This is a genomic window from Sphingomonas sp. PWP1-2, assembly GCF_049898305.1.
Taxonomy (GTDB): Bacteria; Pseudomonadota; Alphaproteobacteria; order Sphingomonadales; family Sphingomonadaceae; genus Sphingomonas; species Sphingomonas glacialis.
In genome coordinates this window covers 278,508-336,178 of sequence record NZ_JAFCXM010000002.1, presented here as the reverse complement: position 1 = coordinate 336,178, position 57,671 = coordinate 278,508, and the positions used below count along the sequence as shown (strand labels likewise).

Here is a 57,671-nt window from a genome sequence, read left to right as displayed (position 1 = left end):
GCAAAGCGTGTACGATATCACCGCGCGTCGCGCCGCCGAGGCAGCGCTTGCCGATAGCGAGCAGCACGTCTGCTCGATCCTCGAAACCGTGCCCGATGCGATGATCGTGATCGACGAACGCGGCCGCATCCTGTCGTTCAGCGCGGCGGCCGAGCGGCTGTTCGGCTATGCCGAGGCCGAATTGGTCGGCCGCAACGTCAGCATGCTGATGCCGAGCCCCGACCGCGACCGCCATGACAGCTATCTCAGCCATTATCTGACGACGGGCGAACGCCGCATCATCGGCATCGGTCGAGTCGTGGTGGGGATGCGTCGCGATGGCACTCCCTTCCCGATGGAGCTTTCGGTCGGCGAGGCGAGCAGTACCGGGCGGCGCATCTTCACCGGCTTCATCCGCGACCTGACCGAACAGCAACGCAGCGAATTGCGGCTGAAGGAGCTGCAATCCGAGCTGATCCACGTCTCTCGCCTCAGCGCGATGGGGACGATGGCGTCGACGCTGGCGCACGAACTCAACCAGCCGCTGACCGCAATCGCCAATTACATGGAGGCGAGCCGCGATCTGCTCGACGCGCCCGATGCCGATACGCTCGGCTATCTGCGCGAAGCGGTCGATCAATCGGCCAAGGAAACGCTCCGCGCCGGCGACATCGTGCGCGCCTTGCGCGACTTCGTATCGCACGGCGAAGTCGATCGCCGCGTCGTTCCGCTGCGCCCGCTGATCGAGGAAGCCAGCGCGCTGGCACTCATCGGCGCGCGCGAGCGCGGTGTGCGATCTTTCTTCGCGTTCGAGAGCGATGCCGCGCACGCCCTCGTCGATCGCGTGCAGATCCAGCAAGTCGTGGTCAATCTGGTGCGCAATGCGGTCGAGGCGGTAGAGATGTCGCTGACGCGCGACGTGACGATCAGCGTGCGCGCCGCGGCGGGCGACATGATCGAGATCATCGTCGCCGACACGGGCCCCGGGATCGATCCCGCGGTCGCGCCACGCCTGTTCCAGGCGTTCGCCACCAGCAAGAAAAGCGGCATGGGGCTTGGTCTGTCGATCTGCAGGACGATCGTCGAAACGCACGAAGGCCGGATCTGGGCGGTACCACGGCCAAACGGCGGAACCGCGTTTCATTTTACAGTCCGCGGCGCGCCCGACGCCACCGACACCCGGACCATTACGTAGCGACGCGGCGTCGCGCTCGCGGCAGGACCGGCGTTCCTATTCCCCGGGTACCTATGTCAGACCTTGCCGCCGCCAAACCGCCCCGCCGCACCCGTATTGTGCTGATCGACGCCGATGAGAGCGTTCGCCGCCAGTTGCAGTTGGCGTTGCAATGGCATGGCTACGAGGTGCGCTCGTTCGGCACTGCTGCGCCGGTGCTGCAGGGTGGCTATGCCGATGCGACCGACATCCTGATCACCGATTATGCCCCGCCCGGCAGCAACGGGATCGCGATCTTGCGCATCCTGCAAAGCCGCGGGTGGGACGGGCGTGCGGTGCTGATCACCAGCAATCCGTCGCACGAGCAGGAACACTGCGCCCGCGCTTCGGGTTTTGCCGCAGTGCTCGAAAAGCCGGTCCACCAGGCCGACCTGATCGCCGCAATCACGTTCAGCTGACCGCGCGATCCCCCGTCTCGGGAACCCGCAACATCGCGAGCGCAGCCAGCGCCATCACGATCGCGGCGAACGCCATCGTCCAGATCGGCTCGGTCGGGAAGAACGCCTTGAGCACCGACCCCATCACCGTCGCGACGAGCAATTGCGGCACGACGATGAAGACGTTGAACAGCCCCATATAGATGCCGAGCTTGGCTTGCGGCAGGCTCGAGGCGAGGATCGCATACGGCATTGCCAGGATCGACGCCCAGGCGATGCCGACGCCGATCTCGCTCAGGATCAGCCAGTTGGGATCGCGGATCACGAAGAAGCTGGCATAAGCCGTGGCCCCGCACAGCAGGCAGGCGATATGCGTCCGGACCTTGCCGATCCGTACGGCGAGGCGCGGCAGAAGGAGCAAGGCGGCCAGCGCCGCGACGCCGTTATAGACCGCGAACAGCACGCCGACCCAGTCGCCACCGGCATTGTAGGCGGCACTCTTCGGATCGCTCGCGCCGAACATGTATTGCGCGACGACGGGGGTGGTGAAGATCCACATGATGAACAGCGCCGACCAGCTGAAGAACTGCACCAGCGCCAGCCGCTTCATCACGAGCGGCATGCCCGCGAAATCGCCGACGATCATGCTGAGCGCGTTACCGGTATTCCCGCCGCGGGCGAGGCGGATCGCGAAGATGCTCGCGATGCCGTAGGCGATCAACAGCGCACCGAGCAGATACACTTCCTTCTGCAACGCGAGCAGCGGCACCGCGGCGACGATCACCACGCCGCCGACGATCCACGCGAGGCTGCGCCCCAGCCCGCGCGCGGCGAGCGCGCGCATCGGTTCGCCCACGCCTTCAACGGGGTCGCGCTCGCCGAATGCGGCCATTTGCGCCGGGCTGTATTCCTTGACGTTGCCGACGGTCCACAGAACCGCGAGCAGCAGCGCCGCGCCACCGAACCAGAAGCTGTAGCGCACCGTGTCGGGCACCCCGCCGAGCGCTGTTCCCGAGACGCCGAGATGCGCCAGCACGAACGGGAAGATCGACCCGACCACTGCGCCCGCACCGATGAAGGCGGTTTGCAGCGCATAGCCCGCTGTGTGCTGATCCTTGCGCAGCATATCGCCGACGAACGCGCGGAACGGCTCCATCGAGACGTTGATCGAGGCGTCGAGCACCCACAGCGTCACCGCCGCGAACCACAGGATCCTGGCCTCGGGCATGACAAACAAAGCGAGCGCCGCGAGCACCGCGCCCGCGAGGAAATACGGCCGCCGCCGGCCGAGCCGGTTCCACGTCCGGTCGCTGTAATGGCCGATGATCGGCTGGATCAGCAGCCCGGTCAGCGGCGCGGCGACCCACAGATACGAGAGGTCGTCAAGCGAGCCGCCGAGCGTCTGGAAGATCCGGCTCATATTGGCGTTTTGCAGCGCGAAGCCGATCTGGATGCCGAAAAAGCCGAAACTGATATTCCACAGGCCGCCAAAGCCCTGCACCGGTTTTTCGTTCAACTCTGGCCTCCCCTGCCCGGCGCCTGACGATCGGCGGGGCGTGTTTGTCGGCGAGCCTGGCGACAAGCCGGGGGCCGCACAAGCCTGCATACGAATGCGCAGCGCCGCACAAACCCTTGCCGAGCGCCCCACGCGCGTTACATGACGCCAGCCATGGACACCGTGCGCCTCCATCATCAGGGCAACGAGCGCCGCCCGTTGCTCGTGATCGACGACTTCTGGCCCGACCCCGAGATGCTGCGCGAGGATGCAGCGGCGTTGCGCCTGGGCGAGATCGGCCCGCATTACCCCGGCGTCCGCGCCGAAGTCCCGGCGCGCCTCGCCGAGACGATGCGTCGCAAGATCGCCCCGTTGCTCGCCACCCATTTCGGGTTGGATCCGGCGCCCGGCGTATCGGAAGCCTATTATTCGCTCGTCACGACCCCGCCCGCAGCGCTCGCGCCGATCCAGCGGCTGCCGCATTTCGATGGCGTCGAGCCGCGCCGGATCGCGCTGCTGCTGTTCCTCGGCCATGGCGCGCAGGGTGGCACCGCCTTCTACCGCCAGCGCGAGACGGGCTTCGAAAGCGTCGATGCCGACCGGCTCGATCGCTTCAAGGCGACGCTGGAGGAGGGCGTGCGCACCCACGGCATGCCAGACCCCGCCTATATCGCCGGCGATACGCCGCTCTACGAACAGATCGCGCTACAGCCCGGCGCGTTCAACCGCGCACTCGTCTATCCCGGCAACACGCTCCACTGCGCGCATCTCCCGCCCGAGGTCGTGCTCAGTGCCGATCCGCTTGCGGGCCGCCTGACGCTCAACCTCTTCCTGTTCGACGACTGAGACCGCGCCGGCGCTAGCCGCCGCTGCTCGCGCGGACGACGAGCCGCGTCGGGAGCGGTGCCGCCTCGCACATCCCGCCGCGCAACTGGCCGAGCAGCGTCTCGACCAACACCTCGCCCGCGCGCCGCGTATCCTGCACGACGCTCGACAGCGGCGGACTGGTCAGCGAGGCCGAGGGGATATCGTCGAACCCGACGATCGCGACGTCGTCGGGCACGCGCCGCCCCGCCGCCGCCAAGCCGCGCATCGCGCCGATCGCGATGCTGTCGCTGGCGGCAAAGATCGCGTCGTACGCCACCCCGCGGCTGGCGAGCGTTTCGACCGCCGCCTGCCCCGGTTCCTCCGCCGTCGTCGCATCGACTCGCAACATCGGATCGGCGGTCAGCCCGGCGCTCGCCAGCGCATCGAGATAACCGCGATAGCGTTCGAGCAGCTCGGGATACCGGCTGTCGGCCGAGCCGAGGAACGCAATCCGCCGCCGTCCCTGCGCGATCAGATGCGCCGTCGCCAACGCCCCGCCGCCGCGATTGTCCGATCCGACGGTGATCCCGGCGGGCCCCGTCCCGACCGCACCCCAGCGCACGACATGCGTCCCCTGCTCGACGAGATGGTCGAGTCGCACGCGGTACGCTTCGTAATCGCCGTAGCCGAGCAGGATGATCCCATCGGCCTTGTGGCTGTCCTGATAATCGACGTGCCAGTCGCCCGACAGCTGCTGGAACGATATCAGCAGGTCGTACCCGGCCTTCGCACAAGCGCGCGTGATCGATCCGAGCATCGAGAGGAAGAACGGGTTGATCGCGGCATCGTCATCCGCTGCCTCTTCGAAAAACAGCAATGCCAGCGTGTTGGACGATTGGCTGCGCAAGCTCGAGGCGTTCTTGTCGACCGCATAATGCAGACTCCGCGCGATCGCCTCGATCCGCGCGCGCGTCTGCGGATTGACCGATTTCACGCCCCGCAAGGCGCGCGAGACGGTCGGCTGCGAAACGCCCGCCAGCTGCGCGATATCGAGGGAGGTCGGTCGTCTGGCCATCGGGAAAAGCAGGTCCTGCGCTACACGGCACACGCGATACTGCGCCAAACGATCGGCTGACGACAGCCCATTCGTGAATACGTATGCCCGATCCTTTCGAAATGTGTCTGCCCGAAATATAGCCGTGCCGGGCCAATCGACGCTGTTTCACGACGTCGAGGAAACTGAAGCGAGGATGTGCGGGCCGGGCCCGCCTGATGGGGAACACCACATGACTGATTTCGAGCCGAGCCGCGCTGACCGCGCGTGCGCGCCGCTGCGCCGCATTTCCATGTCGGCACGCCTTGGGCTGTACACCAGCACCGCCGCGATCACCGCTGCCCTGCTGCTGCCAAGCGCCGCCTACGCGCAGGATGCCGCGACGACCGCGAACGCGAACCCGACCGCCAAGGCGCAAGTCGAAGCAACGCCGACCCAAGCCGATCCGACGCCGCAGCCGACGACGCCGGCGCCCGTGACCGCCGCCGACGTTGCGCCGACCGCGGACACCACTCCCGACGGCGACATCGTCGTCACCGGCATCCGCGCGGGCCTCGACTCCTCGGCCAAGATCAAGCGCCAGTCGGTGCTGATCGTCGACTCGGTCTCGGCCGAAGACGTCGGCAAGCTGCCCGACGTGTCGATCGCCGACTCGCTCGCCCGCCTTCCCGGCGTCACCGCGCAGCGTCTCGAGGGCCGCGACCAGCGCCTGTCGATCCGCGGTCTCGGCCCCGACTTTTCGACCACGCTGCTCAACGGTCGCGAGCAAGTCACCGTCGGTGACAATCGCGGCGTCGAGTACGACCAATATCCGTCGGAATTCTTCAAGACCGTCAACGTCTACAAATCGGCCGACGCGTCGCTCGTCGCCGCCGGCATCTCGGGCACGGTCGATCTGCGCATGCTGCGCCCGCTCGATCAGGCCAAGCGCGTTCTCGCGGTCAGCGCTCGCGGCCAGATGAACGGCATCAAGAACCTCAACCCCGACAGCTCGCGCTACGGCTATCGCGCGTCGGCGACGTATGTCGACAAGTTCGCCAACGACACGCTCGGCATCGCGCTCGGCGCATCGGCGACGCTCACCCCGTCGCAGGACGAGCGCTACAATGCGTGGGGCTATGCCGGTGCCGGTACCGCGGCGAGCCCGTTCGTGCTCGGCGGCGCAAAGCCCTATGTCCAGTCGAACGAACTCAAGCGCTACGGCGGCGTCGCGACGATCGAATGGCGCCCGTCGGAGGTGTTCCACTCGACTTTCGACGCGCTCTATTCGCACTTCGAGGAAACGCAGCACCTGCGCGGGATCGAATTCCCGCTCGGCTTCTCGAGCCCGACGCAAAGCGGCGTGACCGTCGCCAACGGCTTCGCCACCGCGACGACCTTCTCGGGCGTCCATGCGATCCAGCGCAACGATTATAACCAGCGCAAGGCCGAGAACTTCTCGCTCGGCTGGAACAACGACCTCAAGCTCAGCGACAAGATCCACCTCAACGTCGACGCGAGCTGGAGCCATGCGACGCGCACCGACTTCCTGCTCGAGACCTATACCGGCGTCGGCTATGGCGGCGCGGGCCCGGACGACACCGTCCGGGTTTCGCAGCAGGGCAACGGCACCTACAAGATCGTGCCGACGCTCGACTATACCAACACCAGCGTGTTCAAGCTGACCGATCCGCAGGGCTGGGGCTATAACGGCACGCAGGCCGTCGTGCAGTCGGGCTTCCTCAACCGCCCGAGTTTCAAGGACGACCTCAAGTCGCTCCGCGCGAACCTCAACGGCGAATTCGACAACAGCATCATCAAGAGCTGGGAGGCCGGCGCCAACTATAGCCGCCGCGAGAAGACCAGTGCCTACCAGTCGTTCTTCCTGTGCCCCAAGGGCGCCGGCAGCAACTGCACCGTCGCGAGCGGCACCCCGACTTCGGCGCCGATCCCGACCCAGGCGGTGATCGGCAAGATCCCGCTTGACTATCTCGGCGTCCCCGCGGTGCTCGCGCTCGATCCGCTGTATCTGTATAACAACAGCTACAACACGTTCTTCGACAACCGCCCGTCGTCGCTCGTCCGCGACAACGTCGTGACCGAGAACGTCTATACCGGCTACGCCAAGATCAACATCGACGGCGATGTCGGCGGCAAGGCGCTCAAGGGCTCGATCGGCACGCAGGTCATCCACAGCGAGCAGCGCTCGACCGGCCAGATCGCGAGCGTCGTCAACGGCGTCGTGACGATCGCCCCTGCGTCGCAAAAGTACAGCTACACCAACGTCCTGCCCTCGGCGACGATGGCGGTCGAGCTGGTCCCGCTGGGCTATGTCAAGCTTGGTGCCTCGCAGACGATGGTGCGCCCGCGCCTCGACCAGGAGCGCGTGACGCAGGACGTGGCGATCAACATCGCCAATATCGTGCCGAACAACTTCAACCCCGGGCTCAACCCGGTGTTTACCTCGTCGGGCGGCAACGTCGCGCTCCGGCCGTACAAGTCGACCAACATCGACATGTCGTTCGAGCAGTATTTCCGTGGCGGCGGCTACGTTGCGCTGTCGGGCTATTACAAGCACCTCACCGACTTCGTCGATCCGAACAACAGCTACGCGTATGACTTCTCCTCGCTGCTCGGCGCCCTGTCGCCGGCACAGCGCGCGATCGTCACCGCGAACCGGCTGGCGATCGGCAACGTCAGCGCGCCTGCCAATACCGGTCGCGGCAGCGTGATCGGCGTGGAAGGGACGATCTCGCTCCCCTTCAAGATGGTGAGCGAAGCGCTCGACGGCTTCGGCATGTTCGTCTCGGGCAACTACACCGAGTCGGAGATCAAGTTCGTCAGCAACCCAACGCAGGCGATCACCCTGCCCGGCCTGTCGAAGTGGACCGGCAGCGGCACGGTGTATTTCGAGAAGCACGGCTTCCAGGCGCGGGTGAACTATCGCTATCGCTCGTCGTTCCTCGCCGAGGTCGCGGGCCTCTCGGCCAACCCGACCTATCGCACCGCGCGATCGGAAGGCATTCTCGATGCGCAGATCGGCTATGAGTTCCAGAGCGGTCCGCTCAAGAACTTCGCGATCCTGGCGCAGGCGAAGAACCTGACCGACCGTCCGTTCGTGACGTACCAGAATGACGACCCGCGCCAGGTGATCGATTACCAGCGCTATGGCCGTGATTACTATCTGGGCATCACGTACAAGTTCTGACCGCGTGCGACGGCGGACGGCAAACCCTTTCGCCGTCCGCCGTTCCGCGAGTCTAATGTCGAAGAAGCGGGGACGCGGACCATGGCCACTCTATCCGATCCGACCGGACCGATCCGGATCGTCATCGTGGGCGGCGGCACCGCAGGCTGGATGGCGGCCGCCACGTTCGCGCGTTTCCTCGAAACCGGGTTCGAGATCGACCTGATCGAATCCGAAGAGATCGGCACCGTCGGCGTCGGCGAAGCGACGATCCCGCAGATCCGCTTGTTCAACGATGCGCTCGGGCTCGACGAGGATGCGTTCCTGCGCGCGACGCAAGGCACCTACAAGCTCGGTATCGAGTTCGTCGACTGGCTGCGGCCAGGCCATCGCTACATGCACGCGTTCGGCGCGGTCGGGCGCGATGTCGGCTTGCTGCCGTTCCACCAATATTGGCTGCGCGCGCAAAAGCTCGGGTCGGCGCGCGATCTTGCCGCCTATTCGCTCAACAATCAGGCGGCACTCGCCGACCGGATGCAGCGCGGCCCCGCGCGCACCGCACGCGTATTGCCCGACATGCCGAGCGCGTTTCATTTCGACGCAGGCCTCTATGCGCGCCATCTGCGCCGCTACAGCGAGACGCGCGGCGTCACCCGGATCGAAGGCAAGGTCGTCCGCGTCGACCAGGACGAGCGCGGCGATATTTCGACGTTGCTGCTCGAGGACGGGACGACGCTCGGCGCCGATCTCTTCATCGATTGCACGGGGTTTCGCGGGCTGCTGATCGAGCAGACGCTCAAGACCGGCTATGACGACTGGACGCACTGGCTGCCCGCCGACCGCGCGATCGCGGTGCCGTCGGAACGCAGCACGGCGTTCACCCCGTACACCCGCTCGACCGCAAAGGCAGCGGGCTGGCAATGGCGCATTCCGCTGCAGCACCGCACCGGCAACGGCCTCGTCTATTCGTCGCAGCATTTGAGCGACGACGAGGCGACCGCAACCCTGCTCGCGGGGCTCGATGGCGAAGCGCTTGCCGATCCACGCCCGATCCAGTTTCGCACCGGCAAGCGTCGGCAAATGTGGAACCGCAATGTCGTCGCGATCGGCCTGTCGGGCGGCTTCATGGAGCCGCTCGAATCGACGAGCATCCACATGATCCAGTCGGCGATCGCGCGGCTGATGAAGCTGCTGCCCGGACGCGCCATCGCGCAAGCCGACCGCGACGAATTCAACCGCCAGAGCGACTTCGAATACGAACGCATCCGCGACTTCATCATCCTGCATTATCACGCCAACGACCGGAGCGAGCCGTTCTGGCAGATGTGCCGCGAGGCGACGTTGCCCGAAACGCTTGCCGCCAAGATCGATCTGTGGCGCGGCAACGGCCACATCACGCGCGAGCATGAGGAGCTCTTCACCGAGGTCGGCTGGCTCCAGGTGTTCGCGGGCCAGGGCGTGATTCCGGCTGGGCACCACCCGCTCGCCGACGCGATCCCCGCCGCCGATCTCGCCGAATTCCTCGATACGATCGACCAGCTCAACGCCCGCGAGGTTGCCCAGATGCCAAGCCATGCCGATTTCATCGCGCGCCACTGCGCCGCGCCGACGCCGGTGGCGGCGTGAGCCTTACCGCCGCGCTGCTGCTCGCGCTCGCCGGTCCGGCGACCGCAGTCCCGGTCGAACAGGTCCGCGCGCGTCTGCCCGAGGACGAGATCATCTATTTCGTCCTGCCCGACCGCTTCGACAATGGCGACCCGGCCAACGACACAGGCGGGCTGACCGGCGACCGGCTGGCGACGGGGTACGACCCGACCGCCAAGGGTTTCTATCACGGCGGCGACATCAAGGGGCTGCTGCAGCGGCTCGACTATATCCAGGCGCTCGGCGTCACCGCGATCTGGGTCGCGCCGGTGTTCAAGAACAAGCCGGTGCAGGGCGCGGCGGGGCATGAGAGCGCCGGCTATCACGGCTACTGGATTACCGATTTCACGAAGGTCGATCCGCATTTTGGCACCAACGCCGAGTTCGCGGCGTTCGTCGACGCGGCGCACGCGAAGGGCATGAAGGTCTATATGGACATCATCGCCAACCACACTGCCGACGTGATCCAGTACCGCGAATGCGTCGGCAAGAGTTGTGCGTACCGCGGCAAGGCGGATTATCCATACCAGCGCCGGCTTGGCGTCACGGGCAAACCGATCAACGCCGGTTTTGCAGGCGATGCGGTGCAAACGCCCGAGAATTTCGCCAAGCTGACCGACCCGGCCTATGCCTACACGCCGTTCGTTCCGGCAGCGGAAGCGAAGGTCAAGGTTCCGACGTGGCTCAACGATCCGCGCTATTACCACAATCGCGGTGACTCGACATTCGCCGGCGAATCCGCGCGCTACGGCGATTTCAGCGGGCTCGACGATCTGATGACCGAGGATCCGCGCGTGATCGACGGGTTCATCGCGATCTATGGCGGCTGGATCGATCGCTTCGGCGTCGACGGGTTCCGCATCGACACCGCACGCCACGTCAATCCCGAGTTCTGGCAGGCGTTCATCCCGGCGATGCAAGCGCGCGCCGCCGCGCGCGGCATCCGCAACTTCCCGATCTTCGGCGAAGTCTATTCGGAAAGCGTCGACCCCGGCTACACCGCGCAGTTCACGCGCCGCGACGGCTATCCCGAAGTGCTCGACTTCTCGTTCCAGGCGGCCGCGCGTGCGATGCTGAGCGGCAAGGCGGGGACCGATGTCTTCGCCAAGCTGATCGACGGCGATGTGCTGTACGAAGGCGGCGACGCCACCGCGCTGCGGCTGCCGACCTTTCTCGGCAACCACGACATGGGCCGGATGGGGCACATGCTCGATCTGGCCTGGCCCAAGGCGACCGACGCAGAACGCCTCGCGCGGCTCGAACTCGCGCACGTCCTGCTCCTTTCGGCGCGCGGTGTGCCGACGATCTATTCGGGCGACGAGCAGGGCTTCACCGGCCATGGCGGCGACCAGGATGCGCGCGAGGATATGTTTGCGAGCCAGGTCGCGAGCTACAACGACAATCGTCTGATCGGCACCACCAGCACGACGGCGACTGCGCATTTCGGCACCGACAACCCGATCTTCCAGACGATCGCGCGTCTGTCGCAGATCCGGCGGACCCACGCGCAGTTGCGCCACGGTCGCACCATCGTCCGCTTCGCGTCGGACAAGCCCGGCCTGCTCGCCTTCACGCGCGGCGACGATGACGGGCGCGAGATCCTCGTCGTCCTCAACACCTCGAACCAGCCGCTCAGCGCCAATGTCGAAGTCGGCGCGCGCTCGGCCGGCTTCGCCACGCTCGTCGGCGCCTGCCCCGCCACGGTAACCGCACCCGGCTCGGCCGCGATCACGCTCCCACCGCTCGGCTACGCCATCTGCGCCGCCACTCCTGCACGCCTCCCCAGCGAATGAGCCCTATGTCCGCCCCTGCCCAACACCCCGTTCCCGGAACTCCCGAACCCTGGTGGAAGGGCGCCGCGATCTACCAGATCTACCCGCGCAGCTTCGCCGATTCGAACGGTGACGGGATCGGCGACCTCAACGGCATCACCGCGCATCTCGAATACGTCGCCGGGCTCGGGATGGACGCCGTCTGGCTGTCGCCCTTCTTCACCTCGCCGATGAAGGATTTCGGCTATGACGTGGCGAACTATCGCGACGTCGACCCGATCTTTGGGACGCTCGCCGATTTCGACACGCTGATCGCGCGCGCGCATGCGCTCGGGCTGCGCATCATCATCGACCAGGTCTATTCGCACACGTCGAACGAGCATCCGTGGTTCGAGGCGAGCCGCGCGAGCCGGTCGGGCGACAAGGCCGACTGGTACGTCTGGGCCGACGCAAAGCCCGACGGCAGCCCGCCGTCGAACTGGCAATCGGTGTTCGGCGGCCCAGCGTGGACATGGGACGCGCGGCGGCAGCAATATTATCTGCACAATTTCCTGAAGGAACAGCCGCAGCTCAACGGGCACAATCCGGCGGTGCAGCAGGAACTGCTCGACACCGCGCGCTTCTGGCTCGATCGCGGCGTCGACGGCTTCCGGCTCGATGCGATCAACTTCGCAATGCACGATCCCGCGCTGACCGATAACCCACCTGCGCCCGCGACCAACCGGGCGCGGACCCGGCCGTTCGATTTCCAGCTCAAGCTCCACAATCAGGGCCATGCCGACATTCCGCCGTTCCTCGAGCGGATCCGCGCGTTGCTCGACGAATATGGCGCTGGCTTCACCGTCGCCGAGATCGGCGGCGAGGATAGCGACCGCGAGATGAAGCTGTTCACCGCGGGCGGCAAGCGGCTCGACAGCGCATACAGCTTCGACTTCCTCTACGCCGATGCGCTGACGCCCGAGCTCGTCGCGGACTCGCTCGCGCGCTGGCCTAACGATCCGACGATCGGCTGGCCGAGCTGGGCGTTCGAGAATCACGACGCGCCGCGCGCGGTGTCGCGCTGGACGAGCCCCGATCATGCGCGCGCCTTCGCGCGGATGAAGCTGCTGCTGCTCGCTTGTCTCCGCGGCAACATCTTCCTCTATCAGGGCGAAGAGCTCGGGCTGACGCAGGTCGACATCGCGTTCGAGGACCTGCTCGATCCCGAGGCGATCGCGAATTGGCCGATGACGCTGTCGCGCGACGGCGCGCGTACGCCGATGCCGTGGACGGGCGACGCACCCGATCTCGGTTTCGGAAGCGCAACGCCGTGGCTGCCCTTCGGCGGCGACCATGCGGCGCTCGCGGTCGATGTGCAGGATGCAAATCCGGAGTCGCAGCTCAACTGGACGCGCCGCGTGATCGCTGCGCGCAACGCACATCCGGCATTGCGTTCGGGCGACCTTCGGATGCGCCACAATGACGCCGCCGTGCTCGCGTTCGAGCGCGAAGAGAATGGCGAGCGGCTGCTGTGCCTGTTCAACATGAGCGACGCCGCGCAGGCTTGGCCGGAGGGCATCGAACCGACGAGTAGGATCCTGCTCGCTACAGGCGAATTGGAGACGGGCACCCTCCCCGCCTTCGCCGGCTTGGTGCTGCGCGTGTGAGCGATTCCGCCAAGGACCTCGCCCGCGACGGCGCGATCGTGATCCTTGGCGGCGGAACCGCAGGCTGGATCGCGGCATGCCTGATCGCGCAGCGCTGGCCGAACGCGCGGGTGACGCTCGTCGAAAGCCCCGAGATCGGCATCGTCGGCGTCGGCGAAGGCTCGACTCCGCAGCTCAAAGGCTTTTTCGACCGGCTCGGCATCGCCGAGGCCGAGTGGATGCCGGCCTGCGATGCGACCTACAAGCTCGGCATCGGCTTTGCGGGCTGGTCCGACCGGCGGGGGTTCGAGCGCTACTTCCACCCCTTCCCTACCGCGCTCGACAGCCACACCGCGGGCTCGTTCTTCTACAATACGCGCGCCCGGCGGACGGGCCGCGACGTCGCGGCGCATCCCGACCAATTCCTGCTTCCGGCGCGGCTTGCCGCAGCCGGATGCGCGCCCCAGCCCGAGGAGAGCTTTCCGTTCGAGGTGAGCTACGGCTATCATTTCGACGCCTACAAGGTCGGCGCGTTCCTCGGCCGGCATGCGGTGACCAAACTCGGCGTCACTCACCTCCAGCGTCGCGTCGAAAGCGTCGAACGGCGCGCCGATGGCGGCATCGCGGCGTTGCTGTGCGACGATGGCGAACGAATCGCGGGCGATCTCTTCCTCGACAGCAGCGGCTTTCGCAGCTTGTTGTTCGAGGGCACGCTTGCCGTCCCGTTCGTCCGTTACGGCGACACATTGTTCAACGATTCCGCGGTGGTCATGCCCACCCCACGCGACGACGCCGCGCCGCTAGCAAGCCAGACGCGCGCCACCGCGCTGTCGGCGGGCTGGGTGTGGGACATCCCGCTGACCAGCCGCACCGGCAACGGCTATGTCTATTCCAGCCGCCATGTCAGCCGCGACCAGGCCGAGGCCGAGCTGCGCGCGCACTTGAAGGTCGGCGACGAAGGCACCGCGCGCCACCTGTCGATGCGCGTCGGGCGCGTCGCCGAAAGCTGGTCGCACAATGCGCTCGCGATCGGGCTGGCGCAGGGGTTCCTCGAACCGCTCGAGGCGACCGCACTCCACATCGTCATCGCCACGCTCGAGGCGTTCCTCGACGCCGTCGATGCCGACGGGTTCACCGAGAAGGCCCGCGCCCCCTTCAACGCCCGCATCGCCGCGCGCTACGACGGCGTGCGCGACTATATCGTCGCGCATTACCGGCTCAACCAGCGTCACGCCGATCCGCACGGCTATTGGGCGGCGGCGCGCGCGGTCGAGCCGTCCGACACGCTCAAGCACGTCATGTCGGCCTGGTTCACCGGCGCCGACCTCACCGCGACGATCGACCAGCTCGACATATCACGCTATTACAACGCGATAAGCTGGCATTGTCTGCTCGCTGGATACGGCACCTTCCCCGACGGCGCGCGGCTCGTGCCGCCCGGCCCCGATATCGAGCGGATCGACATGGTCAGGATCGAAGACTTCCTACGCCGCTGCGCGCACAATTTCCGCCCGCATACCGATCACCTCCCCCGGTAATCTCTTGAAAGACCTGCCATGAAACGCCTCCCCCTCGCGTTGCTGCTCGCCACCGTCGCGCTGCCGCTCACCACGGTCGCCGCGCACGCGCAGAGCGCTGCCCCCGCCCCGACGCTCACCGCGGCCAAGGACGGCGTCGAAGTCACCGCCGGCGCGCTCAAGATGAAGCTGATCGCGCTCAGCGACGATCTCGTCCGTGTCCGCATCGCGCGCGGCGGCGTCTATGCCGAGGACGCCAGCTGGGCGGTCCTCCCCGCGCAGCGCGCAACGCGCGCGACGGTGACGTCCACCGCCGATGGCTTCACCACCGCCAAGCTCCGTGTTCGCATCGGTGCCGGTGGTGCGGTCACCTTCGAGACGCTCGACGGGAAGATCATCTCGGCCGATGCCGCGCCTGCGAGCGTCGACGGCAAGGCCTTCACGCTGACCAAGACGCTGCCGATCACCGAGCATTTCTACGGTCTCGGCGACAAGACCGGCGGGCTCGACCGACGCGGCAAGGCGTTCGTCGACTGGAATACCGACGCGTTTGGCTTTTCGAGCTCGGACGACCCGATCTACAAGTCGATCCCCTTCTTCGCCTCGACCGGGGCGGCAGGCGGTAGCTACGGGATCCTGCTCGACAACACCTATCGCACCTGGTTCGACTTCGGCCACAAGGATGCCGAGACGCTCGCGTTCGGCGGCCCCGACGGCCCGATCGACTATTATTTCATCGCCGGCCCCAGCCTCGGCGACGTGACGCGCCGCTATGCCGGATTGACCGGACGCGCACCGCTCGCGCCGAAATGGGCGCTCGGCTATCAGCAGTCGCGCTACAGCTACATGTCCGCCGACGAAGTCCGCGAGATCGCGCGGCATCTGCGCGCCGACCGCGTGCCGACAGACGTGATCTGGCTCGACATCGACTATCAGGACCGCAACCGCCCCTTCACCACCAACCCCAAGACCTTCCCCGACATGGCGAAGCTCGTCGCCGACATGAAGGCGCAAGGGATCAAGCTGGTCGCGATCACCGACTTGCACATCGCCAAAGTCGATACCGGTTACGCGCCCTACACCAGCGGCAAGCGCGGCGACGAATTCGTCAAGAACCCCGACGGCAGCGACTATGTCGCGCCGGTCTGGCCCGGCCCGTCGGTCTTCCCCGATTTCACCCAGGCCAAGTCGCGCGCGTGGTGGGGCACGCTCTACAAGGGCTTCCTCGATGACGGCGTTGCCGGCTTCTGGAACGACATGAACGAGCCCGCGATCTTCAACACCGCGACGAAGACGATGCCGCTCGACACGCAACACCGCATCGCCAGCGACGATTTCGCCACCCGCACCGGCGACCACCGTGAGATCCACAACGTCTACGGCATGCAGAACACGCGTGCGACCTATGACGGCCTGCTCAGCCTACGCCCCAACGAGCGGCCGTTCGTCATGACGCGCGCGAGCTATGCCGGGGGCCAGCGCTATGCCGTGACCTGGACCGGCGACAACAGCGCGACCTGGGACCATCTGAAGCTCTCGGTCCACCAGATCCTCAATCTCGGCCTGTCGGGCTTCGCCTATAGCGCCGCCGACGTCAGCGGCTTTGCGGGCGGGCCGAGCCCCGATCTGCTGACGCGCTGGTTCGAGATCGGCGCGTTCACGCCGGTGTTCCGCGATCACTCGGCGACCGGTACGCCGCGCGTCGAGCCGTGGGTCGACGGCCCCGATCATCTCGCGATTCGCCGCCGCTTCGTCGAGGAGCGCTATCGCCTGATGCCCTATTTCTACGCGCTCGCCGACCAGAACAGCCGGCTCGGCGATCCGATCATGCGCCCGGTGTTCTACGATTATCCGAGCGCCGCGAGCATGGGTTGCGACCAGTCGATGGCGTTCACGCTCGGCAAGGCGCTGCTGATCGCGCCACCGCCGAGCCCCGAATCGCCGCAGCGCTACGACGTCTGCCTGCCCGCGGGCGGCTGGTACGATTACTGGACCGGCCAGCGCGCCGGGAGCCCTGAGCCAACCTCCGCCGGCCCGATCCAGTCGGCGACCCAGGCCGTCCCGACCGAACACGCCAAGGGCGACCGCGTGAGCGAAACCCCGCGGCTCGATCGGCTGCCGGTGTTCGTCCGCGCCGGCACGATCCTGCCGCGCCAGCCGCTCGTCCAGAGCACCGCGCAGACGCCGTCGGGGCCGCTGATGCTCGACATCTATCCGGGCGAGGACTGTGTCGGAACGCTCTACGAGGATGACGGCACGACGCTCGCCTATCAACGCCGTGGCTATCTGCGGCAGACGGTCCGCTGCAGCGTAACCGCGAACGGACTGACGATCGCGTTCGACGCGCGCGAGGGCAGCTTCGCGCCGTGGTGGAAGCAGATCGCTGTCACCGTGCACGGCTGGACCGGCGCCGCCACCGTGGCGCAGGACCGCAAGGCGATCACCGCGCAGCCAGACAGCGCGGCCGGCACGCTGAGCTTCACCGTCGCCGCGCCAATCCGGGCAACGCAGGTCACGCTGGCGCGCTGACCGGGCGCGCCCGGCGGCTATCCCGGGCGCGACAGCGCGCCACGGGGCCTTGCGCTTTGCCCTCTGTTGTCTGACTATAAGCGCAAGGGGATCACGTTGACACTGCGTCGGCGGCCTTGTGTCACAGACTCCTGGAGGGGACCTCGATGCCTCGGACTTTCGCTCTTGCGGCGCTTGCGCTCGGCTTTGCCGCACCCACCATGGCAGCCGCCGCCGGCGCCGATCGCGCGCCTTTCGGAACGCTCGCCGACGGCAGCCCGGTCGAAGTGGTTACACTGACCAATAGCCGCGGCATGCGCGCGCGGATCCTGAGCTACGGCGCGATCCTCCAGGGCGTCGACGTTCCCGACCGCGACGGCAAGATCGCCGACGTGACGCTCGGCTATGGCGATATGCGCGGCTATCTCACCGCGCCCAATTATTTCGGCGCGACCGTCGGGCGTTATGCCAACCGCATCAAGGGCGGTCGCTTCACGCTCGACGGCAAGGGCTACACGCTCGCGCTCAACAACAAGACCAACGCGCTGCATGGCGGCGTCAAGGGGTTCGACAAGCGTCCGTGGCGGATCGTCGACGTGGCCGGCGGTGCCACGCCGCACGTGACGCTCTCATACACCAGCGCGGACGGCGAGGAAGGCTATCCCGGCGAACTCCAGGTCACTGCGACCTATTCGCTCAACGACGCCAACGAACTCACAATCGAGTATCGCGCGACGACGAACAAGCCGACCGTCGTCAACATCACCAATCACAGCTTCTTCAATCTCGGCGGAGAAGCGGCGCAGCGGTCGATCTATGACGCTGTGCTGACGATCCCCGCCGATACGACGACGCCGGTCGATGCCACGCTGATCCCGACCGGCAGCTTCCGCCCGGTCGCGGGAACGCCGTTCGACTTCCGCACGCCGACCGTTATCGGCGCGCGGATCCGCGATGCTAGCGATCCGCAGATCGTCTTTGGCCAGGGCTATGACGAGAATTACGTCCTCGCGCGCACGCTCGGCGCGACGCCGCGGCTTGCGGCGCGCGTCTCCGATCCGGTGAGCGGGCGGACGATGGAAATCCTCTCGAACCAGCCGGGCGTCCAACTTTACACCGGCAACTTCCTCGATGGCACCGCGGTCGGCAAATCGGGCCATGCCTATCGCCAGGGCGACGGGATCGCGCTCGAACCGCAGATATTCCCCGACACCCCCAACCAGCCGGCGCTCGGATCGGCGCGGCTCGATCCGGGCCAGACCTATCGCAACGTGATCGTCTATCGCTTCTCGGTCGCCGCCCGCTAGCGCCAACGATCGCCCTGGTCAGTCTGCTCGCGCTATCCGGGAGGCGCGCGTGAGCAGCCAGGCGGCGAGCGCGCCATAGACCAGCGCTTCCACCGCCAGCGCGATTGCGTCACCCGCCACGTCGTTCAACCCCGCCCCCATCTGGTTAAGCGGCACGAAGATATGCACCGCGAGCGTCGAGGGCGCGAGATGCGCGAGTGCGGCGAGCCAGGACGGCATCTGCTCGAGCGGCCATGCCGATCCGGTGAGGAAGAACAGCGGAACCGAGGTCGGCACGAGCACCGCCATCGCGCGCTCCGAACGATCGAAGAGCCCGCCGAGGAACAGCCCTAGCGCCGCCACCGCTGCGGCAAAGCACGGCACCGTCACCAGCAAGGCCGGGATGTTGCCGCCACGCGGAACATCCTGCAGCCAGAAGATGAAGCCGAAATAGAAGAACGCGGCGAACACGCCGAGCAGCGTCATCGCCGCCCATGCCCCCAAGAACGCGGCACGCCGCATCGGCGGATCGCCGCGCTCGCGTCGCCCGGCGACGAAGGTGGCGACGCCGAACAGCAAGGTCTGCTGGAGGATCACACTCGCGACCGCGGGAAAGACATAGTCCTTATAGCCTGCGCCGGTGTTGAACAGCGGCTCTTGGATGACGCGGACCGGGGTGCGCAGCCCGAGGGCGCGCGCCGCGCTCCCCAGCCGGTTCTCCGCCGCGCCCGCGATCGCCGCGCTGACCCCCTCGCCGATCGCGCTCGCGCGCAACAGATATGCGGCCTTCACCCATACACCGACACCGCCGCCCGGCGCGCCGGTCAGCAGCGAGCGCGTCACCCCGCGCGACAGCAGGATGATCCCGTCGGCCTCGCCCGCGCGCATCCGCGCGGTCGCGCTCGGCATGTCGGCGACCGAGGCGACGATCCGCACTTCGCGCGTCGCCCCCAGATTGCGCAGCACCTCGCGCGTCAGCCCACTATCCTCCTGGTCGACCACCAGCACGGGCACGCTTTGCGTCGCTTCGTGCGCGTACGGCGCGGGATAGTAGAAAGCATACAGCACGACCGCGAGCAGCATCGTGCTGGCGAGCGTGCGCGACGTCAGCACCGTCCGCCACGTCTCCTCGAAGGCTTCGCGAAAGCTCATGCCGCGCTCCGGGCGCTGCGCGCGATCAGCAGCACCGCGCCGCCACCCGCAATCGCGACATAAGCGAGCAGCGCGAGGATCGGCCCGACCGCCGACCCCGCCGCATCCCCGACGAACTGCCCCATCTGCAGCGCGAGGTAATGCGTCAACGGCAGGATCGCACTGACGATCCGCGCAAACCCGCTGCCGCCATCGAGCGGCAAGGTCGCTCCTGAAAAGGCGAGCGCCGATCCGGCATAGACCGCGCTCGCCGAGAGCCCCGTCGAGGTCTCACGCGTCACCGCGACGAGCAGCGCCGAGATGCACGCCGTACCGAGATAGAAAAGCGACTGCCCTGCGACGATCAGCGCGATGCTCCCCTCGACCCGCCACCCGCGCGCGAGCGTCAGGTAGAGCAACCAGGCAACACCCCACAGGCTCATCGCCGCGACATAGGGCAGCATCTTGCCGAACACCGCTCCCGCGACACCACCGCTCGCGCGGGCCCAAGCGGAGAGCGATTTGTCGCGGAGTTCGCGGCCGAGCGCCATCACCGTCACGCATGCGGTCAGCAGGTGGAGCACCGCCGGATTGATCAGCGAGAGCAAATACCATTCGAAACTCGTCGCGGCGTTGTACAGCGCGGTCACTTGCACGGTGAGCGGCATCACGCGCAGCGGTGGCAGTCCGTGGGCGCTCAACTGCGCGGCGACGAGGTCGGTGCTCGCCGCGGTCACCGCGCTCGATATCCCGCGCACCGCCTGCGTGCCGGTCGAGAGGAAGCTCGCTTGGTAGCGGATATGGATCGCGGGCGCTGTACCGCGTGCCACCCCCCGCCCGACGCCGCGCGGGATCTCGACGATCGCCCAGGCCTGCTCGCGCCGCACCAGCGTCATCGCAACGGGCAAATCCCCCCCGACCGAGACGATCCGCACCGCCGGCGACGCATCGACCGCACGCACGATCGCGCGGCTCGCGCTGGTCGCATCATGATCGACGACCGCGATCGGCAGATCACGCGCGACGCCGCCGAACAGCATCGCCCCCATCGCGAACAGCAAGGCGGCGGGCATCAGCGTCAGCATCGCGAGATCCCAGCGACAGCCGCGCAAGTGCGCGAGCTCCGCCGACAGCGCGCGCGCGAACGCGCTCATTGCGGCCAGTCGAACAATACGCTCATGCCCGGCCGCAGATTGGCGAGCGTACCGACCGGGCGCATCCGAACCTCGAACGAGCGCACGTCATAGCCCGATGATTGCCGCGTCGCGCGCCACGTCGCAAAATCGGCCCGCGGCGCGATGCTATAGATACGGAAGCTCGCGGTCGTGCCGAGCGCGGGCACCTTGCCGCGCAGCACCTTGCCCATCGCGATGCCGCGATATTGGTCCTCGCGCACCGTCATCGACACCCACGGATGCGCGACGTCGATCACTTGATAGGCGGGGACAATCGGGCTGACGACCTCGCCCGGCTGGACGAGCTTGCGCGAGACTTCGCCCGCGATCGGCGAGACCAGCCGCGTCTCGCCGCCAAGCGCGGTCGCTGTAGTGAGCGCGGCGCGCGCGATATCGACCTGCGCCGCCGCCACCGCCTTGTTCTGCGGCCGCGCGCCCGCCAACGCCTTGAGATATTGCTGGCGTGCCGCCTCGGCCTGGCGCGCGCTGCTGTCGCGCGCGGCAACGGCTTCGTCACGCCGCTGCGCCGCGATCACGCCCTCGGCATAGAGCGTCTCCGACCGGCGGCTGGTGACTTGCGCCAGATTGGCGACCGATTGCGCCGCCAACCAGACCGCCTTTACGCTCGCGACATCCTCGGCGCGCGCGCCCTGCTCGGTCTCGGACTGGACTGCCTGCGCACTTTGCAAAGCGCCCTTGGCCTGCGCTTGTCCGCCCGCGATCTCGGGGCTCGACAATTCCGCGAGCACTTGCCCGGCACGGACGTGCGCGCCCTCATCGACGAACAGCCGATCGACGCGCGCAAGCGCCTTGGTCGCGACATTGACCTCGTCGGCATCGACCATCCCCTGCAACTGCTCAGGCGCGGGCCGGCTGGCGAGCCACAGGCCAATCGCGAGCAGGATCGCGACGAGGACCAGCGCGGCGTAGAACAGCGGCAGGAGATTGCGCTTGCTACGCGGACTGTCGGTCATGGCGTCACGGCCCCCAGGCGGTGGTCGGCGCGCGCGAGATAGCCGCCGAAACTGTCGAGCTGGTGGCTGGCGACAAGCAGCCCCGCCAGCGCGAGATCATATTCATACGCCGCGGCAATCCGTTGCGTGCGGACCGTCGCGATCGCCGCCTGCGCATCGATCACCGCCGCCGAGGTCGCCTCGCCCTCGTGGAACGAGAGTTCTTGCACGCGCAGATTCTCCTCCGCCGCGGCAACGCTGCTGTCGAGCGAGAGGAAGGTGCGTCGCGCGGTTTCGGTCAGGTCATAGGCGCGGATCGTCTGCGTCGCGATCGTCTTGCGGATTTCGGCCGCGCCGTCGGCGGCCGCGCGCTCGCGTTCGTGCGCCGCATCGAGCGTACGGCGCCGGTCGACGTTCGACAGCAAGGTCATCCGCACCGCGACCCCCGCGATCCAGTCGGGCTCGGTCGGCAGCGCATCGTTGCGGTTGAGATTATACTCACCGAACGCGAACGCCTGCGGCCGATAGCGCGAGCGCGCGAGATCGACCCCGGCCGCGGCGACCGCGCGCGCCGCATCGGCACCGCGCGCTTGCGGATGATCGCTTGCGGCGAGGAACTCGGCCTTGGGCGGCAGCGGCTGGGCGTTGACGAAGAGCGCCGTGGTCGGCTGAACCCCGCCCTCGGCATCGAGCAGCCGCGCGAGCGTATCGCGCGCGGTCGCCGCCTCGAGATCGGCGCGCAGATAGGCGCGGTCGGCGGCATCGCGCGCGACTTGGACCTCGAGCACGCGGGCATGCGACAACACGCCTTGCTGCTCGAGCTTGCGCGCGTCGGAAAGGTGCCGGTCGAAGCCGTCGCGCGTCGCGCGCGTCGAGGCGGCGAGCTGCTCGGCGACTTGCTGCCCGAAATAGGTCCGGACCAGGTTGAGCTGCGACAGATCGCGCCCCTGCGCCTGCGTCGCCTCGGCGATCGCGACGCCGGCCTGCGCGCCACGCTGGATCGCGGGGATCGCACCGCCGGTGTAGAGCGGCAGCGCGGCGGTCACCGTCGGGCGAAACGCCGTATCGCGCGACTGGAAGCGGAGCGTATCCGGGATCGCCGACAACAGCCCGGGCAGCGCCGCGCCGACGCGTTGCGTCACCTGGCTGACGATTTCCTGAAAGCCCGGCGGGAATTGCCCGGGCAAGCCGGCGAGAAAGTCGGTGGTCGCTCCGGTCAGGTCGCGCTTGCTCCCCGACAGGTCGATCGCAAGCGTCTTCTGATATTCGACAAAGCTCGCCGAGGCGGAGACAACGGGCCGCCGCAATGCCTTCAGCGCGTCTGCCGTGGCCTGTGCCGCCCGCACCTCGTGATCCGCAGCACTCAGCGCGCGCGAGCCCTTGCCCAGCGCCTGCGATGCCGCCTCGAAGCTCATCGCCACCGGCGGCGCGACATCCTGCGCCGCAGCGGGCAGCGCAAGAAGAAGACTCACGCCTGCCGCACCAAAGGAAAGCAAATGGGCCATGTCGCCGCCATGCCTCGACTACGGTCCCCGGCGCAAGTCGAAGCGCGCAGAGGCGGGCGCCCTCAGTACGGATTGCCATTGCGTCCGAGGACGCTTGTCTCGGACGTGCACCGATCAAACCTTATGGTAGCTGACGGTAAGCCAGCCAAAGTCACGCCAGTTCGAGCGTCCGGTCCGTCAACCGCGCGAACGCGACATCGTCGAGCGGCTCGCGGAATTGGCAACCCGCCTGATATTCGTCGGCCCAGATGATCGTCGCGACGATCTGGCCGATCTTGGGCAACGTCAGCCAGATCATCGCCCCCTTGGTCATCGGCGAATAGGTGTGGATCTTGGCGCCGTGCAGCGAGACGTCGGTCACCTTGCACAAGGCGCGATCGAGACCGCCGCGGCCCATCTTGGCATCGAGCGAAATCGGCGAACGCGGACTGCGACGGCGATCGGGTCTGACGGCGGGTTCGAATTCGGCGGCGATCATCGGCGGTTCCTTCCCGCGCCATTCGCGGGAGACGAAAGCCTATGCCGGTATCGTTAAGGCGCGGTTAGCGATGCTGCCCCGCGGCGATTTTCCGTGGCCCAAAACAGAACCGGCCCGCTCCCCGTGATGGGGAACGAGCCGGCTCGATCCGCGCAGCGCCGTGCGGCGCTGGTCGCGATGCTTACTTCTTGCCGATCGACGACATCGCGCCGAAACGCTTGTTGAAGCGCGCGACCTGGCCGCCTGCGTCGAGCATCGTGCCGCGCCCGCCGGTCCATGCCGGATGCGCCAGCGGATCGATGTCGAGCGTCATCAGATCGCCTTCCTTGCCCCAGGTGGTGCGGGTCTGGAACTGCGTGCCGTCGGTCATCTGCACCGTGATGGTGTGATAATCGGGGTGAATGCCTTTTTTCACGTCTAAATCTCCGAAGAGCCGCTGGTTACCGACCAGCAGCGAAGTTGCGGCCCCTAGCAGGGCGCAGCGGTCTTTGCAAACTCAACCGCCCCGCAATCCCCACCAGCGGCGCAGCGCGATCAGCGACCAGATCGCCTCGACCCCGCCGAACGGCCACGCGCCCTGAAGAAAGCCATAAGTCGAGCCGAGCACGCACGCCCCGGCAAAGCCGAGCACCCACCAAGGCGAGCGCTGCTCAAACGCATAACAGACCAGCATCGCCGACACGGCAAACAAACCGAACCAGGTCAGCGCGTCCATTACGCCTTTGGCGGATCGGCGATCATCGCGGTAAAATTGGCTTCCGCGGCGAGTTGCCCGTCGATCGTCGCGCGACCGGAGAACTTGCAGACGCTCGAGCGCTTCTGGACGAATTCGACCTCGAGCTTGAGCAGCACGCCCGGCTCGACGGGTTTACGAAACTTCGCGCCGTCGATAGCCATGAAATAGACGAGCTTGCCCGAGCCGGCGAGCCCGAGCGATTCGACGGCAAGGATCCCGGCGGCTTGCGCCATCGCTTCGACGATCAGCACGCCCGGCATGATCGGCCGCCCCGGGAAATGCCCCTGGAAGAACTGCTCGTTGATCGTCACCGCCTTGATCGCGGTGATCGACCGGTCGAGGATCAGTTCCTCGACACGGTCGACCAACAGCATCGGATACCGGTGCGGCAGCGCCGCCATGACCCGCCCGATATCGAGCGGGCCAAGCGGGCCCCTGCTTTCGCTATCGCTCATCAGGCTCAGCGGCCCGATGGCGCCTTGGCGCCGGCAGCCGGCGCTGCGGCGGCGCCACCAGCCTGCTGCGCCTGCGCGCGACGCACGGCCGAGAGATAGACGAGCTGCTGGAACTGCTGCTGCAGCTGCGCGGTCTGCTGGCTCGGCTGCCAGTTGGCGGGCGGCGTGATCGACACTGTCGGGTTTGCGGCGTCGAGGGCTGCCTTGATCTCGTCGGTCATGTCGACTGCCGGCGCGCTGTACTGGACCGAATTGGCCGAGAGCAGCAAGCTGATCTTCTTCGAATCGACGACGGTCTTCACCGCAGCCGAATACTTCTGCGAGATCTGCTCGATCGCCCAGGCCTGGGCGCGCGTTGCAGGTGCGCTGAGACGTGCCGACTCGGCCTGCGCGGTCTTCTGCGCGGCTTCCATCTTGGCGAGGATCGGGTTGCGCGCAGCCTGGGCAGCAGCGATTTCCTCGTCCGACAGACGCTTGTCCTTGTTGGTGTCGAGCGGCGCGCCGAGCGTTGCCATTTCGGTCTGCAGCGCAGCCTGGCGTGCGCTCGCCTGGTCGAGCTGCGCCTTGTAGGTCGTGCTGATCGACTGGTTGGCGGCGTCGAGCGCCTTCGCGGTCAGGATCACCGTCTCGGGATCGGAGATCGCCACGCCATTGGCCTGTGCAAATGCCGAATTCGCCATCGCGAGCGCCGGCACAATCGCCGCGCAACCCAGCATGAGCTTCTGGTACGTCTTCATCAGAACTGTGTCCCTACGTTGAAAGTAACGAGTTTCGAGTCGTCGCTCTTATCCTTGAGCAACGCATAAGCAAGATCGATCCGCAGCGGACCGAACGGCGAGTTCCAGTTGACGCCCGCACCGACCGAAATACGCGGCCGCGGCGAATCGCCACCGAATGTTTCCTTGAACGGCGCGTTCGAACTGGTCGAGGCGACATTGGTCGACGTCCCGGTGCACGCCCCACCGATCGTCGACGAATAGCCGACTGCGCAGGTCGTGGCCGAACCCGGGTTCGTTGCATCGGTATTCGGCACCACATAGAGCGGACTGCCATTCGTCGCGTAGTTTTGCGTAATCAACGGCAGGTAGGTGATGCTTCCATCGGACTCTATCCGCGTTGGGAACTGACCGCCCTGCAACACTGGCGATGTGATTCCGAACAGCGCACCCGCCTGAACGTAGATCGACGGCCGCAGACCGAGTTCGCGCGCGCCCGCACCGAGCGGGATCTCGAGCTCGAGCTTGCCGAGGTAATAGGCGCGACCGCCGAGTGCATCGTCGGCGAGGAGCTGCGTACGATCGGTGACGACCGTCTGCTTGCCCGAAGCATCGGTCGTGAAGCTCTGCCGTTGGACGCGCGGGCCGACGCCGCGAATGTCGAAGCCGCGGAAATCGGGCTCGCCGAGATAGAAGCGATCGGTGATGCGGACATTGTCGATGCCGACGCCACGGCTCTTCTCGAGCGACTTGATATAGCCGCCCTCGACGTTGGCCGAAGCGATGAAGCCGCTGCCGATGTTGAAGAACTTCGAACCCTCGAACTTGGTACGAATGTACTTCACGTCACCGCCGAGCCCGGCAAAATCCTGGCTGAAGATGAAGCGATGCCCCGCGGTCGGCCGCAAGCGGCTGTTGAGGCTGTCGTAGATCAGCGAATAGCCGACCGACGACGTCCAGCGATTGCCGATTGCATCGCACAGATAACGCCCGGCCTGAAGCGGATCGCACCCGTCGTTGGACGAGTTGCCGCGAATGCCGTCGAAATTGCTGTCGGTATAATAGGTCGACTTGTCCAACCCGACCTGATCGTACGACAGGCCATAGCGGCCGGCGAGCTGCCAATATTCGGTCAGCGGCACGCCCGAGCGAATCTGGAAGCCGGTCGAAACCTGCGTATAGGTCGTCTGGCGCTGGTTATTGAGCGTGTAGTTGAACGCGTTGTAATCGCGCCGGAAGATGTCGCCACCGATCGCGATGTTCTTGTTGAACAGATACGGTTCGGTGAACCCCAGTTCGACCGACTTCGAATAGGTCGAATAGTTGACGCTCGCGCGCAGCTCCTGGCCCTTGCCGCGGAAGTTGCGCTGACGGATCGAAGCCTGGATGATGAAGCGTTCGAGGCTTGAATAGCCAGCCGACAGCGACAGCTCGCCGGTCGACTTCTCCTCGAGGTTCGCGGTCAGCACGACGCGGTCGGGCGATGACCCTTGCGTCTGCTTGATCTCGAACTTGTCCTGGAAATAGCCGAGCGAGTTGATGCGGTCCTGCGAGCGCTTGACCTGGAAGCTGTTGAACGCATCGCCCTCCGACAAACGGATCTCGCGACGGACGACCTTGTCCTGCGTCTGCGTGTTGCCGTTGATGTCGATCCGCTCGACATAGGTACGCTTGGCTTCGGCGATGTGGAAGTTGAGCCCCATCGTCAGCGTGTCTTTGTCACGCGCGTAATCGGGGTTCACTTCGGTGAACGCGTAGCCGAACAGGCCGGCCGCTTCGCTCAGCGAGTCGATGGCGGTTTCGACCTTCTTGGCGTCGTACCAATCGCCCTTGTTGATGCCGAGGTTGGCGGCAAGCTTCTTGTTGTCGAAGTCGCGGATGTCGCTGTCGACGGTGATATCGCCGAACTTGTAGCGCTTCCCTTCCTCCACCACGTACGTGATGATGAAGTCCTTTTTGTCGGGCGTCAGCTCGGCGACCGCCGAGGTCACCTTGAAGTCGGCATAGCCCTCCGTCAGGTAGAACTGGCGCAGCTTCTGCTGGTCGTATGCTAGGCGATCCTGATCATAGCTCGTGTTCGAGCTCAGCAGCGTGGTCAGACGCGCTTGCTTGGTCGCCATCTGCTCGCGCAGCTTGCTGTCCGAATAGACCTCGTTGCCGAGGATGTTGATCTGGCGGACCTTCGACTTCGGGCCTTCCGAAACCTCGAAGATCACGTCGACGCGGTTCTGGTCGAGGCTGACCATCTTCGGCTCGACGACCGCAGCGAAGCGGCCCTGGCGACGATACAGTTCGACGATCCGTGCGACGTCCTGCCGGACCGCGGTGCGCGTGAAGATCTGGCGGGGGGCGAGTTTCACCTCCTTCTTGATCTTGTCTTCCTTGAGCCGCTTGTTGCCCTCGAAGATGACGCGGTTGATCACCGGGTTCTCACGAACGCGCAGCACCAGCTCGCCGGTATCGGCGCCGGCGATGATCACGTCGGCGAACAGTTCGCTCGCGTAGAGATCCTTGATCGCCTGATCGAGCGTCTCGTTGGTGAACGCCTGCCCCGTCCGCAGCTTGGTATAGGACAGCACCGTCTCTGGCTCGAGCCGCTGCGCGCCTTCGACGCGGATCGACTTGATCGTACGCGACACGACCGGCGCGGCGGCAGCCACGACCGGAGGTGTGGCCTGCGCGGGAGCTGCGGCGGGCTGGCCCGTCGTCTGCGCCGACGCCGCGAGCGGAACGCCCGTCAGCATCGTGCCGGCGAGCAACACGGCGGTGGCCCGTGCGCCGAAATTGGAAACCTTGATCGCTGTCACATCCCACCCCAAATCGGAGAAAATTCCGCGTGGCCGATAAATCGTCGGCCCGCCCTGCCTTACAAGCGTCAACCGATCAAGCCGGTCAGCGACTTCCAGAGGCCAAATGCGCCGAGATCGTTGATCGTTACCATGATCATCAGCGCGAGAATCGCCGCCAGCCCGCCGCGAAACGCCCATTCCTGGATTGCCGGCGTCACGGGCCTGCGCCGGATCGCCTCGATCGCGTAAAAGAACAGGTGCCCGCCATCGAGCAGAGGGACTGGCAATAAATTGATGAATCCGAGATTAATGGAAACCCCGGCGATCAGGAAGATCAGGTCGGGCCAGCCGAGCGCGAGCTGTTCGCCCGACACTTTGGCAATGCGCAGCGGCCCGCCAAGTTCGTCGACCGAGCGCCGCCCGGTGATGATCTGGCCCAGGCCGTCGAGCGTTGTCCGCAGGATCTTGCCCGTCATTGCGACGCCGAACGCGGGCGCCTCGAGCAAGCTGACGGGGCGCGCGACGGGTGCGGTCGGGCCGATCCCGAGCAAGCCCTTCTTGAATTCGTTGCCGAAACGATCGCGCTCGGTCGCGGTTCCGAGCACGGCTTCGCGCTCGACGGTTGCTCCGCCGCGGACGTAACTGACCATCACACGCTCGCCGGGGCGTAGCATGGCGAATTGCGCGACATCGTTGAAGGTCGCGATCGGGCGTCCGCCAAGCGCGGTGATGCGATCACCCGGCTGCATGCCGATCGTCGACGCGGCGCTGCCGGGGCTGACCAGACCGACAACGGACGGCGTCCGGTCGACCCCGAAGGTCATGGCAAATCCCGAAAGGATGATGATCGCGACGATGAAATTGGTGATCGGCCCCGCCGCGACGACGATCGCGCGCTGCCACACCGGACGCGCCTGCAAAGTCCGCGCGCGCTCTTCGGATGGCAGTTCGAGCCATGCCGGATCGGGAGTGCTCGCAGCGTTGAGATCGCCCGCGAACTTCACATAGCCACCAAGCGGCAGCGCGCTGAACTTCCAGCGCGTCTTGCGGCGGTCGGTCCAGCCGAACAGCTCGTGGCCAAAGCCGATCGAAAATGCGTCGATCTTCACGCCGAACAGCCGCCCGGCGAGATAGTGTCCAAGTTCGTGCAGAAAAACGAGCGGCCCGATGACGAGCGCAAAAGCGAGGACGGTAAGCAACAGGCCTGGGGATTGGCTCAAACCGAGATATCCTTCACGTTCGCCCCTCTCGCCGCCCCGCTGCGCGACCCGACATGCCGGCGCGCCATCCTGCGCGCTTCGGCATCGACCACGAGCACGTCTTCCAACGTCGCCGGTGCGGCCGGATCATAGCCCTCGAGCGTATCGGCGACGATTGCGGCAATTTCGAGGAAGCCGATCTCGCGGGCGAGAAAAGCCGCGACCGCGATCTCGTTGGCCGCATTGAGGATCGCCGGGCGCGCGCCGCCCGCGTTGAGCGCATCGCGCGTCAGCTGCAACGCCGGGAAGCGCACCGGATCTGGCGCAGTGAAATCGAGCCGGCCGATCGCGACGAGATCGAGCGGTGCCATCGGCGTGGCCATCCGGTCGGGCCAGGCGAGGCACGAGGCGATCGGCACGCGCATGTCGGGCGGGCCCATCTGCGCCAGCACCGAGCCGTCGACATAATCGACCAGCGAATGGATCACCGATTGCGGATGGATCACGATCTCGATCGCGTCGTTCGGCACCGGGAACAGCCGCGCCGCCTCGATCAGCTCGAGCCCCTTGTTGAACAAGGTGGCCGAATCGACCGAGATCTTCGCGCCCATCGACCAGTTCGGATGCGCGACCGCCTGTTCGGGCGTGACGCTGCGCATCTGCTCGGTCGACCATTCGCGAAACGGTCCACCGCTGCACGTCAGGATGATCCGCCGGACGCGCTCCGGGCGCGCTGCGTCGAAGCATTGGAAGATCGCATTGTGCTCGGAATCTGCAGGTAACAGCGTCGCGCCCGATTTGGCTGCGGCGGCGAGCACGACCTCGCCTGCCGACACTAGCGGCTCCTTGTTGGCGAGGATCACCGTCTTGCCGCCGGCGATCGCCGCCATCACCGGCTCGAGCCCAGTACAGCCGACGATCGCGCCCATCGTGATGTCGGCGCCCATCGCCGCCGCCTCGATGATCGCGGCACGCCCGCCTGCGCAGCCGATATTGGTCCCGGCGAGCGCCGCGCGCAGTTCGGGCAGGCAGCTCTCATCCGCGACAACGGCGAGCTTCGCGTTTGTGCGGATCGCCGCCGCGGCGAGCCGCGCGACGTCGCAATTGGCGGTCAGCGCGAGCACCGCGAACCGGTCGGGCTCGCGCTCGATCAGATCGAGCGTCGACGTACCGATCGAACCGGTCGCGCCGAGAATTGTAATCGTCTTCACCACCAATAGACTTTCGGTAACAGGATCAGCAGCGCCGCGACGGGGGCGACGGGCACCAGCCCGTCGAGGCGATCGAGCACGCCGCCATGGCCGGGCAGCAGCGTGCCGCTATCCTTGACGCCCGCCTGGCGCTTGAGCCAGCTTTCATAAAGATCGCCCGCCTGTGCAAGCACGGCGAGCAAGGGCGTCGCCAGCGTCAGGCGAAGCGGCAGGCCATAGTGCAGATGCATCGCCGCGGCGAACAGGCTCGCCGCAGCAACGCCGCCGGCAAGGCCGGCCCAGGTCTTGTTGGGGCTGATCGCCGGGGCGAGCTTGGGCCCGCCGATCGCGCGTCCCGCAGCATAGGCGCCGATGTCGCACGCCCAGACCAGCGCCAGCGCCCACAGCGTGAGCACCACGCCCTCGCGCTGATGCCGGATCAGCAGCAGCGCCATGATCGGCAGCCCGACATACAGCACGCCACGCGCGAGGCCGGGGAGCCGCGTCACGATCACGACGAAGAACGCCGCGCCGATCAACAAGCCAAGCGACAGGAACCCCGCCCCTGCCCCGACCACCGGCATCATGATCGCCAGCGGCACCGACAGCGCATATTGCGCGAGCCGCTTGGTGTGCGGCGGCGCATGTTGCAGATCGGACCACTCGGCCATCATGAACAAGCCGAGCACGACGCACAGCAGCCAGAACGCGATGCTGCCGAACACGATCGCGCCGAGCGCAACCGCAATCAGCGCCAATCCGACAACGATCCGGAGTGTAAGATTCGACGGGCCGGCCGCCTTGGGGACGGCGGTCACAGGCCGCCGAACCGCCGTTGCCGCTGTCCGAAGGTCGCGATCGCGCCAGCCAGCGTCTCGGCATCGAATTCGGGCCAGAGCGTGTCGACGAACAGCAATTCGGCATAGGCCGCCTGCCACAGCAGGAAATTCGACAGCCGGACTTCGCCCGACGTACGGATCAACAGATCGAGCGGCGGCAAGTCGCGCGTGTCGAGTTCATCCTCGAACATCGCAGCGTCGATCGTCGCGGGGTCGAGCGTACCGGCCTGAGCGCGTTCTGCCATGCGCCGGGCGACTTCGACGATCTCGGCCTGCGCGCCGTAATTGAGCGCCATCACGAGGATCGGCCCGGTATTGACTGACGTGCGCGCGATCGCGGTGTCGATCAGCTCGACGAGGTCGGGCGTGAAGCGGCGATAGTCGCCGATGATGCGAAGCCGCACATTGTCGCGCACCATCTCGTCGAGATCGCTGCGGATGAAGACGCGCAGCAGACCCATCAGGTCGCTGACTTCCTCTTCCGGCCGCCGCCAATTCTCGCTCGAGAAGGCGTAGAGCGTCAGCGCCTCGATCCCCATCGCACGCGCCGCGCGCGCGACTCGGCGGACTGCCTCGACACCCTGGCGGTGCCCGGCGATCCGCGGCAGATGCCGCTTCTTGGCCCAGCGACCATTGCCGTCCATGATGATCGCGACGTGGCGCGGGAGCACCCCGGCCACGGTCGCAGGATCGGCAGCCCGGGCGGCGAACGGCCTCACTTGCCCAGGATTTCCTTTTCCTTGGCCGATGCCGCGGCATCGATGTCGGCAATCGTCTTGTCGGTCAGCTTCTGGACCTCGGTCTCGAGCTTCTTGCGATCGTCCTCGCCGAACACACCCTTCTTCTCGTCGACCTTGAGCGAATCCATCCCGTCACGGCGCACGTTGCGCGCAGCGATGCGGGCATCCTCGGCATATTTGCCGGCGAGCTTGGCGAGTTCCTTGCGGCGCTCCTCGGTCAGATCGGGGATCGGCAGACGCAGCGTGGTGCCATCGACGATCGGGTTGAGGCCGAGCCCGGCCGAACGGATCGCCTTGTCGCACGGGCCGACGTTCATCTTGTCCCACACCTGGACCGAGATCATCCGCGGCTCGGGCACCGAGACGGTCGCGACCTGGTTGAGCGGCATTTGCGCGCCATACACTTCGACCGTCACCGGATCGAGCAACGAGGTGGAGGCGCGACCGGTGCGGAGCCCGCTGAGATCGCCCTTGAGCGATTCGACGCTGCCGGCCATGCGGCGTTCGAGATCAGCCTTGTCATACGCGGCCATGGATCAGTCTCCCTTGATATGCTGAACGGTCGTCGAGACGCCTTCGCCGCGCAGTACCGCGGCAAGGTTGCCCGACTGACGGATATTGAAGACGACGATCGGAATATTGTTGTCACGGCACAAGGCGATCGCGCTGGCGTCCATCACCTTGAGGTCCTGCGCGAGCACGGTGCCGTAGCTGACGGTGTCGTAGCGCTTTGCGGTCGGCACGAGCTTCGGGTCGGCATCATAGACGCCGTCGACCGAAGTGCCCTTGAAGAGCGCGTCGCACTTCATTTCCGCTGCACGCAGCGCTGCGCCGCTATCGGTTGTGAAGAACGGGCTGCCGACGCCGGCCGCGAAGATCACGATGCGCCCCTTTTCGAGGTGACGCTCGGCGCGGCGGCGGATGAACGGCTCGCACACCGAGGCCATCGGGATGGCGGACTGGACGCGCGTCTCGACGCCGATCTGCTCGAGCGCATTCTGGACGGCGAGCGCGTTCATCACGGTCGCAAGCATGCCCATGTAGTCGCCGGTCGCGCGGTCCATGCCGCGTGCCGCGCCCGAGATGCCGCGGAAGATGTTGCCACCGCCGACGACGACGCAGAGTTCGTAGCCCTGGTGCTTCACGTCGGCGATTTCTGCCGCGACGCGTGCGATGACGTCGGGATCGATCGACAGGCCGCCCGAGCCCATCAAGACTTCGCCCGATAATTTCAACAAGATGCGTTTGTGGGCGATTGTCACGAGAATCCAGACTGCAATGGGCTTGGTCCGCCAGCGGGCGGTGCGGCGCGGACCTTATCGGCGACGCCGGATGATTGGAAGCGCGGAAACCGTGCGGAGTGAACGGGTCGGCGCGGATGTGGGCGTGCCCCCGCTTCCGTCACCCTCGCGAAAGCGAGCGTCCCGCTTCTTCTTCTCGGCCCGGGCCAGGCAGCGGGATCCCCGCTTTCGCGGGGATGACGGGTTCCCGACGTAATAAGGGCCGCACCATCCGGCGCGGCCCCTGCCCTTTGTCGTCCTGCCCGAAGGCGAAACCGAACCGCTTACGCGGCCGGCTGCTGCGGAACGCCCGAAGCGGCAGCGACTTCGGCTGCGAAGTCGCTCGATTCCTTCTCGATGCCTTCGCCGAGCTGGAAGCGGACATAGTCCTTGAGCTCGATCGACTTGCCGGCGGCCTTGGCAGCGTTGGCGACGACGTCCGAGATCTTGGTCTTGCCGTCCATCACCAGCAGCTGGCTGACGAGCGCGTTTTCCTTGCAGTACTTGGCGATCGCACCGTCGACCATCTTGGCGACGATGTCGGCAGGCTTGCCGCTCTCCGATGCCTTCTCGGTCGCGATCGCACGCTCGCGCGCGACGATCTCGGGGTCGAGGCCGTCCTCGTTGAGCGCGAGCGGGAAGGCCGCCGCGATGTGCATCGCGATCTGCTTGCCGAGCGGGAGGAGCACGTCCTCGCCAGCTTCGCTCTCGAGCGCGACGAGCACGCCGATCTTGCCGAGGCCAGGCGCTGCTGCGTTGTGGATGTACGGCACGATCGCGCCCGAGGTCACTTCGAGGCGCTTGGCGCGACGCAGGTTCTGGTTCTCGCCGATCGTCGCGATGTTGCTGGTCAGCGTCTCTTCGACGGTCTTCTCGCCGATCGAGGCCTGCTTGATCATTTCGATATCGTCGCCGAGCGCGAGCGCGACTGCGGTAACGTCACGCACGAAGGTCTGGAACTGGTCGTTCTTCGCGACGAAATCGGTCTCCGAATTGACTTCGACCGCCGCACCCTTGGTGCCGTTGACTTCAACGCCGATCAGGCCCTCGGCCGCGGTGCGGCTCGACTTCTTGGCAGCGGCAGCGAGGCCCTTGGCGCGCAGCCAATCCATCGCCGCCGTCATGTCGCCAGCCGCTTCGGTCAGCGCCTTCTTGCAGTCCATCATGCCCGCGCCGCTCTTTTCGCGCAGGTCCTTAACCGCTGCTGCAGTGATCTCGGCCATGTGAAAATCCTCTTGTCTGTAGATACGAATATAGGCGGAGCGGGGCGAAAAGCCCTACCCCGCCCATAGGTCAGTTCGGTGACGCTTACGCGTCGATCTGGCGCTCGGCCTCGGCGACCATTTCGGCCTGCAGAGCTGCGTCCGATGCCGGCGTGATTTCGGCGGCAGGAGCCTCCGGTGCCACGGTCAGCGCTTCCTCGGCGGGTGGCGCTTCCATCGAACCGATGTCCTGACGGCGCGACATCTGCTCGTTGCCACCGCGCGTCGCGGCGATCGCGATCGCTTCGCAATACAGGCGGATCGCACGGCTGGCGTCGTCGTTCGCCGGAACCGGGAACGCGATGCCGTCGGGCGAAACGTTCGAATCGAGGATCGCAACGACGGGGATGCCGAGCGTGTTGGCTTCCTTGATCGCCAGCTCTTCCTTGTTCGCGTCGATCACGAACATCACGTCGGGAATGCCGCCCATGTCGCGGATGCCGCCGAGGCTGAGCTCGAGCTTGTCGCGCTCGCGCGTCAGCTGGAGGACTTCCTTCTTGGTCAGGCCGTGCGTGTCGCCCGAGAGCTGCTCTTCGAGCGTCTTGAGGCGCTTGATCGAACCCGAGATGGTCTTCCAGTTGGTGAGCATGCCGCCCAGCCAGCGATGGTTGACGAAATGCTGGCCCGAACGGCGAGCGGCGTCAGCGACGGGCTCCTGCGCCTGGCGCTTGGTGCCGACGAACAGGACCTTGCCGCCAGCGGCGGTCGACGCCGAGACGAACTCGAGCGCGCGCGCGAAGAGCGGAACGGTCTGCGAGAGATCGAGGATGTGGACGCCGTTGCGGTCGCCAAAGATGTAAGGCTTCATCTTCGGGTTCCAGCGATGCGTCTGGTGGCCGAAGTGTGCGCCCGTTTCGAGCAATTGCTGCATGGAGACGACTGGTGCCGCCATAAGATAGTTCCTTTCCGGTTGTGCCTCTGGGAAGCGAGTCATCCGTGGATCCAGGGTGAAACCCCGGACGGACACCGGCAATATGTGCTTCCCATGCGGTGTGAAGGAGGTCCCGTTAGCCGAGCTTGCCCCAACAATCAACCCGGAACACGACTTGACACGCAGAACGGAAACGGAACATACCATGTTCGAGAGCGGAACGGGGAACCCGAACGCCTTAAGGATGTTGCGACTTTATGACGCTTCACCGTGATAGACGGAGATAAACGATGGCTGTTATCGGTTTCCTGGTTTTTGCAAGCGCGCTGGCAGCGAGCGTTGCGGTGTTCTGGTTGACGCTTGTGCCGGCCTTGCCGCGGATCGTTGCGTTGCTCCGCGACGGTGTAGATCCGATGGCGACGCGACCTCCAGTTTGGATCGTCAGCGAACCTCGGCTTCGGGCGCGGATGCGGACGGTGTCGGCGGTAGCCCGGCCGAAGCTGCGCGCTGCCGCTTGACCTTTGCATAGGCGGCGATGCTGAACGGCACCGTCGCCAGATAGGCGGCACACAAGAACGTGAGCGTGTGCCATGGCGCGGAAATCAGCGCCGCGCCGAGCAACACGACGACTGCGATCGCCTCGAAGCGGATATTGGTGCGCAGTTTGAGCGACGACCAGCTGAAGGTCGCGACGCTCGACACCATCAGGATCGCCATCAACGCGACCCACGGCCCCACGATGAACGGCGAGCGCCACAGATCGAGGCCGGTCCAAAACCACAGATAGAGTGGCAACATCGCGAGCCCTGCGCCGACCGGCGCCGGTGAACCGGTGAGGAAACCAGCCGATTTGTGCGGCTGTTCGGCGACATCGATCCCAGCGTTGAAGCGTGCCAACCGCAGGGCACAAAACACCGCGAACACCAACGCGACGAGCCACCCGAAGCGCGGCACTTCCTTGAGCGACCATAAATAGAGAATCAGCGCGGGCGAGACGCCGAATGAAATCGCGTCGGACAGCGAATCGAGTTCAGCGCCGAACCGGCTCTCGCCGCGGACCATCCGTGCGATTCGGCCGTCGATCCCGTCGAGCACACTGGCGATCATCACCATCAGCACCGCGGTTTCCCACTGCTCGGCGATTGCGAAGCGAATCCCGGTAAGCCCGGAACACAAGGCCAAGGCGGTGACCGCGTTGGGCGCGACGGCCCGCAATGGCAGGCCGCGCGCAGCGGTGCGGCGCAGGGGCGTGGTCATGCGGCGATGCCCGGCAGGCCGGCGGACATTATCCGCGAAATGATGACGCTTTCAGCCGCGCACGAACGCACGGTCGGCCATGTAGCGGACAACGCTTCGACAAGCTCGACGCGAATGGCAGGCGAAGACCACCGCACAGGTGACGCTGAAACACGCTCGATCACTGCGCAATCCCGCTTGCGACCGCGCCGCCGATGCGCCCGAGAATCGTCTCGCCAGCCACGCTGCGCTGGCCGAGGACGACCTGGCACGCACAATCATCGGGCAGGAACACATCGAGCCGGCTGCCGAAGCGAATGAGACCGATCCGCTGCCCCGCCGCGATCATGTCGCCTGGCTTGACGAACGGAACGATCCGCCGCGCGAGCAGCCCGGCGATCTGGGTGAAGCCGATGCGCCGGCCGTCGCGACCCTCGACGACGATATGCTGTCGCTCATTGTCCTCGCTCGCCTTATCGAGCTCGGCGTTGACGAACTTGCCCGAGATATAGACCACCTGCTTGACCGTGCCGGCGATCGGGGTGCGATTGATGTGCACGTCGAACACCGACATGAATACCGAAACGCGGATCAGCGGCGCGTCGCCGAGGCCATTCGGCCCGGCGAGCTCGCGCGGAACGGCCACGCGTTCGATCATCGAGACCAAGCCGTCGGCAGGCGAAATGATCAGACCGTCGCCCGACGGCGTGACGCGAACCGGATCACGGAAGAACAAGGCGACCCACAATGCGAGCCCGAGCAGGGGCCACGTCAGGATGGGTACGAACACCCACGCGAGGAAGGCGATCAGCAGCGCGATCGCGACATATTTACGCCCCTCGGGGTGCAGATCGGGAACGCGCCATTTCACGGCTTCGGCGGACGGGGTCAGCTTGTCGGATGGTATCATGCCGGAAACTGTAGCTCACCCCCCTCGCTGCGACAATCGCGAACCCAAAGCGCTCCGCCCTGGACCGGGTGCGGGTTGATCACCGCGCGCCATGCTCCTAGACGCTCCCCAAACCTCCCTTCAGGAAAGAGCGGAAATGGCGAAGATCAAGGTAAAGACGCCCGTCGTGGAAATCGATGGCGACGAGATGACGCGGATCATCTGGCAGTGGATCCGCGAGCGCCTGATCCTCCCCTATCTCGACATCGATCTCGAATATTACGACCTCGGCATGATGAGCCGCGACAACACCGACGACAAGATCACCGTCGACAGCGCCAAGGCGATCCAGAAGTACGGCGTCGGCGTTAAGTGCGCGACGATCACCCCCGACGAGCAGCGCGTCGAAGAATTCGGCCTCAAGAAGATGTGGAAGTCGCCCAACGGCACGATCCGCAACATCCTCGGCGGCACGATCTTCCGCGAACCGATCGTGATCAAGAACGTTCCCCGCCTGATCCCGGGCTGGACGCACCCGATCGTCGTCGGTCGTCACGCATTCGGCGATCAGTATCGCGCGACCGATTTCCTCGTCCCCGGCCCCGGCAAGCTGCGGCTCGTGTTCGAAGGCGACGATGGCAAGGTCATCGACCGCGAAGTGTTCCAGTTCCCGTCGTCGGGCGTGGCGCAGGCGATGTACAACCTCGACGACTCGATCCGCGATTTCGCACGCGCCTCGATGCATTACGGCCTCAACCTGAAGTGGCCGGTCTACCTGTCGACCAAGAACACGATCCTCAAATATTACGACGGCCGCTTCAAGGACCTGTTCGCCGAGGTCTTCGAGACCGAGTTCAAGGACAAATTCAAGGAAGCGGGCATCTCCTACGAGCATCGCCTGATCGACGACATGGTTGCATCCGCCCTCAAGTGGCACGGCGAGTTCGTCTGGGCGTGCAAGAACTATGACGGCGACGTCCAGTCGGACCAGGTCGCTCAAGGGTTCGGCTCGCTCGGCCTGATGACCTCGGTGCTGCTCACGCCCGACGGCAAGACGGTCGAGGCGGAAGCCGCACACGGCACCGTCACGCGCCACTTCCGCCAGCACGAGCAGGGCAAGGCGACCTCGACGAATCCGATCGCGTCGATCTTCGCCTGGACCGGCGGCCTCAAGTATCGCGGCAAGTTCGATGGTACGCCCGAAGTGACCAAGTTCGCCGAGACGCTCGAGAAGGTCTGCATCCAGACGGTCGAGGACGGTCACATGACCAAGGATCTCGCGCTGCTGATCGGCCCGGAGCAGCCGTGGATGACGACCGAGCAGTTCTTCGAGCAGGTCCGCGTTAACCTCGAAGCCAAGATGGGCGAAATCACCGGCTGATACCGGCGTTCCGGGAGATGAGGAGCCCCGGGGTTGCGAGCGTCCTGCTTGCCCCCCCGGGCTCCTTGCTCCGAACGGTCGTCAGGTATCGGGCGGCGCGACGACGACGATCGCGCAGTTAATCGCGCTGCCTTCGGAGCACAATCGGCCGACCTGAGCGGCCCGCAACCAACAACCGGATGATGATACCGGCCGGTTCAGCGCCGACAATCAGCACATCTGTGTCAGGCATAAGCTGACAAAGCGGCCGCAAGCTGGTCTAACGGCTGCATGGCATCTCCCCTTCTCTCTTCCGGCTTCAGCGACGCGCTCGTTATCCTCGGCGCCGCGGGGTTGGTCATTCCGGCATTTGCCCGCGCGAAGATCAGTCCGGTCATCGGCTTCATCCTCGTCGGCCTGCTCGTCGGGCCATTCGGGCTCGGTGCGCTCGTCAAGAGCTACCCCTGGTTGTACCACATCACGATCTCCGACCCGCACGCGATCGAACCGTTCGCCGAGTTCGGCATCGTGTTGCTGCTGTTCTCGATCGGGCTCGAGCTGTCGTTCAAGCGCTTGTGGTCGATGCGCCAATTGGTCTTCGGCACGGGCGCCGCGCAGCTGATCGCGTCGGGCATTATCCTCGGAACCGGCCTGCACCTGCTGATGGGGCTGGCCTGGACTGGGTCGATGGCACTCGGGATCGCGCTTGCCCTATCGTCAACTGCGCTGGTGTTGCCGATCGCGGGGACCGCGAGCCCGGTCGGGCGCACCGCATTCGCGATGCTGCTGTTCGAGGATCTCGCGCTGGTCCCGATCATCTTCGTGCTCGGTGCGCTCGGGCCGATGGCGGCGGCGGCGGGCTGGGCCGGATTCGTCAAGGTCGGCGGCCTCGCGGTGCTGACGGTCGCGATCCTGTTCGTGGGCGGGCGCGTGCTGCTGCCGCGGCTGTTCGCGCAAGCCGCGCGCACCAAGAGCCCCGAACTGTTCCTCGCCGCCTCGCTGCTCGTCGTGATCGCCGCGAGCTTGGCGACCACCGCCGCGGGTCTTTCGCCGATCGTCGGCGCGCTGCTCGCTGGACTGCTGATCGCCGAGACCGACTATCACAGTGAAGTCGAGGTGATGACCGCGCCGTTCAAGGGGCTCGCGCTCGGTGTGTTCCTCATCACCGTCGGGATGAGCGTCGATATCGGCGCGATCCTCGCGGATTGGAGCAGCTATCTGCTCGGCATCGCCGCGGTCGTGGCGATCAAGGCGGTGGTGACCTTCGCGCTGCTGCGGCTTTCGGGTCTGGGTGGCGGGGTTGCCGCGGAAACCGGCGTGCTGATGGGCAGCCCGTCCGAGACCACGCTGATCGTGCTCGGCGCAGCGGGACAGGCGCAATTGCTGGCGCCTGGACTTACCAGCTTCTGGCAGACGGTGACCGCGATCGGCCTCACCATCACGCCGCTGCTGGCGATGCTCGGCAAGCGCGCGGCGAAGCGGATCGAGCTCCGCGGCGACACCTTGCCTGAGGCGGAGATTTCGCCCGAGGGGCCGGGCACGGTCGTAATCGGCTTTGGTCGCGTCGGTCGGATGGTGTGCGATATGCTCGCGGTGCACGGCCAGCCCTATGTCGCGGTCGAGGCGGACATCGACGCAGTGACCGCAGCGCGCGCCGAGGGATATCCGGTGATTTTCGGCGACGTGGTCCGTCCCGAGCTCGTCGACCGACTCAATCTGGGGCGCGCCAAGGCGCTGATCCTGACGATGAACGACCCGGTGCTGAGTGTGTCGATGACGCGGCGAGTGCGCGGCTGGGTGCCCGATCTGCCGATCATCGTGCGCGCACGCGATACCGCGCATGCCGCGCAACTCTACAAGGCCGGGGCGAGCGATGCCGTGCCCGAAACGCTCGAAAGCTCGCTGCAACTGGCCGAGGCTGTGCTCACCGACCTCGGCGTCGCGGTCGGGCCCGTGATCGCCTCGATCCACGAAAAGCGCGACGAACTGCGCCAGGAGATCAAGGCGGCGGCCGAGATGGAAGTCCTGCCGCGGCTCAAGCGGGTGCGCGGCATCATCCGTACCGAGGGTAGCCCGGCCTGACGCCCACGTGCGGCCCCGCCGCGCGTTGATCCGAAACGCCGCTAATCGCGCCGCGATCGACTGAGGGCGGACCGCCATCGTTTGAAGGCAATTGCAGCGGTTTGGGACCACATCCCGCCGGCTCGATCCACGGCAAGCGCGCTGAACACGCGCGCGAGCGCATCCGAAACCGATGCAACCGGCTTTGACGCGGCCCGCCGCATGATGCGACCAGGAGCAGCGCCAACGCTCGCGCTGCCGAACCTCTCCCCGATCGACTCGATCCGACAGCCTCCGCTGCCGGCACCGGACACCCGCGTCGGGAGAGAATCGCCAGCCCGCCGTCCTGCGCCTGTGATCGCGTCGTCGCATCATCATAGCCCAGGGGGACATCATGACGTGTGGTTGCTGCATCATTCCAGAAGACATCCTGCTCCGCTTCGCATCCGATCCCGAACTGTCCGACGCGGCGCGCCAGGCGCTGCATCACACCGCCGAGATCAGCGGCCAGATCCGCGCGTTGCGCCAGCAGAACGCCGCGCTGACGCTGACCGCGCTCCGGCTGCCCCTGCCGCGCACGCCGATCCCGTTTCCGCTGCCGCACGTGCTTCCCGACGCGCACGTCTTCGATTGTCACCACACGACGGCGCTGCCCGGGGTGCAGGTCGCCAATCCGGGGTCGTCGCCCGACGGTCCGATCAAGCGCGCCTATGTCGAATCGGAGAATGTCGCGAAATTCTATTGGGACAATTTCAAGCGCGATTCGATCGACGGCAATCACATGACGCTCGTCTCGTCGGTCCATTACGGGGTGAAATACAACAACGCCTTCTGGAACGGCGCGCAGATGACGTACGGCGATGGCGACGGGCAGATCTTCCTCGATTTCACGCTGGGTGACGACGTGATCGCGCACGAACTGACGCATGGCGTGACCCAGCACAGCCTCGGCCTTGCCTATTCGGGCGAGGCGGGCGGGCTTAACGAAAGCATGTCCGACGTCTTCGGATCGATGTTCCGCCAATGGGAGAAGAAGCAGGTCGTCACCAAGGCCGACTGGCTGATCGGCGCCGACATCATGGGGCCGCTCTCCAAGCAAAAGGGCTTTACGGCGGCCCCCAAGAGCCCGCACGCGATGGCGCCGCAGCCCGACCATTATTATCCCGGCATCGGCAACCTCGATCCGCATTATTCGAGCGGCCCGCCCAATCTCGCCTTCTACAAGGCGGCCCAGGCGATTGGCGGGCATTCGTGGGAAAAAGCCGGCAAGGTCTGGTACACGGCACTGACCACCGCGCCGCCGATGCCCAATATGACGATGTCCAAATTCGCCGCCCGCACCCGTAAACTCTCGACGAGCCTGTTCCCCAATGATCCTACGGTCCATAACGCTGTCGACGCTGCTTGGACTGCTGTCGGCTTGTAATCCCGGTCGGCCCGCGGCCCTCCCAACCAAGGCAATCGCGATGCGTGAGATTTCGATCGAAGGCTTTGGCGGATTCGTTGGTGCGGGAGGGCCGGCGAGCCACGTCCATCAGCGCGGGCGGCTCGACTGGTCGGCTTTGTCGGCGGCCGATCAGGCGGCGCTCAACCGGCTCTTTGCCAAGCAGGCGCGGGTCGACGCCAACCTGTTCTATCGTCTGACGCGGGTTGGCGCAGGCGGGACCGAGACGGTCGATGCCCTGCCCGACCAGATCCCGCCCGCGCTCTTGGCGAGCGTGCAGACGACGCTCGACTGAGGGCGCGACGACGCTGGAGGTGGGGCGGGACGGCTGGCGTTACGCCGCCAGCGCCGCCTTGACCGCGTCGACCGCCTCGCCACCCTTGGCGCCATCGGGGCCGCCGCCTTGCGCCATGTCCGGGCGACCGCCGCCGCCCTGACCGCCGAGCGTGGCGACGGCGATCTTGAGCAGATCGACCGCACTGCGCGTGCCCACCAGATCGGCGGTCACGCCGACCGCGACCGAAGCGCGACCGTCATTGACCGCGACGATCATCGCGACGCCCGAGCCGAGGCGTTGTTTCATGTCGTCGACCGTGCCGCGCAAGCCCTTGGGATCGAGCCCCTCGACCACTTGCCCGAGGAACGCGACGTCGCCGATCATCTCGGGACCAGCGGGCGCCGCCCCTGCCCCCCCGCCGAGCGCGAGCGCCTTCTTGGCCTCGGCGAGTTCGCGCTCGAGGCGACGGCGATCTTCGACCAAAGCGGCGACGCGCGCCGGCACTTCATCGGGCGACGATTTGAGCGCGGTCGCGGCTTCGCGGAGCTTTTCATCGCGGCCGGTGAAATAGGCCCGCGCGGCTTCGCCAGTGAGTGCCTCGACGCGGCGGATCCCCGAGGACACGGCGCCTTCGCCGACCACCGCGAACAGGCCGATATCGCCGAGCGCGCGGACGTGCGTGCCGCCGCACAGCTCGAGCGAGTAGGTCTTGTCGACCCCGTCCTCCTTGGCGGTCCCCATCGACACGACGCGGACTTCGTCGCCATACTTTTCGCCGAACAGCGCCATCGCGCCTTCCTCGATCGCTTCGTCGGGCGTCATCAGCCGCGTCGCGACGGGCGAGTTGCCGCGGATGTGGTGGTTCACATCGGCCTCGACCAAAGCGAGCGCCGCCGGATCGATCGCGCTTGGCTGCGAGAAATCGAAGCGCAGGCGTTCGGGCGCGACGAGGCTCCCTTTCTGCGCGACATGCAGGCCGAGCCGCTGGCGCAGCGCCTCGTGCAGCAGATGCGTCGCGCTGTGGTTGGCGCGGATGCGGTCGCGGCGCGCGCGGTCGATCGTCAAATGGAGCGCATCACCGACCGCGATCTCGCCCTCGGTGATCGTGGTGGCGTGCGCGAACAGGCGACCGAGATACTTCCGCATATCCTCGACCTGGCCCACCACGCCCGGCGCGGTGAGCGTGCCGGTGTCGCCAACCTGACCGCCGCTCTCGGCGTAGAACGGCGTCTGGTTGAACAGGATCTCGACGCTCTCTCCCGCAACGGCGCGCTCGACGCGCGCGCCGTCCTTGACGATCGCGACGACCTGGCCCTCGCCTTCCTCGGCGGTGTAGCCGATGAATTCGGTGCTGCCGGTCGCCTCGGCGATGTCGAACCACACGTCATCGGAAGCGCGCTGGCCCGAGCCCTTCCAGGCGGCGCGCGCGGCGCGCTTCTGCTCGGCCATCGCGGTGTCGAAGCCCGCGCGGTCGATGCCGAAGCCCTGTGCGCGGAGAGCGTCCTCGGTCAGATCGTAGGGGAAGCCGAACGTGTCGTAGAGCTTGAACGCGGTCTCGCCGGGCAGCGTCGCGCCTGGCTCCATGCTCGCAGTCGCTTCGTCGAGCAGCCGCAGGCCGTTAACCAGCGTGCGGCGGAACTGCGTTTCCTCCTGCAGCAGCGTCGATTCGATCGACGCCTGTGCGCGGACGAGTTCCGGGTATGCCGCGCCCATTTCCGCGACGAGCGCAGGCACGAGCCGGTGCATCAACGGCTCGTTCGCGCCGAGCAAATGCGCGTGGCGCATCGCGCGGCGCATGATCCGGCGCAGCACGTAGCCGCGGCCCTCGTTCGACGGCAGCACGCCATCGGCGACGAGGAAGCCCGACGAGCGGAGGTGATCGGCGATGACGCGGTGGCTCGCCTGCGTGCTTGGCGTCAACGCGGCGCCCGACTGCGCGACCGAGGCGGCGATCAGCGCCTTGAAGGTATCGGTGTCATAATTGTCGTGGACGCCCTGCAGCACCGCGGCAACGCGCTCGAGCCCCATGCCGGTGTCGATCGACGGCTTGGGCAGCTCGGTTCGCGTGCCGTCGGCCGATTGCTCGAACTGCATGAAGACGAGGTTCCAGATCTCGACGAAGCGATCGCCATCCTCATCGGGGCTGCCGGGAGGACCACCGGGGATGTGATCGCCATGGTCGAAGAAGATTTCCGAGCACGGACCGCATGGGCCCGTGTCGCCCATCGACCAGAAATTGTCGTTGGTCGCGATGCGGATGATGCGCTCTTCGGGGAGTCCGGCGATGCGGCGCCACAGGTCGAACGCCTCGTCGTCGGTATGATAGACGGTGACGGTCAGCCGGTTGGGATCGATCCCCCATTCCCTGGTCAGCAAATTCCACGCGAGCGTGATCGCGCGCTCCTTGAAATAATCGCCGAACGAGAAATTGCCGAGCATCTCGAAGAAGGTGTGGTGCCGCGCGGTGTAGCCGACATTGTCGAGGTCGTTATGCTTGCCGCCGGCGCGCACGCACTTCTGCGACGAGGTCGCGGTGACGTAAGCGCGCGATTCGAGCCCGGTGAAGACGTTCTTGAACGGCACCATCCCGGCATTGACGAACATCAGCGTCGGATCGTTCTGCGGCACGAGCGGCGCGGAGGCGACCTTGGCGTGGCCGTTGGCCGCGAAATAGTCGAGAAAGCTGCGCCGGATGTCGTTGGTGGAAACCGGGATCGAGAGCGAAGGCTGGGTCATGCGCGGTGGCTTAGGCGAGCGCGCGGCTTAGCTCAAGCGGGGCTCGGTTGGTCTTGGCGCGCTGTTGCAACGGTGATGATCCCGACGATCCCGATTTCCGGTGTCCGGCGGCGAAAATCACTTACATTTCCCCCACGCTCGCAATCATTCGAACCGCCGCTGTTTCCGTTCCTCATTTCCGTCTCATGTTGATCGCTATCCCAGCGAGCCAACCACTAATACTGCCGCCGATGCCACACGCAGAAATCACGGCGAGAATCATTGCGGAGAAGGCGTATGGAATGGGGTCATCACGCAGCGCCTTCGCCGCACGCTTGGCGTAGCGTGCCGCCTCCGTAGCGAGCCCTTCATTAACGTTTTCAAATAGCTTGCCGTCATCGGCCGCGGCGAGCAGCGCGCCTAGCGCGGTATGCAGTGCACGAAGTTGTTCAATAGCCTCGTTTGTTCCGTCGAGTGGGGGTGCGCCATTGTGATTTGGCGCTTCCAGCGAAGCGAGCAGTTGTTCGATCGAAAGCAAAGTGACCGGAATAAGAGTTTTGACGGCCCTCATCCGCTCAGCAGGTGTCGATGCGCCAGTCCACGCCGTGTAGTCATAGCCAGACGCCACCGGATCGTTGGCCACGAACAATTCGGTTCGCTCGGCGATCTCTAGCGCAGGTTCGAATTGTTTCCGTACCTCGACGCGCCTTGGTGCCCACTGGGGGTCAAAACTTTTGAAGGCAGGCCATAGGCTCCCCAAATCACGATGACGGCGGACGAAAGGCGGTACGGCCTCTTTATAGGTTGGGTCTGCTAGCAACAGCCTACGCAGTAACTGAAATTCGTGGTTCAGTTCGTCGTCGCGTGCACCCTCTGCCGCCTTAAGTAGGACATCCTGGAAACGCAGCAGGACATCGAGATCATTCTCGAATTCGGTGTCGGTTAGATCGAGAGGCATTGTAATCAACATAGCCGAAGACGCGCGCGATGGAACTCCTTGTATCTAGCGTTCCACAGTCGAAGTCCGTGTCACCCGAGCGGTGCGTCGAGTGAGGTCGGCGGGACGCTGAACCATTTCGGGCCGGCCGCGGTCATGTGGAAGCAATCCTCGAGCCGCACGCCGAACTTGCCCGGCAGATACAGGCCCGGCTCGTCGGAGAAGCACATCCCCTCGGCGAGCTTGGTCGTCTCGCCATGGACGAGATTCACGGGCTCGTGCCCATCGAGCCCGATCCCGTGGCCGGTACGGTGCGACAGGCCGGGGAGCGCGTAGCGCGGGCCGTAGCCGAGCGCGGTGTAATAGGCGCGGACCGCATCGTCGACCGCGCCCGCCGGTGTGCCGAGCTGCGCCGCGGCGAAGGCATTCGCCTGGCCGGTGCGGACCTGCTCCCACACCGTGCGCTGCTCCTTGCTCGCCGCGCCGTAGACGAAGGTGCGCGAGACGTCGGATTGGTAGCCCTGCACCGCGCAGCCGCAGTCCATCAGCACGACCTGCCCGTCGGCGACGATCTGCGGGTCGCGGCTGCCGTGCGGGAAGGCGGCGGCGGGGCCGATCAGGACGAGCGCGAATTCGGGGTCGCCGCCGAGCTGCACCGTCGCAGCGTTCATCAGCGCGGCCACGTCGGCGGGCTTCATGCCCTTTTCGACGCGCGGCCAGGTCCAGCGATAGGCGGCGATGGTGACGTCGGTCGCCGCCTGCATCAGCGCGATCTCGGCGGCGGTCTTGCGCATCCGCACGCCGCGCACGACCGGATTGGCGCTCACGATCGTCGCAGCGGGAAGCGCATGCGCGAGGCCGTCGACCGCGAAATAACGCACCGTCTCCTCGATCCCGATCGGCCGGCCGCTAAGCTTACGGTCGCGCAGGAAACCGGCGACGAGTTTGGCGGGATCCTCGTCCTCCTGCCAGACACGCACTTCTGCGGGGACGCCGAGCGTCTGGCGGACCGAGGGCTCCTCGAAGAACGGCGTGACGATGCACGGCTCGCCCTCGACCGGCAGGATCGCCGCGGTGAGGCGTTCGCTGCGGTGCCAGGTGACGCCGGTGAAATAGACGAGGCTCGAGCCCGATTCGATCAGCACCGCGCCGATGCCGGTGGCGCGCATCAGGGCTTGCGCACGCTCGATCCGGGCGCGGCGTTCGGCCGGTCCGATCGGCGTGGTGGCGGTGGTCAGCGAGCGCAGGCCCGAAAGGTCGGGCGCAGCCGCGCGGACGACGGCCGCCGGCAGAATGGGGAGCGCCGCGGCGGCGCCGACGAGCGCGCGACGGGTGATCAGGCTGCCTGAAGTCGACGCGGTTCGGTTCTGATCGGCCATGCTCGCACTCCCCAATTCGGGCACGTGTCTGCCAGCCCTGCCAGCGGCTCGCAACGCCTTGCGTGGCGGTGCGCGCTTGACCGGGCGCGCATTCTCCCCTTGATGACCGTGAAAGACGACATTGGGGCGACACGTGGCGAAACGGCTGACTAGCTATATCCTGATCGGGCTGGTGCTCGGGTTGATCGTCGGCTGGGCGATCCATTTCCAGATCGCCGACGGCACGCCGGAAGCGACCGCGCGGCTAAAGGACATCGGTGCGGGCTTCTCGATCGTCACGACGATCTTCCTGCGGCTCATCAAGATGATCATCGCGCCTTTGGTCTTCTCGACGCTCGTCGTCGGGATCGCGCATATGGGCGACATCGCCGCGCTCGGCCGCGTCGGGGGCCGTACGATGGCGTGGTTCGTCACCGCCTCGCTCGTCTCGCTCTCGCTGGGGCTTTTGCTGTTCCACGGGATCGAGGCGGTGATCGACCTGGTCGCGCCGGGAACGGGCTTCGGCTTCAAGCTGCCGCCGCCCGCCGCCTCGGTCGGGCTCGACGAGAAGGCGTTCAACCTTACGAACTTCATCACGCATATCGTCCCCTCGTCGATCGTCGAGGCGATGGCGACCAACGAGATCATCCAGATCGTTTTGTTCTCGGTATTCGCCGGCGTCGCGCTGACCGCGATCGGCGAGAAGGGCGAACCGATCGTGCGCGGCGCCGAAGCGCTCGCCGCGATGATGCTGCAGATCACCGATTACGTGATGCGCTGCGCGCCGATTGCGGTGTTCGCGGCGATCACTGCGACGATCACGGTGAATGGGCTCGGGATCTTGTGGTCGCTCGGGCTGTTCGTCGGGGGCTTCTATCTGGGGCTGGCGACACTGTGGCTGCTGCTGTTCGGCGCGGCGTTCGTGTTCATCGGGCCGCGCGCCTTCGGTCTCGCGCGCTATATCCGCGAGCCGATCCTGCTGGCGTTTTCGACCGCGTCGTCCGAGGCGGCGTATCCGCGCACGCTCGAGGCGCTCGACCGCTTCGGCGTGCCGCGGCGGATCTCGAGCTTCGTCCTGCCGCTGGGGTATTCGTTCAACCTCGACGGGTCGATGATGTACATGACGTTCGCGACGCTGTTCATCGCGCGGGTCTACGGGATCGATCTGCCGCTCGGCACGCAGATCGTGATGCTGCTCGTGCTGATGATCACTTCGAAGGGGATCGCCGGCGTGCCGCGCGCGTCGCTCGTCGTGATCGCGGCGGTGATGGGGCAGTTCGGGATCCCCGAGGCGGGGTTGCTGCTGATCCTGCCGGTCGACCAGTTCCTCGACATGGGCCGCTCGGCGACCAATGTCGTCGGCAATGCGGTGGCAACGACGGTGGTGGCAAAGTGGGAGGGCGCGCTCGGCGAGCCGCAGGCGGCGGAGATCGAACCGCCGCACGCGCCGCATCGGGCTTAGCGCTTACCGCACCATTCGTTCCTGCGGTCACCCCGGCCTTGTGGCGGGGTCTACCGTGCCGCGCGTGCTACGACGGCAGGAGCGCGATCACGGCGGACCCCGGGACGAGCCCAGAGTGACGGGGGTGGCCCGCTCCTTCACGCGTAGGCATACGGCCCGCCCTTTTCGAGCGCTGCCTGATAGGCCGGGCGCGCGTGGATCTTGTCGAGCCAGGCGATCGTCGCTGGGCGGCTGTCGTCGAGCCCGGCGCGGCTCTTTGCGGCTTCGAGCGGGAAGCTCATCATGATGTCGGCGCCGGTCAGCTGGTCACCCGCGAACCACGGCCGCTTGGCGAGTTCGGATTCGACGTAATCGAGATGAACGTCGATCATCGGCTGGACACGCTTCGCGGCGGTTGCGCCGATCACCGGGATGCGGTTGAGCACGAGCAGCAAAAGCAACGGCGGCATCACCGACCCCTCAGCATAATGCAGGAACTGGCGATAGCGCAGCACATCGTCGCGGTGCGCGGGCGGGCCGAGCTTGCCGTCGGCATATTCGACCAGATAGTCGATGATCGCGCCGGTCTCGACCAGCGTCTGCCCGGCGGCGGTGTCCTCGAGGATCGGCGACTTGCCGAGCGGATGGACGCGCTTCAGCTCGGCCGGGGCGAGCATCGTCTTGGCGCCGCGTTGGTAGCGCTTAATCTCATAGGGCAGCCCGAGCTCCTCGAGCATCCACAGGATGCGTTGCGAGCGCGAGTTGTTGAGATGGTGGACGATGAGAGTCATGCGCGCGCTCCGGTGGTGGACAGGATCAACCGATCGTAACGCGCAACGCGGAACGTCGCACTAAAGTCGCAGCATCGTGGTGCCTACCTCGTCGCGACGACCCGACCGTCATGGGGCGGTCCGACATCGGACGCTGCTCGGGCAGAGGGGTGGGCCCCGGCACAAGGCCGGGGTGACGATAGCGTAGTTTTCGATCGGCGCCTGATCCTGTGAAGCGCCTACCGTTTGACGAGCCCGCCATAGCAAAGGCCCGCCGATGCTGGCGGGCCTTCGCGGTTTTACGACGGCGTACCTGTGCCGCCTGTAGAAAGAACGCGGCCGAGCCCTGCCGCCGCTCCCTGCCCCGGACCAAGCGGCCCGAAGCGGAGCTCACATCTCGGGCTCGTCCCCGTCGTCGGGCTCGCCGCCGACCATCATTTCCTCGGCGACCTTGTCGGTGCGCGCGCGGATCGAGGCTTCGAGTCGGTCGGACATTTCGGGATGGTCCTTGAGGAACGTCTTCGAATTCTCGCGGCCCTGGCCGATGCGGACGCTGTCGTAGGAGAACCACGCGCCCGACTTCTCGACCAGCCCGGCCTTGACGCCGAGATCGAGGATCTCACCGATCTTCGACACGCCCTGCCCGTACATGATGTCGAATTCGACCTGCTTAAACGGCGGCGCGACCTTGTTCTTGACGACCTTCACGCGCGTCGTGTTGCCGATGATCTCGTCGCGATCCTTAATCTGCCCAGTGCGGCGGATGTCGAGGCGGACCGAGGCGTAGAACTTGAGCGCGTTGCCGCCGGTCGTCGTCTCGGGGTTGCCGTACATCACGCCGATCTTCATGCGCAGCTGGTTGATGAAGATCACCATGCAGCGCGAACGGCTGATCGAGCCCGTCAGCTTGCGCAAGCTCTGCGACATCAAGCGCGCCTGCAGGCCGACATGGCTGTCGCCCATCTCGCCCTCGATTTCGGCGCGCGGCACCAAGGCCGCGACCGAATCGACGACAAGCACGTCGATCGCGTTCGAGCGAACGAGCGTGTCGACGATCTCGAGCGCCTGCTCGCCCGTGTCGGGCTGCGAGACGATCAGCTCGTCGATGTTGACGCCGAGCTTCTTGGCATAGACTGGGTCGAGCGCGTGCTCGGCGTCGACGAACGCCGCGGTGCCGCCGGTCTTCTGCGCTTCGGCGATCACGTGGAGCGCGAGCGTCGTCTTGCCCGACGATTCGGGACCGTAAATCTCGATCACGCGCCCACGCGGCAAGCCGCCGACGCCGAGCGCGATGTCGAGCCCGAGCGAGCCGGTCGAGATCACCTCGACCTGCATCGTCTGCTTCGAGCCGAGCTTCATCGCCGAGCCCTTGCCGAACGCGCGATCGATTTGCGCGAGCGCGGCTTCGAGCGCCTTTGCGCGTTCGTCCTTGGCCTTTTCGGCGGCCTTGTCCGTGGATGCTGCCATTTTGCTGTCGATGACCTTCAAAGATACCGCCATTGGTAGCTCCCGTCGCTAGACCGAACGCCTCATGCGTTCAATGCGTGACAGCGGTGTATCGCATTTGTTCTGTGAGAACAAGTGTGGAACGACGGTGCTTTTCCGAGGGTCGTAGGACAGGTTAACACCGCAGGTTATGGCATTCCGCCGCCGCCCGCCGCGCCATAGACGTGGCCGGTGGTGTAGCTGGCGCCGTTTTCGGCGAGCAGGACGTAGATTCCGGCGAGCTCGGCGGGCTGGCCGGGTCGGCCAAGCGGCGTCATGCTGCCGAAGCTCTCGAGCTTCTCCATCGTCGCGCCGCCCGACACCTGGAGCGGCGTCCAGATCGGCCCCGGCGCGACGCCGTTGACGCGGATGCCGCGCGGGGCGAGCTGCTTCGCCAGGCTGCGAACGTAGTTGGTCGTCGCGGCCTTGGTCATCGCATAGTCGTAAAGGTCCTTCGAAGGGTCGGTCGCCTGTTCGGAGGTCGTGCCGATGATCGCCGAGCCGGGCTTGAGATGCGGCAGCGCGGCCTTGATGATCCAGAACGGCGCATAGATGTTGGTCTTCATCGTCGCGTCGAAATCCTCGCTCGACACGTCGAGGATCGAGGCGCGGGTCTGCTGGCGCGCCGCGTTGCTGACGAGGATGTCGAGCCCGCCAAGCTCCTTGACCGCGGTCTCGACCAGCTTCTGGCAGAAGGCCTCGCTGCGCAGATCGCCGGGGATGGCGACCGCCTTGCGGCCCGCCTCGCGGATCAACGCGACCACGGCGCGCGCATCCTCCTCCTCGGCGGGGAGATAGTTGATCGCGACGTCGGCGCCTTCGCGCGCATAGGCGATCGCAGCTGCCGCACCCATGCCCGAATCACCGCCGGTGATGAGCGCCTTGCGGCCGAGCAGACGACCCGAGCCGCGATAGCTCTGCTCGCCATTGTCGGGCTTGGGGGTCATCTTCGACGACAGGCCGGGCCATGGCTGCGCCTGCTTTTCGAACGGCGGCTTAGGCCCGCTCCGCGGATCCTTGAGCCCCGCCATGGGCGCTGCCCCGGCGGGCGTTCCTGACGTCTTGGCAAAGGCCGAGCCGGTCGCAGCGGTCGCGACGCCGAGCGCAGCACCGCCCACGACGGCCCGGCGGGAAACGGAGAATTCATCGTTGCTGCTCATGGGTCGATCTCGCTCGCTATCAAAGGTCGAGCGGGTAACTCATGGCGTCTGCACGCGGTTCACAAACAAGCCGGGTTTATTCGGCTAATCTCAATCAAGCCGCGCTGGCGGTACCCAACGCATCGAGCGCCTTCGACACGCCGTCCATCGTGAACGGCTTGGGCAAGGTCGGGCGGTCGCGGAACTGCTCGGCGACGGTATCGTGCGATCCGCCGGTGGCGAAGACGAACGGGATACCCTTTTGCGCAAGCACTTCGGCGATCGGAAAGCTCTTCTCGCCGCCGCGCAGATTGACATCGAGGATCGCCGCATCGACACCGCCATCCGCGATGATCGCGACCGCGCCCTCCACGGTATCGGCCGAGCCCGCGACGGATTTACCAAGCACATCGAGGAAATCCTCGATCATCATGGCAATAAGGGGCTCGTCTTCGACGATCAGGATACTCTGGGCGCTCATTGTGTGCCTTTAGCGTCCTCGAACGCCGTCCGCCAAGTCATTTCGCACGAAGCACGTCGCGCGTCGCCTCGGCGAGCTCCTGGACCGAGAAGGGCTTTGCAAGGAAGGCAACATTGTCGAGATCGATCGACTTGCGGATCGTTTCCTCGGCATAGCCCGACATGAACAGGATCGGCAGGTCGGGATAGCGCGCGCGCACCTGGCGGACGAGCGTCGGTCCGTCCATCAACGGCATCATGACGTCGGAGATGAGCAGATCGGGGCGATCGCAGCGGGCCAGCAGCTCGAGCGCCGCCTCGCCATGCTCGGCGGTGAGCACGGTATAGCCCTGCCGCGCGAGCGCGCGTTCGGCGACGGCGCGGACCATGTCCTCGTCCTCGACCAGCAGAATCGTGCCGCTGCCCCACAGATCGGCGGGCTTTTCGCGCGGGAGCGGCTTGGCCGGCGTCGCGTCGACCAGCGCGCCCGCGGTGTGGACCGGCAGATAGATCGTGAAGACTGCGCCCGACGTGCCCTTCGGCCCGCTCTTGACGGTATCGGCGAAGATCCAGCCACCCGACTGCTTGACGATACCGTAGACGGTCGACAGCCCGAGCCCGGTGCCCTTCCCCACTTCCTTGGTGGTGAAGAACGGCTCGAAGATCTTGGGCAGGATATCGGGCGGGATCCCGCCGCCGGTGTCGGCCACTTCGAGCACGACATAGTCCGCCGCAGGCAGAATGTCCGAGCCGAGCTTGCGCACTTGCGCCGCGGTGACCGCGTAGGTCTGGATCGTCAGCGTGCCGACGCCGCGCGGATCCTTGGCGATCATCGCGTCGCGCGCATTGACCGCGAGGTTGACGACGACCTGTTCGAGCTGACCCGGATCGGCGCGCACCGGCGAGAGGTTGCGGCCGTGCTTCACCGTCAGCGTGACGGTCTCGCCGAGCAGCCGCTTAAGCAGCGTCGAGACTTCGGAAATGACATCGGGCAGCTGCAGCACTTGCGGGCGCAGCGTCTGCTGGCGCGAGAAGGCGAGCAATTGCCGCGTCAGGCTCGCTGCGCGGTTCGAATTGGCGCGGATCTGCTGGATGTCGTCATAATCGCTGTCGCCGGGCGAATGGCGCATCAGCATCAGGTCGCAATGCCCGATGATCGCGGTGAGGATATTGTTGAAATCGTGCGCGACGCCGCCGGCGAGCTGCCCCACCGCCTGCATCTTGGTTGCTTGCGCGACCTCGCGCTTGAGCCGCGTTTCCTCGCTATTGTCCTTGAGGCTGAGCAGCACCGCCGAATCGCCCAGCCCCCGCGCGCCCGCGATCGACAGCGCGACGGGCTCGTCGGGGTGGTCCTTCAAGCGCACCGCGAGATCGGTCGAATGCGTGGCGCCGCCGGCGAAGCGGCGGATCGCGTCGGCGACGACGCCCTTGTCCTCGCGCACGAGCAGATCGCCCGGATAGATGGGCGGGCTCGCCGGATCGACCGCGGCGGCGCGCGCGAAGGCGTCGTTCATCTGCAGGAAGCGGCCATCGCCGCCGATCAGCGCGACGCCGAACGGCATCAGCGACACGAGGCTGCGGATATGCGCGCTCGCGCTCTCGCCGATCGCGGCGTGCCCCTCCTCCTCGTCGATCAGCGCGACGAGCATCGGCGCGTCTTCGCCATCGAGGAACGGGATCTGCAGCACCCGCAACGGATTGCGCGTCAGCCCCTCGCGCTCGAAGCGCGCCATGCCTTGCGCGTCGGTGATGAGGAAACGCGCGAAATCGCGCCCGATGATCGCGCCGTCCTCCTGCCCCATCGCGCGCGAACGCAGCACGCGGTTGGCGGCGCGGATCCGGCCGTCGGGGTTGATCAGCGCGGCCATGATCCCGGCGCTGCCGAGCCGGTCGCCCGTCGCACCGGCGATGAGGTTTTCCATCGTCTTGGCGAGATCGAGCCCTTGCGAGGCGAAGAAGCGCCAGACGAGCAGATTCTCGTCCTCGCCGACGCGCGTGACATCGGCCGAGAGCGCCGCGCCCTTGACGACCAGGCGATCGACGCTCGCCGCGCCATCGCGCCACGCCGCGCGCCCGGCGCTGCCGAGCCGATCGACCCCGCCCGCGTCGAGCGGCAGGCCGGGCGGTGTCGGAAAACCGCCGAACAGCGCTTCGTAGCGGTCGTTCGCACAGACGAGCCGCCCAGCGCGGTCGGTCACCGCGATCGCGTCGGGGCTGCTTGCCGCGAGCGCGCGCGCGACGCTCCAATCGGGTTCGATCGCGGTGCTGGCCGTTGCCGGGAACAGCCGGCGCGCTGCGATCAACCCGCCTGTCACGACGAGCGCCGCCGCGAGGAAAGCCGCAGCGATCACAAGGCTGTGGAGAATGCCGAGGATGACCAAGGCGGCCGCCAGACCGCAGCCGAGCGCAATCAGAGCGGCGCTGCGTGTGGCGGTGACGTGGGGGGGCGCAGGTAGCGGGACCATCGCGTCATGCTGTGAGCGCTACACGGCTGACGTCAAGGGCTTAAGCGGCGCGGCGCCGCGGATCGGTCACGAGGCGCGCCGCGCTCGCAGACGGAAAAGGAGGCCCCAGCGCGCTGCGCCGGGGCCTCCAGGCATTTTACCAGACCTTCACGCGCTCGGCAGGCGCGAGGTACATCTTGTCGCCGGGCTTTACCCCGAATGCGGCGTACCAGGCGTCGACGTTGCGCACTTCCATCGTGCGGAACGGACCCGGCGAATGCGGATCGCTCAGCAACTGCGAGCGCAGCGCGGGCTCGCGGAACTTGATCCGCCAGACCTGCGCATAGCCGAGGTAGAAACGCTGGTCGCCGGTCAGCCCGTCGATCACCGGCGCGGGCTTGCCGCCGAGCGAGCGATGATAGGCGTCGTACGCAAGCGCGAGGCCAGCGAGATCGGCCATGTTCTCGCCGAGCGTCAGCCCGCCGCGGATGTGCTGGCCGGGGAGCGGCTCGTACGCGTCATACTGCTTGACCAGCTGGTCGGTCATCGCGGTGAAGCGTGCGACGTCCTGCGGCGTCCACCATTCCTTCAAGGCGCCGGTCGGATCGAACTTGCGGCCCTGATCGTCGAAGTGATGGCTGAGCTCGTGGCCGATAACGACACCGATGCCGCCATAGTTGACCGCGGGATCGGCCTTCGCGTCGAAGAACGGCGGCTGGAGGATCGCCGCCGGGAAGACGATCTCGTTCATCGGCGGGTTGGCATAGGCGTTCACCGTCATCGGGGTCATGCCCCATTCGGTGCGGTCGATCGGCTGGCCGAGCTTGTGCAGGTCGCGCTGATACTCGAACTGGTTCGCTGCGGCGACGTTGCCGACGAGATCGTCACGCTTGACCTGCACCGCGGTGTAATCGCGCCACTTGGTCGGATAGCCGATTTTGGGGGTGAAAGCGGCGAGCTTGGCGTGCGCCTTGACCTTGGTCTCGGGCGCCATCCAAGTCAGCTTGTCGATCCGCGTGCCCATCGCCGAGATGATGTTCTTGACGAGCTGATCGGCGGACGCCTTCGATGCCGGCGGGAAATAGGCCGCGACATATTGCTGGCCGATCTCTTCGCCGAGCGCGCCCGACACGGTCGAGACGCCGCGCTTCCAGCGCACCGGCTGCTGCGGCGCGCCGCTCAGCACGGTGCCGTAAAACGCAAAATTGGCATCGTTGATCGGCTTGGACAGATAGCCCGCATACGAGCGCATCGTGCGCAGGATCAGGAAGTCCTGGACGACCTGCACGGGGGCATCGGCGAACGCCTTGGCTTCACCCGCGATCGCGCTCGGCATCCCGACGATATAGTTCGCCTGGCCCGCAGCCCCGGCCGCCTGGAAATAGGCCGCCCACGGGAAGCCCGCGGCCTTGCCGTCGAAGTCGGCGGGGAGATATTTGTTGTACGTCAGGTCGGCGTTGCGCGACTTGACGCGGTCCCAATGCGCCTCGGCGAGCGTCTTCTCGAACGCGAACACGGCGGCGGCGCGCTGTGCGGCATTGTCCTGCCCGGCAAGGCCGAGCATCGTTGCCTGATACGCTTGATATTTGGTGCGCGTGTCGGCGAGCTTGGGGTCGTCCTTGAGATAATAATCGCGGTCGGGGAGACCGAGGCCGCCCTGATAGACATGGACGATATAGTTCTCGGGAGCCTTGTCGTCCTGCCCGACGCCGACGCCGAACAAGCCGCCAACGCCACGCTGCTGGAGCTTGGCCATCTCGGTCGCAAGTGCGGCCTTGTCCTTGGCGGCCTTGATCTCGCCGATCCAGGGCTGGATCGGCGCGATGCCCTTCGCGTTGACCGCGGCTTCATCCATGAAGCTCGCGTAGAAATC

Annotated in this window: 46 protein-coding genes (2 of these 46 cut by a window edge); 15 read left to right on the top strand and 31 right to left on the bottom strand. The window is 66.2% G+C overall.

Translation table 11 applies throughout. The features are described from left to right. Both ACP7C5_RS06485 and ACP7C5_RS06480 read left to right on the top strand, forming a co-directional pair. Positions 1-1,174 carry the 3' portion of a PAS domain-containing sensor histidine kinase gene (locus ACP7C5_RS06485; RefSeq protein ID WP_426263601.1) on the top strand. It extends 347 nt beyond the left edge of the window, so only the last 1,174 of its 1,521 coding nucleotides appear in the window; the start codon falls outside the window, past its left edge; its stop codon occupies positions 1,172-1,174. A gap of 53 nt (positions 1,175-1,227) precedes the next feature. Continuing rightward, positions 1,228-1,611, top strand: coding sequence for a response regulator (locus tag ACP7C5_RS06480; protein ID WP_133188459.1), 384 nt, complete (start codon positions 1,228-1,230; stop codon positions 1,609-1,611). Here the strand turns inward: ACP7C5_RS06480 and ACP7C5_RS06475 are convergent. After that, a complete protein-coding gene (locus ACP7C5_RS06475; protein WP_426263600.1) occupies positions 1,604-3,196 on the bottom strand; it encodes an MFS transporter in 1,593 nt (530 codons plus the stop codon). The two genes, ACP7C5_RS06480 and ACP7C5_RS06475, sit on opposite strands and share 8 nt — an antisense overlap. 63 nt (positions 3,197-3,259) lie before the next feature. Here ACP7C5_RS06475 and ACP7C5_RS06470 point away from each other — a divergent pair, with 63 nt between their 5' ends. Further along, complete coding sequence (locus tag ACP7C5_RS06470) at positions 3,260-3,931, top strand: DUF6445 family protein (RefSeq protein WP_426263599.1); 672 nt, start codon at positions 3,260-3,262, stop codon at positions 3,929-3,931. A gap of 13 nt (positions 3,932-3,944) precedes the next feature. On the opposite strand, the gene ACP7C5_RS06465 is transcribed toward ACP7C5_RS06470, so the two are convergent. Then, positions 3,945-4,967: a LacI family DNA-binding transcriptional regulator gene (locus ACP7C5_RS06465; RefSeq protein WP_133188463.1), complete on the bottom strand. Its 1,023-nt coding sequence runs from the start codon at positions 4,965-4,967 to the stop codon at positions 3,945-3,947. A gap of 211 nt (positions 4,968-5,178) precedes the next feature. On the opposite strand from ACP7C5_RS06465, the gene ACP7C5_RS06460 reads away from it, so the two are divergent. The 7 genes from ACP7C5_RS06460 (at position 5,179) to ACP7C5_RS06430 (ending at position 18,485) form a co-directional block, all read left to right on the top strand. Beyond that, the gene (locus ACP7C5_RS06460) at positions 5,179-8,133 is read left to right on the top strand and encodes a TonB-dependent receptor (RefSeq protein ID WP_426263598.1); all 2,955 of its coding nucleotides are present in this window, start codon (positions 5,179-5,181) and stop codon (positions 8,131-8,133) included. A gap of 81 nt (positions 8,134-8,214) precedes the next feature. Continuing rightward, positions 8,215-9,738 carry a tryptophan halogenase family protein gene (locus tag ACP7C5_RS06455; protein WP_426263597.1) on the top strand — a complete coding sequence of 508 codons (1,524 nt, stop codon included), beginning with the start codon at positions 8,215-8,217 and terminating at the stop codon, positions 9,736-9,738. Beyond that, positions 9,735-11,549, top strand: a complete 1,815-nt coding sequence (locus ACP7C5_RS06450; protein WP_426263596.1) for an alpha-amylase family glycosyl hydrolase — start codon at positions 9,735-9,737, stop codon at positions 11,547-11,549. The genes ACP7C5_RS06455 and ACP7C5_RS06450 overlap by 4 nt, the downstream gene beginning before the upstream one ends. Positions 11,550-11,554: 5 nt before the next feature. Beyond that, positions 11,555-13,174 (top strand): alpha-amylase family glycosyl hydrolase, encoded by a 1,620-nt coding sequence (locus ACP7C5_RS06445; protein WP_426263595.1) that lies wholly within the window; start codon positions 11,555-11,557, stop codon positions 13,172-13,174. After that, positions 13,171-14,691 (top strand): tryptophan halogenase family protein, encoded by a 1,521-nt coding sequence (locus ACP7C5_RS06440; RefSeq protein ID WP_426263594.1) that lies wholly within the window; start codon positions 13,171-13,173, stop codon positions 14,689-14,691. The genes ACP7C5_RS06445 and ACP7C5_RS06440 overlap by 4 nt, the downstream gene beginning before the upstream one ends. 18 nt (positions 14,692-14,709) lie before the next feature. Next, entirely contained in the window at positions 14,710-17,199 is a 2,490-nt protein-coding gene (locus ACP7C5_RS06435) for a TIM-barrel domain-containing protein (protein WP_426263593.1), read from the top strand. A 146-nt stretch (positions 17,200-17,345) separates the two neighbouring features. Next, the gene (locus ACP7C5_RS06430; protein WP_426263592.1) at positions 17,346-18,485 is read left to right on the top strand and encodes an aldose epimerase family protein; all 1,140 of its coding nucleotides are present in this window, start codon (positions 17,346-17,348) and stop codon (positions 18,483-18,485) included. 18 nt (positions 18,486-18,503) lie between these two features. Here ACP7C5_RS06430 and ACP7C5_RS06425 read toward each other — a convergent pair whose 3' ends face one another. From ACP7C5_RS06425 to ACP7C5_RS06330, 20 genes are all read right to left on the bottom strand, one after another. Continuing rightward, on the bottom strand, positions 18,504-19,616 hold the full coding sequence (locus tag ACP7C5_RS06425; protein ID WP_426263591.1) for an ABC transporter permease: 1,113 nt from the start codon (positions 19,614-19,616) through the stop codon (positions 18,504-18,506). Further along, positions 19,613-20,749 (bottom strand): ABC transporter permease, encoded by a 1,137-nt coding sequence (locus ACP7C5_RS06420; RefSeq protein ID WP_426263590.1) that lies wholly within the window; start codon positions 20,747-20,749, stop codon positions 19,613-19,615. Before ACP7C5_RS06420 ends, ACP7C5_RS06425 begins: the two co-directional genes overlap by 4 nt. Next, positions 20,746-21,744 carry an HlyD family secretion protein gene (locus ACP7C5_RS06415; protein ID WP_354285818.1) on the bottom strand — a complete coding sequence of 333 codons (999 nt, stop codon included), beginning with the start codon at positions 21,742-21,744 and terminating at the stop codon, positions 20,746-20,748. Before ACP7C5_RS06415 ends, ACP7C5_RS06420 begins: the two co-directional genes overlap by 4 nt. Then, positions 21,741-23,228, bottom strand: coding sequence for a TolC family protein (locus ACP7C5_RS06410; protein WP_426263589.1), 1,488 nt, complete (start codon positions 23,226-23,228; stop codon positions 21,741-21,743). Before ACP7C5_RS06410 ends, ACP7C5_RS06415 begins: the two co-directional genes overlap by 4 nt. A 151-nt stretch (positions 23,229-23,379) precedes the next feature. Next, complete coding sequence (locus ACP7C5_RS06405; RefSeq protein ID WP_189674826.1) at positions 23,380-23,706, bottom strand: PilZ domain-containing protein; 327 nt, start codon at positions 23,704-23,706, stop codon at positions 23,380-23,382. A 181-nt stretch (positions 23,707-23,887) separates the two neighbouring features. Further along, positions 23,888-24,121, bottom strand: a complete 234-nt coding sequence (rpmE, locus tag ACP7C5_RS06400) for a 50S ribosomal protein L31 (RefSeq protein ID WP_010186706.1) — start codon at positions 24,119-24,121, stop codon at positions 23,888-23,890. Positions 24,122-24,202: 81 nt separating this feature from the next. After that, positions 24,203-24,421, bottom strand: a complete 219-nt coding sequence (locus ACP7C5_RS06395) for a hypothetical protein (RefSeq protein WP_426263588.1) — start codon at positions 24,419-24,421, stop codon at positions 24,203-24,205. Then, positions 24,421-24,897 carry a 3-hydroxyacyl-ACP dehydratase FabZ gene (gene fabZ / locus ACP7C5_RS06390; protein ID WP_426263587.1) on the bottom strand — a complete coding sequence of 159 codons (477 nt, stop codon included), beginning with the start codon at positions 24,895-24,897 and terminating at the stop codon, positions 24,421-24,423. Before fabZ ends, ACP7C5_RS06395 begins: the two co-directional genes overlap by 1 nt. Before the next feature lie 5 nt (positions 24,898-24,902). Further along, positions 24,903-25,634 (bottom strand): OmpH family outer membrane protein, encoded by a 732-nt coding sequence (locus ACP7C5_RS06385; protein WP_133188491.1) that lies wholly within the window; start codon positions 25,632-25,634, stop codon positions 24,903-24,905. After that, positions 25,634-28,420, bottom strand: coding sequence for an outer membrane protein assembly factor BamA (bamA, locus tag ACP7C5_RS06380; protein WP_189674827.1), 2,787 nt, complete (start codon positions 28,418-28,420; stop codon positions 25,634-25,636). Before bamA ends, ACP7C5_RS06385 begins: the two co-directional genes overlap by 1 nt. 68 nt (positions 28,421-28,488) lie before the next feature. Then, the gene (locus ACP7C5_RS06375) at positions 28,489-29,622 is read right to left on the bottom strand and encodes a M50 family metallopeptidase (RefSeq protein WP_426263586.1); all 1,134 of its coding nucleotides are present in this window, start codon (positions 29,620-29,622) and stop codon (positions 28,489-28,491) included. After that, on the bottom strand, positions 29,619-30,812 hold the full coding sequence (locus tag ACP7C5_RS06370) for a 1-deoxy-D-xylulose-5-phosphate reductoisomerase (RefSeq protein WP_426263585.1): 1,194 nt from the start codon (positions 30,810-30,812) through the stop codon (positions 29,619-29,621). The genes ACP7C5_RS06375 and ACP7C5_RS06370 overlap by 4 nt, the downstream gene beginning before the upstream one ends. Continuing rightward, positions 30,809-31,609: a phosphatidate cytidylyltransferase gene (locus ACP7C5_RS06365; RefSeq protein ID WP_426263584.1), complete on the bottom strand. Its 801-nt coding sequence runs from the start codon at positions 31,607-31,609 to the stop codon at positions 30,809-30,811. The genes ACP7C5_RS06370 and ACP7C5_RS06365 overlap by 4 nt, the downstream gene beginning before the upstream one ends. After that, complete coding sequence (locus ACP7C5_RS06360) at positions 31,606-32,349, bottom strand: isoprenyl transferase (RefSeq protein ID WP_189674831.1); 744 nt, start codon at positions 32,347-32,349, stop codon at positions 31,606-31,608. The genes ACP7C5_RS06365 and ACP7C5_RS06360 overlap by 4 nt, the downstream gene beginning before the upstream one ends. Then, positions 32,346-32,903 (bottom strand): ribosome recycling factor, encoded by a 558-nt coding sequence (gene frr, locus ACP7C5_RS06355; RefSeq protein ID WP_426263583.1) that lies wholly within the window; start codon positions 32,901-32,903, stop codon positions 32,346-32,348. Before frr ends, ACP7C5_RS06360 begins: the two co-directional genes overlap by 4 nt. A 3-nt stretch (positions 32,904-32,906) precedes the next feature. After that, positions 32,907-33,581: a UMP kinase gene (gene pyrH, locus ACP7C5_RS06350; RefSeq protein WP_229839259.1), complete on the bottom strand. Its 675-nt coding sequence runs from the start codon at positions 33,579-33,581 to the stop codon at positions 32,907-32,909. A 353-nt stretch (positions 33,582-33,934) separates the two neighbouring features. Beyond that, complete coding sequence (gene tsf / locus ACP7C5_RS06345; RefSeq protein ID WP_426263582.1) at positions 33,935-34,873, bottom strand: translation elongation factor Ts; 939 nt, start codon at positions 34,871-34,873, stop codon at positions 33,935-33,937. An 85-nt stretch (positions 34,874-34,958) separates the two neighbouring features. After that, positions 34,959-35,804, bottom strand: coding sequence for a 30S ribosomal protein S2 (gene rpsB / locus ACP7C5_RS06340; RefSeq protein ID WP_189674833.1), 846 nt, complete (start codon positions 35,802-35,804; stop codon positions 34,959-34,961). A 420-nt stretch (positions 35,805-36,224) separates the two neighbouring features. Beyond that, a complete protein-coding gene (locus ACP7C5_RS06335) occupies positions 36,225-37,040 on the bottom strand; it encodes a CDP-alcohol phosphatidyltransferase family protein (RefSeq protein WP_189674834.1) in 816 nt (271 codons plus the stop codon). 160 nt (positions 37,041-37,200) lie between these two features. Continuing rightward, positions 37,201-37,929 (bottom strand): phosphatidylserine decarboxylase, encoded by a 729-nt coding sequence (locus ACP7C5_RS06330; RefSeq protein ID WP_426263581.1) that lies wholly within the window; start codon positions 37,927-37,929, stop codon positions 37,201-37,203. Positions 37,930-38,065: 136 nt separating this feature from the next. Between ACP7C5_RS06330 and ACP7C5_RS06325 the strand changes: the two genes are divergently transcribed. From ACP7C5_RS06325 to ACP7C5_RS06310, 4 genes are all read left to right on the top strand, one after another. Then, on the top strand, positions 38,066-39,289 hold the full coding sequence (locus tag ACP7C5_RS06325) for an NADP-dependent isocitrate dehydrogenase (RefSeq protein ID WP_426263580.1): 1,224 nt from the start codon (positions 38,066-38,068) through the stop codon (positions 39,287-39,289). Between the two features lie 270 nt (positions 39,290-39,559). Continuing rightward, positions 39,560-41,350, top strand: a complete 1,791-nt coding sequence (locus tag ACP7C5_RS06320; protein ID WP_426263579.1) for a cation:proton antiporter — start codon at positions 39,560-39,562, stop codon at positions 41,348-41,350. Positions 41,351-41,723: 373 nt separating this feature from the next. Next, positions 41,724-42,755, top strand: a complete 1,032-nt coding sequence (locus tag ACP7C5_RS06315; RefSeq protein WP_426263578.1) for a M4 family metallopeptidase — start codon at positions 41,724-41,726, stop codon at positions 42,753-42,755. Positions 42,756-42,795: 40 nt separating this feature from the next. Then, a complete protein-coding gene (locus tag ACP7C5_RS06310) occupies positions 42,796-43,068 on the top strand; it encodes a hypothetical protein (RefSeq protein ID WP_426263577.1) in 273 nt (90 codons plus the stop codon). Positions 43,069-43,107: 39 nt separating this feature from the next. On the opposite strand, the gene alaS is transcribed toward ACP7C5_RS06310, so the two are convergent. The 3 genes from alaS to ACP7C5_RS06295 all read right to left on the bottom strand — a co-directional run bounded on the left by alaS (position 43,108) and on the right by ACP7C5_RS06295 (position 48,081). After that, a complete protein-coding gene (alaS, locus tag ACP7C5_RS06305) occupies positions 43,108-45,786 on the bottom strand; it encodes an alanine--tRNA ligase (protein WP_426263576.1) in 2,679 nt (892 codons plus the stop codon). 172 nt (positions 45,787-45,958) lie between these two features. Continuing rightward, positions 45,959-46,735 (bottom strand): hypothetical protein, encoded by a 777-nt coding sequence (locus tag ACP7C5_RS06300; RefSeq protein WP_426263575.1) that lies wholly within the window; start codon positions 46,733-46,735, stop codon positions 45,959-45,961. Positions 46,736-46,794: 59 nt separating this feature from the next. Next, positions 46,795-48,081 (bottom strand): M24 family metallopeptidase, encoded by a 1,287-nt coding sequence (locus ACP7C5_RS06295; protein WP_426263574.1) that lies wholly within the window; start codon positions 48,079-48,081, stop codon positions 46,795-46,797. Positions 48,082-48,214: 133 nt separating this feature from the next. Here ACP7C5_RS06295 and ACP7C5_RS06290 point away from each other — a divergent pair, with 133 nt between their 5' ends. Then, positions 48,215-49,522 carry a dicarboxylate/amino acid:cation symporter gene (locus tag ACP7C5_RS06290; RefSeq protein WP_354285852.1) on the top strand — a complete coding sequence of 436 codons (1,308 nt, stop codon included), beginning with the start codon at positions 48,215-48,217 and terminating at the stop codon, positions 49,520-49,522. Positions 49,523-49,659: 137 nt separating this feature from the next. On the opposite strand, the gene ACP7C5_RS06285 is transcribed toward ACP7C5_RS06290, so the two are convergent. From ACP7C5_RS06285 to ACP7C5_RS06260, 6 genes are all read right to left on the bottom strand, one after another. Next, complete coding sequence (locus tag ACP7C5_RS06285) at positions 49,660-50,292, bottom strand: glutathione S-transferase family protein (RefSeq protein WP_426263573.1); 633 nt, start codon at positions 50,290-50,292, stop codon at positions 49,660-49,662. Between the two features lie 369 nt (positions 50,293-50,661). Further along, complete coding sequence (gene recA, locus ACP7C5_RS06280; protein ID WP_426263572.1) at positions 50,662-51,771, bottom strand: recombinase RecA; 1,110 nt, start codon at positions 51,769-51,771, stop codon at positions 50,662-50,664. A 134-nt stretch (positions 51,772-51,905) separates the two neighbouring features. Then, positions 51,906-52,916, bottom strand: a complete 1,011-nt coding sequence (locus tag ACP7C5_RS06275; protein WP_426263571.1) for an SDR family oxidoreductase — start codon at positions 52,914-52,916, stop codon at positions 51,906-51,908. Positions 52,917-53,010: 94 nt separating this feature from the next. Further along, positions 53,011-53,376 carry a response regulator gene (locus ACP7C5_RS06270; protein WP_189674844.1) on the bottom strand — a complete coding sequence of 122 codons (366 nt, stop codon included), beginning with the start codon at positions 53,374-53,376 and terminating at the stop codon, positions 53,011-53,013. Between the two features lie 37 nt (positions 53,377-53,413). Next, the gene (locus ACP7C5_RS06265) at positions 53,414-55,819 is read right to left on the bottom strand and encodes a response regulator (protein ID WP_426263570.1); all 2,406 of its coding nucleotides are present in this window, start codon (positions 55,817-55,819) and stop codon (positions 53,414-53,416) included. 136 nt (positions 55,820-55,955) lie between these two features. Further along, positions 55,956-57,671 carry the 3' portion of a M13 family metallopeptidase gene (locus tag ACP7C5_RS06260; RefSeq protein ID WP_426263569.1) on the bottom strand. 336 nt of this gene lie beyond the right edge of the window, so only the last 1,716 of its 2,052 coding nucleotides appear in the window; its start codon lies beyond the right edge, outside the window — the gene reads right to left on this strand; it ends in the stop codon at positions 55,956-55,958.

What these genes read in the sequence shown, in the direction of transcription:
- ACP7C5_RS06480 (WP_133188459.1), top strand. Translation starts at nt 1,228, where the DNA reads ATGTCAGACCTTGCCGCCGCCAAACCGCCCCGCCGCACCCGTATTGTG.
- ACP7C5_RS06475 (WP_426263600.1), bottom strand. Translation starts at nt 3,196, where the DNA reads ATGCAGGCTTGTGCGGCCCCCGGCTTGTCGCCAGGCTCGCCGACAAAC.
- ACP7C5_RS06470 (WP_426263599.1), top strand. Translation starts at nt 3,260, where the DNA reads ATGGACACCGTGCGCCTCCATCATCAGGGCAACGAGCGCCGCCCGTTG.
- ACP7C5_RS06465 (WP_133188463.1), bottom strand. Translation starts at nt 4,967, where the DNA reads ATGGCCAGACGACCGACCTCCCTCGATATCGCGCAGCTGGCGGGCGTT.
- ACP7C5_RS06460 (WP_426263598.1), top strand. Translation starts at nt 5,179, where the DNA reads ATGACTGATTTCGAGCCGAGCCGCGCTGACCGCGCGTGCGCGCCGCTG.
- ACP7C5_RS06455 (WP_426263597.1), top strand. Translation starts at nt 8,215, where the DNA reads ATGGCCACTCTATCCGATCCGACCGGACCGATCCGGATCGTCATCGTG.
- ACP7C5_RS06445 (WP_426263595.1), top strand. Translation starts at nt 11,555, where the DNA reads ATGTCCGCCCCTGCCCAACACCCCGTTCCCGGAACTCCCGAACCCTGG.
- ACP7C5_RS06435 (WP_426263593.1), top strand. Translation starts at nt 14,710, where the DNA reads ATGAAACGCCTCCCCCTCGCGTTGCTGCTCGCCACCGTCGCGCTGCCG.
- ACP7C5_RS06430 (WP_426263592.1), top strand. Translation starts at nt 17,346, where the DNA reads ATGCCTCGGACTTTCGCTCTTGCGGCGCTTGCGCTCGGCTTTGCCGCA.
- ACP7C5_RS06425 (WP_426263591.1), bottom strand. Translation starts at nt 19,616, where the DNA reads ATGAGCTTTCGCGAAGCCTTCGAGGAGACGTGGCGGACGGTGCTGACG.
- ACP7C5_RS06420 (WP_426263590.1), bottom strand. Translation starts at nt 20,749, where the DNA reads ATGAGCGCGTTCGCGCGCGCGCTGTCGGCGGAGCTCGCGCACTTGCGC.
- ACP7C5_RS06415 (WP_354285818.1), bottom strand. Translation starts at nt 21,744, where the DNA reads ATGACCGACAGTCCGCGTAGCAAGCGCAATCTCCTGCCGCTGTTCTAC.
- ACP7C5_RS06410 (WP_426263589.1), bottom strand. Translation starts at nt 23,228, where the DNA reads ATGGCCCATTTGCTTTCCTTTGGTGCGGCAGGCGTGAGTCTTCTTCTT.
- ACP7C5_RS06405 (WP_189674826.1), bottom strand. Translation starts at nt 23,706, where the DNA reads ATGATCGCCGCCGAATTCGAACCCGCCGTCAGACCCGATCGCCGTCGC.
- ACP7C5_RS06395 (WP_426263588.1), bottom strand. Translation starts at nt 24,421, where the DNA reads ATGGACGCGCTGACCTGGTTCGGTTTGTTTGCCGTGTCGGCGATGCTG.
- fabZ (WP_426263587.1), bottom strand. Translation starts at nt 24,897, where the DNA reads ATGAGCGATAGCGAAAGCAGGGGCCCGCTTGGCCCGCTCGATATCGGG.
- ACP7C5_RS06385 (WP_133188491.1), bottom strand. Translation starts at nt 25,634, where the DNA reads ATGAAGACGTACCAGAAGCTCATGCTGGGTTGCGCGGCGATTGTGCCG.
- frr (WP_426263583.1), bottom strand. Translation starts at nt 32,903, where the DNA reads ATGGCCGCGTATGACAAGGCTGATCTCGAACGCCGCATGGCCGGCAGC.
- pyrH (WP_229839259.1), bottom strand. Translation starts at nt 33,581, where the DNA reads ATGGGCTCGGGCGGCCTGTCGATCGATCCCGACGTCATCGCACGCGTC.
- tsf (WP_426263582.1), bottom strand. Translation starts at nt 34,873, where the DNA reads ATGGCCGAGATCACTGCAGCAGCGGTTAAGGACCTGCGCGAAAAGAGC.
- rpsB (WP_189674833.1), bottom strand. Translation starts at nt 35,804, where the DNA reads ATGGCGGCACCAGTCGTCTCCATGCAGCAATTGCTCGAAACGGGCGCA.
- ACP7C5_RS06335 (WP_189674834.1), bottom strand. Translation starts at nt 37,040, where the DNA reads ATGACCACGCCCCTGCGCCGCACCGCTGCGCGCGGCCTGCCATTGCGG.
- ACP7C5_RS06330 (WP_426263581.1), bottom strand. Translation starts at nt 37,929, where the DNA reads ATGATACCATCCGACAAGCTGACCCCGTCCGCCGAAGCCGTGAAATGG.
- ACP7C5_RS06325 (WP_426263580.1), top strand. Translation starts at nt 38,066, where the DNA reads ATGGCGAAGATCAAGGTAAAGACGCCCGTCGTGGAAATCGATGGCGAC.
- ACP7C5_RS06320 (WP_426263579.1), top strand. Translation starts at nt 39,560, where the DNA reads ATGGCATCTCCCCTTCTCTCTTCCGGCTTCAGCGACGCGCTCGTTATC.
- ACP7C5_RS06315 (WP_426263578.1), top strand. Translation starts at nt 41,724, where the DNA reads ATGACGTGTGGTTGCTGCATCATTCCAGAAGACATCCTGCTCCGCTTC.
- ACP7C5_RS06310 (WP_426263577.1), top strand. Translation starts at nt 42,796, where the DNA reads ATGCGTGAGATTTCGATCGAAGGCTTTGGCGGATTCGTTGGTGCGGGA.
- alaS (WP_426263576.1), bottom strand. Translation starts at nt 45,786, where the DNA reads ATGACCCAGCCTTCGCTCTCGATCCCGGTTTCCACCAACGACATCCGG.
- ACP7C5_RS06300 (WP_426263575.1), bottom strand. Translation starts at nt 46,735, where the DNA reads ATGTTGATTACAATGCCTCTCGATCTAACCGACACCGAATTCGAGAAT.
- ACP7C5_RS06295 (WP_426263574.1), bottom strand. Translation starts at nt 48,081, where the DNA reads ATGGCCGATCAGAACCGAACCGCGTCGACTTCAGGCAGCCTGATCACC.
- ACP7C5_RS06285 (WP_426263573.1), bottom strand. Translation starts at nt 50,292, where the DNA reads ATGACTCTCATCGTCCACCATCTCAACAACTCGCGCTCGCAACGCATC.
- recA (WP_426263572.1), bottom strand. Translation starts at nt 51,771, where the DNA reads ATGGCGGTATCTTTGAAGGTCATCGACAGCAAAATGGCAGCATCCACG.
- ACP7C5_RS06275 (WP_426263571.1), bottom strand. Translation starts at nt 52,916, where the DNA reads ATGAGCAGCAACGATGAATTCTCCGTTTCCCGCCGGGCCGTCGTGGGC.
- ACP7C5_RS06270 (WP_189674844.1), bottom strand. Translation starts at nt 53,376, where the DNA reads ATGAGCGCCCAGAGTATCCTGATCGTCGAAGACGAGCCCCTTATTGCC.
- ACP7C5_RS06265 (WP_426263570.1), bottom strand. Translation starts at nt 55,819, where the DNA reads ATGGTCCCGCTACCTGCGCCCCCCCACGTCACCGCCACACGCAGCGCC.